Annotated in this window: 39 protein-coding genes (1 of these 39 running past the window's edge); 16 read left to right on the top strand and 23 right to left on the bottom strand. The window is 46.4% G+C overall.

The features are described 5' to 3' along the window. Window positions 1–192: 192 nt before the first annotated feature. From AB1757_22435 to AB1757_22415, 5 genes are all read right to left on the bottom strand, one after another. Window positions 193–3231: a sigma 54-interacting transcriptional regulator gene (locus AB1757_22435; GenBank protein MEW6129815.1), complete on the bottom strand. Its 3039-nt coding sequence runs from the start codon at window positions 3229–3231 to the stop codon at window positions 193–195. A 16-nt stretch (window positions 3232–3247) separates the two neighbouring features. Continuing rightward, window positions 3248–4453, bottom strand: a complete 1206-nt coding sequence (locus AB1757_22430; GenBank protein ID MEW6129814.1) for a choice-of-anchor tandem repeat NxxGxxAF-containing protein — start codon at window positions 4451–4453, stop codon at window positions 3248–3250. Between the two features lie 488 nt (window positions 4454–4941). Then, on the bottom strand, window positions 4942–8613 hold the full coding sequence (locus tag AB1757_22425; protein MEW6129813.1) for an IPT/TIG domain-containing protein: 3672 nt from the start codon (window positions 8611–8613) through the stop codon (window positions 4942–4944). Window positions 8614–9186: 573 nt separating this feature from the next. Then, complete coding sequence (locus AB1757_22420) at window positions 9187–12210, bottom strand: sigma 54-interacting transcriptional regulator (GenBank protein ID MEW6129812.1); 3024 nt, start codon at window positions 12208–12210, stop codon at window positions 9187–9189. 236 nt (window positions 12211–12446) lie between these two features. Next, a complete protein-coding gene (locus AB1757_22415) occupies window positions 12447–13565 on the bottom strand; it encodes a rhomboid family intramembrane serine protease (protein ID MEW6129811.1) in 1119 nt (372 codons plus the stop codon). Window positions 13566–13894: 329 nt separating this feature from the next. On the opposite strand from AB1757_22415, the gene AB1757_22410 reads away from it, so the two are divergent. The 3 genes from AB1757_22410 (at window position 13895) to AB1757_22400 (ending at window position 18297) form a co-directional block, all read left to right on the top strand. Further along, complete coding sequence (locus tag AB1757_22410; GenBank protein MEW6129810.1) at window positions 13895–15565, top strand: S41 family peptidase; 1671 nt, start codon at window positions 13895–13897, stop codon at window positions 15563–15565. A gap of 125 nt (window positions 15566–15690) precedes the next feature. Beyond that, a complete protein-coding gene (locus AB1757_22405; protein MEW6129809.1) occupies window positions 15691–16932 on the top strand; it encodes an AI-2E family transporter in 1242 nt (413 codons plus the stop codon). Window positions 16933–16953: 21 nt separating this feature from the next. After that, window positions 16954–18297 (top strand): hypothetical protein, encoded by a 1344-nt coding sequence (locus tag AB1757_22400; protein ID MEW6129808.1) that lies wholly within the window; start codon window positions 16954–16956, stop codon window positions 18295–18297. Between the two features lie 76 nt (window positions 18298–18373). Here AB1757_22400 and AB1757_22395 read toward each other — a convergent pair whose 3' ends face one another. From AB1757_22395 to glyA, 3 genes are read right to left on the bottom strand one after another with little or no spacing between them, the layout of a single operon-like run. Beyond that, the gene (locus AB1757_22395; protein MEW6129807.1) at window positions 18374–18931 is read right to left on the bottom strand and encodes a Uma2 family endonuclease; all 558 of its coding nucleotides are present in this window, start codon (window positions 18929–18931) and stop codon (window positions 18374–18376) included. Between the two features lie 40 nt (window positions 18932–18971). Continuing rightward, window positions 18972–20921, bottom strand: a complete 1950-nt coding sequence (locus AB1757_22390; GenBank protein MEW6129806.1) for an ATP-dependent DNA helicase — start codon at window positions 20919–20921, stop codon at window positions 18972–18974. Window positions 20922–20939: 18 nt separating this feature from the next. Then, window positions 20940–22223: a serine hydroxymethyltransferase gene (glyA, locus tag AB1757_22385; protein ID MEW6129805.1), complete on the bottom strand. Its 1284-nt coding sequence runs from the start codon at window positions 22221–22223 to the stop codon at window positions 20940–20942. Between the two features lie 212 nt (window positions 22224–22435). On the opposite strand from glyA, the gene AB1757_22380 reads away from it, so the two are divergent. Then, the gene (locus AB1757_22380) at window positions 22436–23383 is read left to right on the top strand and encodes a ChaN family lipoprotein (GenBank protein MEW6129804.1); all 948 of its coding nucleotides are present in this window, start codon (window positions 22436–22438) and stop codon (window positions 23381–23383) included. Between the two features lie 166 nt (window positions 23384–23549). Here the strand turns inward: AB1757_22380 and AB1757_22375 are convergent, their stop codons facing one another. The 7 genes from AB1757_22375 to AB1757_22345 form a co-directional block, all read right to left on the bottom strand. After that, on the bottom strand, window positions 23550–23771 hold the full coding sequence (locus AB1757_22375) for a hypothetical protein (protein MEW6129803.1): 222 nt from the start codon (window positions 23769–23771) through the stop codon (window positions 23550–23552). 193 nt (window positions 23772–23964) lie between these two features. Continuing rightward, on the bottom strand, window positions 23965–24924 hold the full coding sequence (locus AB1757_22370) for an anti-sigma factor (GenBank protein MEW6129802.1): 960 nt from the start codon (window positions 24922–24924) through the stop codon (window positions 23965–23967). 23 nt (window positions 24925–24947) lie between these two features. Further along, entirely contained in the window at window positions 24948–25481 is a 534-nt protein-coding gene (locus AB1757_22365; protein ID MEW6129801.1) for a sigma-70 family RNA polymerase sigma factor, read from the bottom strand. A 140-nt stretch (window positions 25482–25621) separates the two neighbouring features. Beyond that, window positions 25622–26737 (bottom strand): DegT/DnrJ/EryC1/StrS family aminotransferase, encoded by a 1116-nt coding sequence (locus AB1757_22360; protein ID MEW6129800.1) that lies wholly within the window; start codon window positions 26735–26737, stop codon window positions 25622–25624. Then, entirely contained in the window at window positions 26722–27714 is a 993-nt protein-coding gene (locus AB1757_22355) for an NAD-dependent epimerase/dehydratase family protein (protein ID MEW6129799.1), read from the bottom strand. Before AB1757_22355 ends, AB1757_22360 begins: the two co-directional genes overlap by 16 nt. Before the next feature lie 40 nt (window positions 27715–27754). Continuing rightward, window positions 27755–28495 carry a metallophosphoesterase gene (locus AB1757_22350; protein MEW6129798.1) on the bottom strand — a complete coding sequence of 247 codons (741 nt, stop codon included), beginning with the start codon at window positions 28493–28495 and terminating at the stop codon, window positions 27755–27757. Window positions 28496–28613: 118 nt separating this feature from the next. Continuing rightward, window positions 28614–29960, bottom strand: coding sequence for an acetyl ornithine aminotransferase family protein (locus tag AB1757_22345; protein ID MEW6129797.1), 1347 nt, complete (start codon window positions 29958–29960; stop codon window positions 28614–28616). Window positions 29961–30795: 835 nt separating this feature from the next. Between AB1757_22345 and AB1757_22340 the strand changes: the two genes are divergently transcribed. The 9 genes from AB1757_22340 (at window position 30796) to AB1757_22300 (ending at window position 42092) form a co-directional block, all read left to right on the top strand. Then, window positions 30796–31839 (top strand): rod shape-determining protein, encoded by a 1044-nt coding sequence (locus AB1757_22340; GenBank protein ID MEW6129796.1) that lies wholly within the window; start codon window positions 30796–30798, stop codon window positions 31837–31839. Between the two features lie 77 nt (window positions 31840–31916). Further along, entirely contained in the window at window positions 31917–32783 is an 867-nt protein-coding gene (gene mreC / locus AB1757_22335) for a rod shape-determining protein MreC (protein ID MEW6129795.1), read from the top strand. 16 nt (window positions 32784–32799) lie between these two features. Then, window positions 32800–33330: a rod shape-determining protein MreD gene (gene mreD, locus AB1757_22330; protein ID MEW6129794.1), complete on the top strand. Its 531-nt coding sequence runs from the start codon at window positions 32800–32802 to the stop codon at window positions 33328–33330. Window positions 33331–33350: 20 nt separating this feature from the next. Further along, on the top strand, window positions 33351–35444 hold the full coding sequence (gene mrdA, locus AB1757_22325; protein ID MEW6129793.1) for a penicillin-binding protein 2: 2094 nt from the start codon (window positions 33351–33353) through the stop codon (window positions 35442–35444). A gap of 83 nt (window positions 35445–35527) precedes the next feature. Continuing rightward, complete coding sequence (locus AB1757_22320) at window positions 35528–36625, top strand: FtsW/RodA/SpoVE family cell cycle protein (protein MEW6129792.1); 1098 nt, start codon at window positions 35528–35530, stop codon at window positions 36623–36625. Window positions 36626–37134: 509 nt separating this feature from the next. Beyond that, window positions 37135–39834, top strand: a complete 2700-nt coding sequence (locus AB1757_22315; protein ID MEW6129791.1) for an Rne/Rng family ribonuclease — start codon at window positions 37135–37137, stop codon at window positions 39832–39834. 271 nt (window positions 39835–40105) lie between these two features. Beyond that, complete coding sequence (locus tag AB1757_22310) at window positions 40106–40780, top strand: YceI family protein (GenBank protein ID MEW6129790.1); 675 nt, start codon at window positions 40106–40108, stop codon at window positions 40778–40780. 77 nt (window positions 40781–40857) lie between these two features. Continuing rightward, window positions 40858–41280 (top strand): DoxX family protein, encoded by a 423-nt coding sequence (locus AB1757_22305; GenBank protein MEW6129789.1) that lies wholly within the window; start codon window positions 40858–40860, stop codon window positions 41278–41280. A 29-nt stretch (window positions 41281–41309) separates the two neighbouring features. Then, window positions 41310–42092: a class III extradiol ring-cleavage dioxygenase gene (locus AB1757_22300; GenBank protein MEW6129788.1), complete on the top strand. Its 783-nt coding sequence runs from the start codon at window positions 41310–41312 to the stop codon at window positions 42090–42092. 14 nt (window positions 42093–42106) lie between these two features. Here the strand turns inward: AB1757_22300 and AB1757_22295 are convergent, their stop codons facing one another. Both AB1757_22295 and AB1757_22290 read right to left on the bottom strand, forming a co-directional pair. After that, window positions 42107–43663, bottom strand: a complete 1557-nt coding sequence (locus AB1757_22295) for a hypothetical protein (GenBank protein MEW6129787.1) — start codon at window positions 43661–43663, stop codon at window positions 42107–42109. Window positions 43664–43682: 19 nt separating this feature from the next. Continuing rightward, window positions 43683–44636: a Gfo/Idh/MocA family oxidoreductase gene (locus AB1757_22290; protein MEW6129786.1), complete on the bottom strand. Its 954-nt coding sequence runs from the start codon at window positions 44634–44636 to the stop codon at window positions 43683–43685. Window positions 44637–44759: 123 nt separating this feature from the next. Here AB1757_22290 and AB1757_22285 point away from each other — a divergent pair, with 123 nt between their 5' ends. Continuing rightward, a complete protein-coding gene (locus tag AB1757_22285) occupies window positions 44760–46475 on the top strand; it encodes a glycosyltransferase family 39 protein (protein MEW6129785.1) in 1716 nt (571 codons plus the stop codon). A gap of 28 nt (window positions 46476–46503) precedes the next feature. Here the strand turns inward: AB1757_22285 and AB1757_22280 are convergent, their stop codons facing one another. The 3 genes from AB1757_22280 to AB1757_22270 all read right to left on the bottom strand — a co-directional run bounded on the left by AB1757_22280 (window position 46504) and on the right by AB1757_22270 (window position 48823). Continuing rightward, on the bottom strand, window positions 46504–47487 hold the full coding sequence (locus tag AB1757_22280) for an alpha/beta hydrolase (GenBank protein ID MEW6129784.1): 984 nt from the start codon (window positions 47485–47487) through the stop codon (window positions 46504–46506). A gap of 160 nt (window positions 47488–47647) precedes the next feature. Beyond that, window positions 47648–48205, bottom strand: a complete 558-nt coding sequence (locus AB1757_22275; GenBank protein ID MEW6129783.1) for a hypothetical protein — start codon at window positions 48203–48205, stop codon at window positions 47648–47650. A gap of 60 nt (window positions 48206–48265) precedes the next feature. Beyond that, a complete protein-coding gene (locus AB1757_22270; protein MEW6129782.1) occupies window positions 48266–48823 on the bottom strand; it encodes a GTP cyclohydrolase in 558 nt (185 codons plus the stop codon). Window positions 48824–49140: 317 nt separating this feature from the next. On the opposite strand from AB1757_22270, the gene AB1757_22265 reads away from it, so the two are divergent. After that, on the top strand, window positions 49141–50253 hold the full coding sequence (locus AB1757_22265) for a WD40 repeat domain-containing protein (protein ID MEW6129781.1): 1113 nt from the start codon (window positions 49141–49143) through the stop codon (window positions 50251–50253). Between the two features lie 166 nt (window positions 50254–50419). On the opposite strand, the gene adhP is transcribed toward AB1757_22265, so the two are convergent. Then, window positions 50420–51436, bottom strand: a complete 1017-nt coding sequence (adhP, locus tag AB1757_22260; protein ID MEW6129780.1) for an alcohol dehydrogenase AdhP — start codon at window positions 51434–51436, stop codon at window positions 50420–50422. 250 nt (window positions 51437–51686) lie between these two features. Between adhP and AB1757_22255 the strand changes: the two genes are divergently transcribed. Beyond that, window positions 51687–54995 (top strand): amidohydrolase family protein, encoded by a 3309-nt coding sequence (locus AB1757_22255; GenBank protein MEW6129779.1) that lies wholly within the window; start codon window positions 51687–51689, stop codon window positions 54993–54995. 74 nt (window positions 54996–55069) lie between these two features. On the opposite strand, the gene AB1757_22250 is transcribed toward AB1757_22255, so the two are convergent. Next, window positions 55070–55825, bottom strand: coding sequence for an acetoacetate decarboxylase family protein (locus AB1757_22250; protein ID MEW6129778.1), 756 nt, complete (start codon window positions 55823–55825; stop codon window positions 55070–55072). 95 nt (window positions 55826–55920) lie between these two features. Next, a protein-coding gene (gene tyrS / locus AB1757_22245) for a tyrosine--tRNA ligase (protein ID MEW6129777.1) crosses the window boundary here: on the bottom strand, window positions 55921–56668 show its 3' portion. The gene runs 527 nt beyond the window's last position; 748 of the gene's 1275 nt are visible here — the last part of the coding sequence; the start codon falls outside the window, past its right edge; it ends in the stop codon at window positions 55921–55923.

Here is a 56668-nt window from a genome sequence, read left to right as displayed (position 1 = left end):
GCTCCACCCATCCCCCCCCCCAAGACCCGGTAAATCTCAGATAAATTAAATTATTTATTCAATTAAGGAAAACTGTGTAGCAGCTACACATCTGTGTAGCTGCTACACAGTTCCCTGAAGTCGTTCGGTTGAGGCGGAATCGATTCAATTCGACAATTTAATTCCTGATGTGATTAATCGGCGCGGTGCCGCTTACCGCTCCAAATTCAAGCGATTCATTTTTAAGTATAGTCCCATACGGGAAAGCCCCAATGCTTTGGCAGCTTGAGCGATGTTTCCCGATGACTGTTGCAATGCCAGCATTATCATTCGCCGTTCAAGCTCATCGGTTGCCTCTTGTAAAGTTGCTTTCAAGCCGTCAACTTCAATTGCAGCAAAAGGCTTTGAGGCTGCATTTTCCTTGGCTTGAATTTCCCGACCGGCTTTCACAATTTCAATTGAAAGCTTATCGGGCGACACGGCGGTTCCCGAATCGCTATAGGCAACGACTCTCCGCAATTCGTTGCACAACTGTCGCACATTGCCGGGCCAATCATAAACCAGCAGTAAATCAAGAGCCTCTTCCGTTAGTTCTATGCCGGTTTTTGCCGATTCTTGCTGATACACGGTTAAATAATGATTGACCAAAACCGGAATCTCTTCGCGACGTTCTCTGAGTGGCGGCGTGTGAATGCGAATTACATTAAGGCGATGAAAGAGGTCTTCACGAAATTTACCTTGCGCGACGGCATCTTCAAGATTGGAGTTAGTTGCTGCGACGATACGCACATCAACAATTTCGGGTTCGTTGTCGCCAAGCGATAAGATTTCGCCTTCCTGAAGGAAACGCAAAAGCTTGGGTTGCAAATCCAACGGTAAATCGCCGATTTCATCAAGAAAGAGCGTACCTCCGATTGCCGTTTTAATGATGCCGGGATTATTTGACATCGCACCGCTAAAAGCGCCCTTGCGATGTCCGAACAATTGACTTTCGAGCAACTCGCGCGGGGCAGCGGAACAATTAAACGGGAGAAATTTTTTGGCGCGACGTGATGAGGTCGCATGAAGGGCGCGGGCGATTAATTCTTTCCCGGTTCCTGATTCACCGGTGATTAACACCGTGACATTGGATGAGCGGATTTTTTGAATTTGTTCCAATACATCATTCATCGCGCGACTGGCACAGATAAATCCGGGGATTTGTAGTTGCGCAAGCATCTGTTCGGGATTGAACACGCGAGGTTTTTGATGATTGCTTTTAAACTGGTTCAGTTCGAGGCTATGTTCTGCGAGTTGCAATAATGGTTTGAGTGTAACCTTGACCGCTTTGAATCTTTCGGATTGCGGTTCAATAACCTGCAAGAGAAATTTGCATTGATGATGATCCGAAAATTCATAAACACAATGACGGGCGTATTCGGTTTGTGGAACCTGGTTGATGAATTCCTGTTCGGATATGCAAGCTGGTTCATCTAACCCAAGAGCGGTTGCAATCACATATTCTGTAGAAGTTTGATTGACATTTTCAACTGTAGGCTTCGTTTCAAAGATAACAATTGCTTGAGCAGCGGCAATCGCTTGTGTAATCGAAGCGATTTCATGGAGCAGAAGTTTGCGTGAGATCGAGGCACGCAGTATCCGTTGGGCGATAAATCCATCAATTGAAAGTGCCAAATCCGATGGTTGACGATAATCTTGTATTTGTGATGGCGAAACAGAAGTTTTTGCTTGCTTTTTTAGCGTGTTTAAAAAATCTATTGCCTCCTTCGCATTCAACTTCGCGCCGATCTCTTCAAATATGGACAATGCAGTTTCGACTTCTTTGATTGATTCATCGAAAGCCCGAAGTTCTTCTAAAATTGAGGCGAGGAGTATGCGGTTGACGGCGCGTTCATATTGATATTCGCGGATTTCAAAAAAAGATGTGCTTTGTTCGAGCCATTGGATGGCTGCAGCAAAATTATTTTGTGCGGCAGCGATTTTGGCATCCAATCGGCAGAGGAAACCAAATAATTCCAAATTCGGGTGCCGGTTGATTTGAGCATGCATTTCTTCAACAATTTTAATTGCTGCTTCGATATCGCCCTGTGAAAGCAGTGCCTCCGACAACCAAATTTGCGCATCCATCAAGTGTCGGGTTGCTTTTAATGACAAAGAAATATCAACCGCTTTTTGCAAATACTCAATGGCTTTAATGACATTTCCTTCAAGTAAATATTTGCGACCAATGGTAATATCCAAAACGATTTCTTCGGCTGAGGGTTTGGAGTTTTTTTGCTTGAAATGGCTGAAAATTTCTTTTGCTTCTTCAAGAATAGCGTCTGCTTCCTGGAGGTTTCCTTGCAATAAATTGATTTGTGCCAATGTATCGAGAAGCACTCCAAGATACATTAACCGCGACGAATTCCTTACGATTCGGATTGCCGAACGGCTGATTTTTTCTGCTCTATTCAAATCTCCGCTAAGCATCAGGAGGTATGCTTGTGTGTTGTAAGAGACAGCAATGTCCGGTTCATTCTGAGTCTTGTAAAAATATTCAATGCCTTTTTCAAGGTAGCTCAAAATTGGTTGGTTTACCGGATCAACATAATATCTTGCAATAGCAGCCGTATGATAGGTAGTGCCAAGTAAGTATGCATCCGTTTTATCTCCTATCATTACGAGCATTTGATTGGCGTAATGCCAAGAAGATTTAAAATCCCCCTCATGAAAGTGGATACGACTGAGTTGAAAATAACATAAGGCGATTTCACGCCACCCGCCAAGTCGCCGATAGTGCTCTAATGCGGCATCGCAATAATCGCGGGCGATTCGGTGCTCGGAAATATTAATATAAGAAAGCGATAAGCCCTGATGGCAATCGCCGATTTCTTTATCATTGCCAACATGATAAGCAAGGCTCAGCGCTTGATTCAATAACCCAATGCCTCGTGGCGAATCATTGTTGTAACTGTAAGCTCTGCCTAATTGGGTTTTTAAAATGATTCGGAGAGGCTGAGAAAACTGCGCCAGTTTTTCAGGAGAAGCGTATTTTTCAAGGGTTGATAGCTGCTCGCGGTGTAACCCGCGTATCTCATAGGTTTCAGCTAACTGGCAGCGAATCCGCGCTTCTTCTTCGGCGGCGGGACGCATTCGCAGAGCGCTTTGAAAATGAGCAATCGCTTCATCGTAACGACTATCTTCTTTAGCTGCCGTGCCTGCTGCGGTTGCCTCAGCCGAGGTTCGGTGGTTCGTCAGTTTGTGCTTTGCCATATGTGGTGAGGAGTCTTTATTGTCTCGTAAAATTTCTTACTTCACTGAATCGATTTGTCAGGGCATTGTAAACCTTAATCTGCACGGTTTGTCCGACAGGAAGTAATTGTTCAAGCTGGGCATCGCGGCTGATGATTTGCGTTGTGGTGCCGCCCGCTTCTCTGGCAGTTTCCGGGTAGCTCATCACTTCAAGCCTCACGCCATTGATTTCAATCACCGAATCGTTGGTAATCATGCCGTTGCCGTTGACCCGTAATTCCAAGCGACCATTTTTGTTTTTGAGTTTGACTTTTTTGATGACCGGTTGCGCTGGCGTCGCTTTGTAAACGCCAAGCGGTTGGGTGTGATTTTTGCGACCATAGGCGAAAAACGCCACCTCCCCCAAATCATTCAAGGCGAAGGTATCAATTTCGCGAATGGTTTCGCCGGTGGGCACGGTGTCGCCAACTGCCACGACTTTGAGCATAGCGTTTGGTGAAGCCAGGAAAATCGCTGTGCCGGACCTGCCGTCAATGACTTTGGCTTTGAATGCCACGGCGCTGTTGGCATTGATGCGCGGTCTGAGCAACAGGAAATTTTCAATCAGGTCGGGGTCATCGAGGGTTGAGAATTTGCCGCCAATCGGGGTGGCATCGCCTTGCGCCATAATTTTGCTGATTTGATTGCCGGAACGCCTGAAGATGCCGCTATCGGCTTTGCCGTCGAGCAGCACTGCAAAAGCGACTTCCCCGTTATCATTCAAATCACTGGTGCCGATGGTGCGGTCTTTGACGCTCAAGCCGTCAACCAAGGGGTCAGCATCAAGGAAAATTTTTTTAATGCCGTCGTGAGTTTTAAGAAACCAGCCATAGCGTTCGCGCTCTAAAGAATCAAGAATGATTTTGCCTTGAAAGAGGACTTCGCTGTTGTTGTTGATGTAGGCTTGGACAGCAGGGAAGAAATTAAAATAGAACTTGCCGGGTAAAATATCTGTGACATCTTCGTTGACGGCGATGGGAATGAGTTGCCCGTTGGCATGAACAAAAATACCATCGCGGATTAAAGCTTGTCCGTCGTTTGTGCAAGCGCCGAAAGCGATTTCGCCTTTGTCGTTGATACTTGGTGCGCTAAAGCCGCAATTACCGAAGGTTGTACCAAGTGGTGTTGGATCACCTTCTCCAACGATTCTAGAAAGTTGGCCATCGGAATGGAAAAAGATGGTGGTAACGAATCGATTATTCATCAATGGGAAAGCCATAAAAACAGCTTGAGATTGGCTGTTAAGTTGTGTAGAGCCATATCCCAGCTTTCCCCAAGGGGTTTCAGTACAGGAATCGGATAATACAACATCCTTCTCAACAGTCACTAAAAATAGTGCACCAAAACATTTACCTTCTGTATCAGCAGAAATTGCAACACTACCTTGATTATTGAAGGCATGATGACCATTAATGCGCCCTTCACAATCATCACAAATGAAAAATCGTCCACCATCAGGGCTGGGTTCTCCACGTTTGACAATGGGAGATAGAGTAAATTGGGCAAATGATTTAATCGGAATCAAGAAAACCAGTTGCAGTAAAAATAGCATTTTTAATTTATCAATTTTTCTCTTATTCATTGCATCTCCTACAATTTCCCTACTCTATACCGATTCGCAATCAGAAAGGGTGGTTTTCTGCCTACTCAGAGGCAAAATTATTCTCTGAGTAGGCAGAAAACCTATCCACCTTAAAATCTGGTAAACCTCAATCTGACCGTTAGCCGTTTTGTAGTATCTGCGCTATTAAACAGTGTGAGGTCAAAATCCGCAGGAACCGCGAGGTTTCCAGGGCAGTTTCCGCGATTGAAATCTGCATTTACCGCAAAAACCCTTTGCCCAGGCAGAAAACTCGGCAATCGCGGGTCTGGTTGTAAAATCTCCTGTATATTCACCTGAACCGCTGTATGTGGTGGATTTGCAGCGATACAATTTGGGGTAAAAGTAAAATTATTATCCCGCGACAAGGCTTCACTGCACCCTCCAACAATAAAGACATATCCTAATCCGGGAATCTCATGGGAATTTACTTGCTGAGGGACAGCCGCAACATATTGAAACCCTGCCAATGCTGCGCTCCCATCATCCACATCGAATATGGTAATTGTAGACGTGCCCCTACAGTTAGGAGGAACGATGACCCGCAATTGATCAGGCGTTTGTCTGACGATTTCCAGCGCCTCAACAGCAGAAAATGTAACCCTTTTTACGAAATCAAGATTTGTTCCTGATATTCGCACCTGCGTTTGTCCAGTCGATGGCGCGACATTTGTATTTATTGACTGTATCGCAGGCGTTGGCCCCGGTTTCAGATTATACAGGGGGATATTGCTAATGGTTTTGTCAGCCTTTCTACCCCCCGGATTTAATACAGTAATTCTTTTACAAGGAGTTTGGCCTTCAACTGTACAAGATGAGATGTCTTTAGATGCTCTTAGCACCAAACCATCCAATCGTGTTGGTTGAGATGTATTAACCGTGAAATCTAATCCGCCAATATTGACACTTGGCTTCAATTGGTTAAATGTTTCAAAGCCATTCCCATCGATCAGAGTTGAGGTTATTGTCAGGATACCACCAAGCCTGTTGAATCCATCTGGACTTGTGGCAGTGGGTGGAGATGGTGGATTAAATGCATAGTAGGCTGCGCCTTTGGTTTTGTCTTTAGAGATTTTCGTTCCATTTTGAAGAATTATGATTTGAGCGTCCCCGATAAATGATGTGTTTGGTGGAGCAATTCCAGTTAAAATTTTAGAATCGGATACGCTTCTTGAGACAATAATATCTGGGGTATTCTTGTCTCCCTGCCTAAACACAACTACCAATGAACCCTCAGGGAAATCTTGATTGCCAGTTATGGTGAAATTGGTGTTGGCTTTTGGATTAAGCCTGCCGTTTCCAAGCGCGCTCGAAAAACTTGTTACCCCGACTTTACTGAGAGAAAAGTTGCCGGATTGCGTTCCTCCGCCAGATGCGCTGGCGTTTACGGTCACATTCAAGGCTTTGGTATCAGCCGGAGCTGTATATGAAGCGCGATAGACATTGCTATCCGATGACCCCAACGGTGTGATACTGCCCGGATCACCGATGCTCGCATTTACACTCCAATTCGGGGCATTCAAACTGCCGCCAGTCAATACGGCTACCTCCTTTGAATCGCTCGGCTGCACGTCCGCGCTATTCGGGAATAGCGCCATATCGGTTGCATTAAATGCAGGACCGCTTTCCAACGGAACTTCTAATGAAAGATTGTTATGTTTTCCAATCGCGGTAAATGTCGCCGTCACGCTTCCCGGCGCACCGTTATGAATTAACTCGACACACCCTCTTGCCGCTACCCCATCATCAACCAAATAGAAATAACTTTGCAAGTCAATTGTTGCTGTCCCGCCTGCCGGAACCGTTATCAAATCTGTATTCAACATCGGCAAAGTGGTATCAGCGAACTTCATCCCTGCACCGGCTTTGATGGCAGTCGCTCCGAAATTCGAGACCTGCAAGATTCCTGAAGTGCGTTCATCAAATCTGAAAAACGGTGCAACTAATCGACGACTATCGGATGCGTGTGGTTCGGTAAATTGTGCCGGAATCGCACAACTATTCGCAGCCGACATGGATACGGCGCTGGCAATAATGTCACTTGCGTTACCTTCATAGCTCACTTGTGCTGTAGCCATTGTGCCGGTGTTTGGTTGCAACAGTTGTCTTGAATCCAACTCAATCAACCGTTGCTGTCCGGGCGCAAGTGAGAGGGTTTGCGAAGGCAGCGTGACACCATTATCGGTTTGAAAATTTATGGTAACGCTTCGCGTATCGGCGCTTGAAGTGTTGCAAACCATCAAACACGATTGCAAATTCATTGCATAATCAAGTTTCAAGGTGCTGACGGTTTTAGTCGCGCTGGCGCACATCATCGGGTCAACAAAATTTGAATCGAATGCCAAACTGTTGGTTGAAGACATCATGACCGTGTGAGCGACAACTGATTGCGGCGGGGTATTCAAGGTAATCGAACCCCAATGCGTTCCTTGTAATTTATCGGCAAATTGTGCCAGGTCAATCAATGCACTTCCTTGCGGAGGGAGTGTGAAGTAAGGCAATGCGTAAGTTCCGTTCGGCGTTCCGGTTTCACCCGTACCGTAGTGCAGGGTTGCACTGACGCTGACCGGGGAATTCGTCACGTTTTGCAGGGAGAGGTTGGCGTTGGTCTGCTCGTCAATGTAATACAACGGCGCACATTGCATAGTGCTGTTGGGTGATTGTTGGGAATTCACATAAACGAACGGCACAGTGAAAGATTCATCTTCATTGTTGCGGTCAACGGCAACAATTGCTCGCACCGCATTGTCTTGGGAGCCATTGTGACGCAGTCGGATGCTTCCCATCAAAACATTCGGGTCTCCCGTTGTCGGCGGGGTTGTCGGGGTCAGGTAGTCTGCCAAATTGATCGCGCGAACTTGCCCGGATGGCACCGTAAATTGCGAAGGCGGACTGACCAATCCGGTGCCGAAGCGATTGCGAACGCCAAGTTCAACAATGACGCTATCAGGCGAAGTGTTGCATAAATGGATTACGGAATTAAACCCGCCGCCCAGCATATAAACCGGTGTATCGGCAAAGTGGGTGAAGGTTGTGTTGGTGCTGACGATGGTGAAATTCGCATCGCTTTCATCGCGGCTCACATTGCAAGCCGCATCATACGCCACAACCCGAACACGCACATTTTGATTGGTTGAAATCAAGGGGGCAATCCAATCATATTGGTTGACATCACTTGCCAAGTTCTGTGCAATTACTGCAAATGAGTTGCCGCCATCGGTTGATAACAAAACATCCTGTTTCGTCACCGCAATATTATCGGTAGCTTCCCAGGTAATCGTGAAATGTGAACCCGTATCAACCAGTTCACTGCCATTTGGCGCTGTGACATTTACCTGCGGCGGCGTCATATCACTGGCTCCCGGATCGGGGGTTGTGCTTCTGTCGGTAATGGTGAATGTTGTGCCAATTGGATATTGAATTGACGCAGTGCCGCTGTGCTGAATGGCATCAAGTGTTGCCTGTACCCGGCGATCAGTCGCATTGTGGGTTAAGGTATAAGTAGAACCTTTTGAACTGACGGTTCCAGTACCAATAAGCGTGAAGCCATTGCTACATCGGCTGAAAAGGTATTCACCCGTGGCGGCATTCCATCTCAACATATCGCCACTACTGTCGTCTTGCAGGAGCTTGTCAAAACTTGAGGAACTTTGAAATGGCGGAACCACAGTTGAAACCGGCGGCGCTGCCAAATTGGCTTTACTGGTGAAACTGGCTTTGCCGGAAAACGGTAGAATTAAACTTGTGGTTATAAAAACTGCCATAACCAGGATCATTGAAATTTGAGATTTTAGTTTTCGTCTCGTACCAAACATGGCTTTCTCCTGAAAGAAAATCGCATTGATTTTCGAGATAGAGATTTGATACAAATGCGCTTGACTGAAGCGCATTTGCTTTGGTTTCACAACGCGAATGGGTGCTCGGGCAAAGAGATTTCCCATTCGCGTTGCACATTTTTAGGCTGTGTTACGTCGTAAAATATTTTTCAATCAATAGTTCTTAACACCTGTAAAATGACACACCCATCCCGCTGCTCGAGGTTTTTGATTGCAACGCTTTGGATGAGGCTCTTTAAGCAAAGAATATGCCAAGCGTGAAGGGGGGTAGCGCGATTGGATTTACAAGGGTTCTCGCATTTGAAGTTCGCGGGGAACCGGAAAGAATCTGTCAAGTTAGTTGGCAGTCGGATTAATAAGCTATTGTAAATTAAATAATCTGGACAAATAGCCGAAAGTGTAAAGCCTTTACACATCTGTCTACTGACTTGACACCCGAACGCATTTTATTAGGAATTAAGGATTAATTTTCCTGTTATGCATACCGTTTGCCGGGAGTATTCATTTCGATTTCAGCCGGTCGAGTTTCAGGTAAAGACCTTTGCGGGAAAGACCGAGTTCTTTAGCGGCGTGTGCGATGTTGCCTTCACTGCGTCTGAGCGCCTCTTGAATCATTCGTCGTTCTAATTCTTCAATGGCTGTCGCTAAGGTCGTGTTCGGGGTTAGCGGTTCAACATTGGCTGTGGAAGAAATGAGCGGTGATTGCTGGTCTTTCAGTTCGCGACTGGCGCTGACGATTTCCGGTGACAGAGAGTCGGCATAAATAATCGTGTTCGATTCTCCATATGCCACAATTCGGCGAATCTCATTACAGAGTTGGCGAACGTTGCCGGGCCAATCATACACCACCATCAAATCCACAGTCTCTTCGGCAAGTTGAATGTCACTCTTCGAGGACTGCTTTTGATATTCTTTCAAATAGTAGTTAATTAAGGCGGGAATCTCTTCACGCCTTTCTCTTAGCGGCGGCATTTGGATGCGAATAACGTTCAACCGATGAAAAAGGTCTTCACGAAATCTGCCCTGCGCCACTGACGCTTCGAGGTTGGCGTTGGTTGCCGCTACGACGCGAACATCGACGATTTCCGGTTCATTATCTCCGAGTGAGAGGATTTCACCTTCTTGAAGAAAGCGTAAAAGTTTGGGTTGCAGGTCAATGGGCAAATCGCCTACTTCATCAAGAAAGAGCGTGCCGTGGTCTGCATTACGGATGATGCCGCGATTTTCGGTTTGCGCGCCGCTAAAAGAGCCTTTGCGATGACCGAATAATTGACTTTCGATTAAATCGCGAGGCGCTGCCGAACAGTTAAAGGGAATGAATTTATTAGTTCTTCGAGACGAACTGGCATGAATGGCGCGGGCAATTAATTCTTTGCCGGTTCCCGACTCCCCGGTAATCAGCACCGTGACATTCGAGGAGCGGATTTTATGGATTTGCTCGATTACCCGGTTCATTGCTCGACTGGCGCAGATAAACCCGGGCAGTTCGATTTCTGCAAGGGCGCGCGAGGCATTAAATACCCGGGGTTTGCGGCGGTGGCTTTTTAAATAGTTGGTTTCCAGCCCTTGTTGAACAATCGAAACCAGTGGCGTCAGACTGATTCTCCCTTGAAGGAACCGTTCATTTTGAGGATTCACGATGTGCAAAAGAAAGTTGGAGTGCTGGTTATCGGAAAACCAGTAAATGAAATTTTTTTCAAAATCTTTTTCAGCGACTTTACTAATGAGTTCAACCTCTTTTTTTTGAGCGGTGTCATCCAAACCGTTGGCTGAGAGTATCCTGTAATTTCCCGGTTTATGTTTAACTTCGTCATGGTCGATTTCAGATTCAAAAATTACTACTGCCTTACTCTGAGTTAAGGATTTGATTACTGTGGTCAATTCGTGCAACAGTAACTCTCTTGATACGGCGGCCTGCACCAGGCGCTGAGCCACAAATCCGTCAAACGCCGATGCCAATTCAATTTGACCATAAGGTTTTGGCGGTTTAACCGGAGGCGCAACTTTCCGGTTTAATAACCTCTCATAAACCTGTTTGGAATTTTGCAAATCGATAACCGCGCCGATTTGCTCGAATACCGCTATGGCTTTTTGGATTTCGAGCAAGGCATTTACTACGTCACCTTGTTTATCCAGAATTTGCGCAAAAATGAGTTGATTAATTGCTCGTTGATATTTATTTTCCCGGATTTCAAAAAGCGAGCTGCTCTGTTCAAGCGATTGAAAGGCAGCGGCGAAATGGTTCTGTTCACTGGCAATTTGAGCATCCACCCTTGAGAGAAATCCCCACGCCACCATATCCGGGGAAACCTGTAAATCTTTGCGGACGACTTCCAGAGTCTCTTTGGCTTTATCGATTTTTCCCTGCCTGACCAATGCTTCAGCAAGCCAGATTTCGGTATCCGCCAGATACTGACGGTCACCTAAGCGGACGGCAATATCAACCGCCTTGGAGAGATTCTCTATGGCTTTTTCCAGATTTCCCTTGATCAAAAAACTTCTGCCAATCGTCGTATAGGTCTGAGGTTCGAGATAAATCTCTTTATTGAGCGATTTTTTATCAGCCTTAATTTTTTCAAAGGTTTGAATGGATTCTTCCAAAAGGGCATCGGCTTCAGTAATTTTTCCGAGAATCAGATAAATCTGCGCCAGCGTATCGAGGGCACCACCGAGCTGGGATAATCTGGCGGTCGGACGGATCAATTCGACGGCGGACGAAGCATATTCTTCGGCTCGTTTAATATCCCCGAGCCTTAATAATTTCATTGCCAGATTGTTATAGTTGATGCCTAACCAGAGGGTATTGCCTGAATCCCTAAAGTGGTCGATGCATTTATTCCAGGCTGCCAGAATCTCTGAATTGGAATGTCCCAGATGATCATAAAAAAGCGCCAGATCGTTATATGCCCGACCGAGTAAATTATCTTCTTTATGATCGCCGATAATGGCGATTGCCTGTAACACCGGATTCACGGCGTTTTGAAAATCACCTTCACGCGCATCAATATTGCCGACGTTTAAATAGCACTCGGCGATTTCCCGCCAATTGCCGGAACGCCGGTAATGTTCAAGCGCCGAGGTGTAATGGTCACGGGCGATGCGAATTTCCGAAACGAAACGGTATGAATTCCCTAACCCGAAAAAGCAATCTCCGATTCTCGCATCCTCTTCGTATTGGCGAGCAATCGGCAATGCCTGATTGAAATAGGCGATGGCGCGAGGAATGTCATACAGAACCGAATAGGTCCAACCCAGTCTGATCAGCACAAGCATCTGGGTGTGTTCACTCAGGCGAGCGAACTCGTTGGGGTTTTCATACTTGGCAAGAATTTCCTGTTGTTTGCGATGCCGTCCGAGTTTGTGCAGGGTTTCATTATAAAAGCTGCGGATTTGCGCATCTTCATCCAGGGATGATACGCCCACCCGTAACGCGCCTTGAAATAAATTGGCAGCCTCCTCGAATCGACTTTCTTCGAGCGCCCTTTTCCCCTTGGTAAAAATATTGTTGTTTCCCGGTGCTGTCATTTTTAACCTTGCCTATCAGGTTTCGTTATTCCAATTTGGTTACAAAACGATGTGATGCAAAATTATTTGGGTTGTTTCAGTAAACTATCGGAACCGTTTGATAAAAAATCCAAGTATTCCCACTGCCTGAATAATATAAAAATTTTAGAAGTAACTAAAAAAATTTTGGTAATTTTGGTTTTGATTGTATCGGCGAACGCTGCCGAACGCAATTGGCAAGGATGAATAAAAACGAATCAGGGTGTTTTAATTAACCCATAATCGTTCAAAACACTATCTACCCAATTATTAAATTCATTTATCGAATTCTTTAAATTGGCAAGTAACACACCGGCGGTTTCGGTTTTAGCGCCCTTTGGTTGATTTGGCGTTTCAAAATGTTGAACCAGTTTTTTTAATGAATCATTAATTTTCAATCTAATCTGATCGCTTTTCTCATCGATTGAAGGAATCGCTGCCATCTGTTCGCTCAACTTTTTTAATGTGCCGGTGTCGATGGTGGTGCCTTGGTTATTCATATTCCCGACCAATTTATTCATTTCGTTTTCGAGGTTAATGATTATTCTGTTCAAGGCAATAATATTTTCGCCGCCCTGTTTGATGCGGTTAGTTTCAGTCGAACTTTGCTGGTAAGCGGTCTGAACGTTGCCATAATTTTTGCCGACCAGAGCAAAGCTGATTACGATTAAAAGACCACAAATAACCGCTACGGTGTTCCAGAGTTTTACATTGGTCGAATTTTCGGGAGGCGTTCCTTTGAGTAAAAACCCTAAAACTGCGCCGGAAAGCAAGCCACCAATGTGACCCACATTATTGGCTCCGATGATAAACCCGAAAATAATTATGATAACTGCCCAGCGAATCATGCTGTTCATGATGGTTTTGCCAAATGTCCCGCCGGCGCGATACCCATATACCGCCATCAACCCGATTAACCCGCAAATTGCCCCAGATGCTCCTGCGCCACCGATATGGAAAACATAGGAAGCGACGAAGGCGAAAATCCCGGTCAGCAAATAAATGAAAATGAATTTGGCAGACCCGTATAGTTCCTCGACTAAAGGCCCAATTTGATACAGAGCATAACTGTTAAACAGAATGTGCCACACTCCGATATGTAAAAAATTAGGGGTAATAAATCGCCACCATTCCCCTTGATTGACCAGCGGGTTATAGAAGGAACCGAAATCCAGTAAAACCATAGTGAAAGGTCCCTTCATAAGAGCTTCCGCGCCGCGCCCGTTTTTTATTTCAACAGCGGTAATGCCGATAAATAATAATACATTTACCGTGAGGATGAGCATTGAAACAAATCCATTGCTATCGGTATTGGCAAAGGTGCGTCCCGCCGGCACTGAATCCAACCCGCAATGCGGACAAACCCTTTCCGATGGGTTAACAAAAGCCCGACAGGCTTGGCACATAACTAATTTTTTAGAGTTTCCAAACATGGCTTCGACTATTGCATCATACCGGACGACTGATAAAAATGTTAATCATTTGCCGGGATTAACGAAAGCCTTTTGTGGAATTATTTAATATTCTCAGGCTTCATTTTTGTCATGAGTTGTTTTCCGTTAAAAATTGCTTTAGTATTTTTACGCTAATTCTTTTTGGTAAAGCATTAGCTAGACCCAGTTGATACGAAGGCTTCGCTTTGGAGGTCGTAAATCAAAGGAACCGCATGAATAAAATCAACCGATACTTCGCCTTATTGATTGCGCTGCTATTACCGATGGTTTTTGTCGGCGCACATCCTTCTCAAAGACTGATTCAACAAGATAGTGATGATAATGCTTCGAGGAAAAAAATCGTTCAGGATTTTATCGGCGCATTAAGCGTCGTGATGGACAATTATGCCGGTCAAATGAACTCTGAAAGTTATGAAAAGGTGTATCAATCCTCAATACTTGGAATGTTACACACCCTTGACCCGCACTCTTCATACTTTACCGCCAAAGAGTGGGAAGCCTTTCAAAATGACCAGCGAAGTCGCTACTCCGGCATTGGCTCAACGATTGTTCAAAGAAACGGTAAAACCTACATTGTTTCGCCGTTTAATGGCACGCCAGCTTATAAAGCCGGATTGCGATATGGTGATCATATCGTTGAAATCAATGGTGAATCTACCGATGGTTGGTCATCAAACCAGGTTTCCAATAAATTAATCGGCCCGGAGGGCACCGGCGTAACCGTTAAGGTTTTACGCGCCGGAATTAGCGAACCGTTGAAATTTAGTATCGTCAGAAGTTCGGTTCCGCTTCCCTCGATTCCCAATTATTCGATCTTGCCAAGTGGTGTGGGTTACATAAACCTTTTCCGCGGATTTACCCAGACGACCTATGATGATGTTCAAAGGGCTTTAATCGACCTTAAACAGCAGGGAATGAATTCGCTGATTTTAGACCTGAGAGGCAATCGCGGCGGTTTGGTGGATCAGGCTTATCGGGTGACGAACCTCTTCCTTTATCAGGGACAGACCATCGTGTCGATGCGCGGAAGAAATCCCAATATTTTTCCGCCGAGGGAATTAAAAGCGAGAAACTCTACACCGGAAGATTATCCGCTGATTGTGTTAATTGACCGAGGCTCGGCCTCTGCGTCCGAGATTGTGGCGGGTGCGCTTCAAGACCACGACCGCGCGCGATTAATCGGCGAAAACAGTTTCGGCAAAGGTTTGGTGCAAAATATTTTCCCCTTACGCGATGGTTCGGGATTGACGCTCACAACCGGTCAATACTACACGCCAAGCGGACGACTCATTCAGCGCGAGTATTCCAATCGCTCGTTCTACGACTATATTTTCCACTCTGACCGCTCGGCGGCGACCAAAAAAGAGGAGAAGAAAACCGATTTAGGTCGCGTGGTTTACGGTGGCGGCGGCATTGACCCTGATGTTGAGGTGAAAACCCCAACCAAAGAGTTTGACCTGCGCAGAACCTGGTGGGAACCGACCTTCCAGTTTGCCAGACTGTTGATCACCGGACAGATTGCCGGGTTTCCTGAATTCAGAATTGATCGAACCGTCGATCACTCGCATCGCCTGACCGCCAATGAATATGTCGTTAATGATAAAGTGATTGCGGCATTTAAAAAGTACCTGGCGGATTACAAGCGCGAATATAAAGAAGCCAAAATTGATGAAACGCGGGTTGATAAAGATGTCGAGTGGATTAAACGACAAATTCGCTACGAAGTCGTAACCGCGGCGTATGGTCAGGAAGTGGCAGCGCAAATTCTCCTTGAAGGCGATTATCAGGTACAGCGCGCCTTGACTGAAATGCCAACCGCCAAGCAGATGGCAGAAGAATCAAAACGCGCGTCGCGAGCCGCCGGTTTGCGAAAGGACGATTAGTTTTAAAGATTAGTTCAAATCTCAAAAGCAGGGCATAAGCTGTTAAAGCTTATGCCTTTTTTCTATTCGGTGTATTGACGGACGGGTTTGCCGGTAAGACGCCCGGAAAAAACAGGGGGCACATCATGAAAAAAAGGGTAACTGACCGCTCGGAATTGATCAGGGTTTACACAACCGTTTGTGTGCGCGTCATTGCGATAATCCTTGGAATATTGCTTGCCGCCTGGTTGGTTTATAAACTCAGTGCCTTAATTTTACTGTTGATTATTTCCATATTTTTCTCTTATCTGCTCGCGCCGCTCGTGGGTCTATTTGAAAATGCCGTCTATTTCAGAGGCAAAGAATTAAAGTTATCCAAACCGACGGCAATCTGTGTGGTCTATATTCTGGTCGGCGGTATTTTGTTTGTTGTATTGGAAATCCTGATTCCCAAACTCTGGGATCAGGTTACTGATTTAGCGCAGAATTTACCGACCTATATCGCGTCCGCATCAAACAACATTAACAGCACCATAAAAAATGCCAATATGTGGGTTAAACATGCGAACCTCTCGCGCAGCGTCCAGGATTACTTATTGAAAGAGAGTACAGCAATCGCCGAAGCCCTGTTTCCGTGGCTGCAATCCCATGTCGTCGGACTTCTGGCATACCTGCAATATTTACCCTGGTTGATTCTGGTTCCGGTGATTTCCTTTTTTCTGTTGAAAGATGCCTCGCACGTCGGTGATGCAATCATCGACGCCATGCCTAACGACAAATTAAAAAAGCGAGTGCGGTGGATGTTACTGGATATGAGTAAAACCATCGCCGCTTATATTCGCGCACAAATTACTGCCTGTATCGTCATTGGTCTTTTGGTCAGCGTCGGTTTGTGGATAATCGGTGCGCCTTACCCGGTGGTTTTAGGTGTGATGTCGGGCTTTATGGAATTCGTTCCCTTAGCCGGACCCTTAATCGCTGCGGTGATTATTGTCAGTTTGTCGGCAATTTACTCAATTAAAACCGCATTTATTGCGGCGCTGTTTTTAATTATTCTGAGGCTCGCGCAGGATTATGTCATTTATCCGCGCATCATCGGTGAAGGCATTAAAATGCCGCCGTTCATCGTTATCCTTGCGATTCTTGCCGGTGCTGAAATCGCCGGTCTGATCGGCATCTTCTTTTCCATTCCGGTGGTCGGTTTAATCATCGTGTTTATTCACCACTATCGCGCCTATCGAGGGCTTGAAAAAATCAAAGCCGAACGCACCGAAATCGAATCTTCAAAGGTAGATTTTGAAACCAGTTCGATAAAAATTTCAAATGATTCAATCGAATTGGAAACGCAATCGGTTGAAATTGAATCTCAAAAAGAAATTTCAACCTGAGCGTTTTAAATTTGAATTGAAATGAAAAACATAACCATTTTAGTCACGCTGATTTTTTCGCTGCTTATTCCCGGCATTGGGGAAAATAAATCAACTGAGGCTTCAACCAATTTTGCTGCCTCTCCATCGCTCCTCCCCCAGGCTTCAACCAGAAGAGCGCCGTTTCTTGGAGCCGACCTGACTTGGGCTGACAGTCCGCATATTCTTATTGATGCCTGGAAAGACCCACAACAAGGTGATGAATTTGCCGAAGCCCTGGAGATGGCAGGGGTGCGTTCGTTGCGTTTCAGTTTTCACGGAATGTATAGCGCCGAGGGCGTTGCGGCTTCATCAAAAATTAAAGCCGAAAATAAAATGACCAATGAATACCCTTGGTTTCCTTTCAGCGATTTTTCCGATTACCTTTCGACCCAACCGTTTTCAACGGTCATCGGAATCAACGTCGAAGAGGGAGGGGCGATTGCTGAAAAGGTGATTCGCAATTTCCTGGCAGTAAATCGAAAATCAAAACTCGTGGCAATCGAATTATCCAATGAACCCTGGTTGAATCATCGACCCTGGATGCCCGAAGCGTACGCCGAACGCGCTGCCGAGGTAATCGATAGACTGACGCCGCTCGGCGTTAAATTCGCGCTTCCGTTAACGGTTGGGGATTCTAAAAACACGCCGACAAAACTATCGGATACCGAATGGAATACGCGAATGATGCGGGCGCTCTCTTCGCGTATCGATTTGAAAAATCGCGAAGATATTTATGGTGTGTTACATCTTTATGCGGGAGGCGTGCGCGCCAAAAGTGTTGATTTGTTTAATAAAATTGTTCGTCCCTTTGCGCCGAAAATGCGCTATCTGATTACGGAATTTAACATTCGCTTATTTCTTGATGGCAACCCACACCTGACGAATAAATACGCGATGGAATTTGCCCGTAAACTTTCGGAGTTAATGATTGTGCCGGACATTGTCGCGCTCTATACGCACGCCGTTCCCTATCATTCGATCATGTATTGGACGAACCGCAGACAGGTTTCAACGATTATCGGCGGACGAGATGCGAAGTTAAAAGGGGAGGCACTTACAAAAGGCTGGCACCTCACACCCACCGGAAAAGTTTTTGCTTTGTATTCCAAACTCGCCTGGAATGGCGAAATCATTTCTTATAAAGAGGATGGCAAGCAACGCTATTGGACAATAAAAGATTCACGCGGGCATTTCATATCAACGCTAATCAATGAAGACAAAAAACAAATATCCAAAAAACTCAAGGTTTCGGGAAGCGAGTTGAGATTGAATGTGCCGGGTCAAGCGATTGTGTGTTTTGATGAGAATGGCATCATAATCGACAATGTGTTATTGCCTTTTTAGAGCCGTAGATTTTGCTTTGAATCGGTCGAAGAAACGAACTGTTCGATAAAACCCGTCAGGGATTCGGACGAACTCATTAGGAGTGATCGAAAATTGTCGAAACTTGGCAACTGAAATTTGGCAATAATGGCGAGGTCAGCGTTTCATTGTCGTTTAATGTGGTGATAAGTTGTAGATGGTTTCGCTTTCGTCGATAGACTTCAATTTGCCTTGAGCGCCAATTAGCAATCCAATATTCCTGCACCCCGCGTCGCGAATAGAGTTTTAGTTTAGTTTCACGATCTCGCCGTTCCTGTTCTTTACCGAACGAGAGAACCTCAATCACTAACTCAGGAGCAACATGAAAATGGTCATCCGGTTTATAATCTACCAGCCGTTTTTTGCTTATCCATATTAAGTCAGGAGCGACATCGTCATCTTCAGCAAAAATCAATCCTGGTGCAAAAAAAGGTTCACCTGAATTTGAAACTTCACTCCAATTCGCCAGTTTATTGAAGAGCTTTCCACAAACACGTTGATGCTCATTGAATGGTTGCCGTGACATATAGAGTTCTCCTTCAATAACCTCATAACGTTTGCCATTATCGGGCATCGCTAATAAATCAGCGGATGTGAAGCGAATTGCCGTAGCCATTTAATTCCTCCTTTCGTAATCTAAAACGCAGTATAGCACACTATTTTTTGTCATCGAATATTGCCGTAGCTTCTTCGATTCTATCTGTGATGCGACATGAGGGAATGCTTTTGATAAACACCTTGCCATAAAATTTGGTTTGAATGCGTGGGTCAAGAACCGATAAGACGCCTTTGTCGGTTGCTGAACGAATCAACCGCCCCAACCCTTGTTTCAAAATAATCGCTGCCTGCGGTACGGAATATTCCATAAAAGAATTGCCGCCATTGTCATCGATATATTTTTGTCTGGCGGCAACCACTGGGTCTGTCGGGACTGCAAACGGCAGTTTATGAATGACCACACAGGACAGGGCTTCGCCTTGAACGTCGACGCCTTGCCAAAATGATGAGGTTGCAAACAGCACCGCATTCGGGGTTTTTCGGAAACGTTCGAGCAAACCGATTTTTGAACCCTGACCTTGTTTGAACATGGGAAAATCCAACTCTTCAAAAACCAGATCAAACACCTGATTCATCGCTGCCACACTGGTAAACAAAACAAATGCGCGTCCGTTTGATGCCCGTAAAATCTTAATGATTTCCAAAGCCGATGCTTCATTAAATTGCGGGCTGCGCGGGTCGGGCAGGCGTTTTGGCAGGTAAAGCACCGATTGATTCTCATAATCGAAATGCGATTCAATGATTAAATCCCGCGAATGAGAAATGCCTAATCTACCTTTAATAAAGTCAAAAGAATTTCCCGCCGTCATGGTTGCCGAAGTTAGAACGGCGCTTTGCACATTGGAAAAAAGCCGCTCTTCAAGAATGCCCGAAACATCAATTGGGGTTCCGTGAACGAAGACGCCGCGCCCGCGACATTCATACCAGTAAACAAAACCGGGGTCTTGGGCGGAGACGATAAATTCCAGTTCAAATTTCAAGACTTCGACGCGGCGCAAAATGTTGTCGAGTTCCGAAGGCGGGTCTTTCACCACACCCAGCGCCCCTGCGACCCGGTTCACGGCATTGATTAAAGCGACATAAGCTTCACCGGCAACCGACGGAACCAGGTTATCGTCACGGTCTTTTTTAACGAAATGTTCTTCGCTTAATGTATATCTGCCATCTTGCGCAAATTTATCGCGCGGATAAAAAGTAGCCCAAAAGGCATCGGAACGTTGAGATAACCGGGCAAGCGATTTTACCAATTCAGCCACCGCGTCCGGTTCACTGATCACCAGTTTTTGCGCGTCCTGAATCAAATCCGCGATGCGAAAATTTGAAACGCTGCACCCGAAGTAGGAAGCGGCAACATCTTCGATTTCGTGCGCCTCGTCGAAAATAATCGTCGAATAATCCGGCAACACCGCGCCGAAATCGCCGCCTCTCAGCGCCAGGTCAGCAAAAAATAGATGATGATTGACGATGACGACATCGGATTCCATGGCTTCCTGGCGCATGCGGGTGATGAAACACTCATCATAATCGGGACATTTCTGACCGATACAACTTTCAGCCCGCGCATCAATCTGATGCCAGAACGGCAGATTTTCCGGCAAATCAGTTAGTTCGGCGCGATCACCGGTTTCGGTTTTTCCTGCCCACCGGCGAATGGTGTCAAAATAATTAACATCCTGAAGGTCTTCAAAAATCGGTTGGGATTCTGCCTTTTTCAATTTGTGCAGACAGATGTAGTTTGCGCGACCTTTCATACAAACCGTCTTGAAATCTCTCTTAATCACGGTTTGTAAAAAGGGGATGTCTTTTTTGATTAATTGTTCCTGGAGATTTTTAGTAGCGGTTGAAACGATAACGCGACGCCCGGCAGCAAGCGCCGGGATTAAATAAGCCAGGGTTTTGCCGGTTCCGGTTCCCGCTTCAATTAACGCCACTCCGCCATCCGTAAGCGTATCGTGTACCGCGTGAGCCATTTCGATTTGACCCGGACGATATTCATAATTTGGATGATAACGGGCAATCAACCCGTCGGGACCGAAAACTTCTTTCATAATCTAAAATGCGAAAGACTATGATGCATGCGCCTGACTACGAACCAGACGATTTTCATAAATCGGGAAACTGGCACAGAGTTCATTAACTTTTTCGCGAATTCGTTTTAATGCAGATTCATCTTCGTGGTTGGCTAACGCATCCTTGATGAATTCGGCGATTTGCCGCATTTCATTTTCTTTCATTCCGCGCGTCGTGAGTGCCGGTGAGCCGATGCGAATTCCCGAAGCCTTCATCGGCGGATTGGTATCGAATGGGATGGCGTTTTTATTAACTGTGATACCGGCTTTATCCAAAGTCTTTTCAGCCTGAGCGCCGGTCAATCCGCGAACGAAAACATTTACCAGCATCAAATGATTATCGGTTCCGCCCGAAACAATTTTGAATCCGGCGTTGGTTAATTCTTCGGCTAAAACTTTGGCATTGGCGATAACCTGGTTTTGATAGTCTTTGAAATCATCCTGCAACGCCTCTTTATAACAGACGGCTTTGGCGGCGATGATGTGCATCAAGGGTCCGCCTTGAACGGTGGGAAAGACGGCGCGGTCTAACTCTTTTTGAAATTGCTCGCGACACATTGCCATTCCGGCACGCGGGCCTCTCAAGGTTTTATGCGTCGTGGTGGTCACAAAATCCATATGCGGCATCGGAGTCGGATGCAGCCCGGCGGCGACTAATCCTGAAATGTGCGCAATATCCGCCATCGAATAAGCGCCAACATCTTTGGCAATTTTTCCGATGCGCTCGAAATCAATAATTCGTGAATAAGCCGACGCCCCGCATAAAATCATCTTGGGTTGATGTTCGTGGGCGAGGCGTTCGAGTTCCTCATAATCAATGGTTTCGCTTTCCTGGTCTACGCCATAGGAAACGATATTGTAGCTGCGACCGGAAAAATTTAACGGATGACCGTGAGTTAAATGTCCGCCGTGGGCGAGGCTCATTCCCAGAACCGTATCGCCATAATTGAGGACGCTCAGGTAGACCGATTGATTTGCCTGCGAACCGGAATGCGGTTGAACATTTACATGTTCACATCCGAAAATCTGTTTGGCGCGTTCGCGAGCCAGATTTTCGGCTTCATCTACGACTTCGCAACCGCCGTAGTAACGTTTACCCGGATAGCCTTCAGCATATTTGTTGGTTAACACCGAACCCATTGCTTCCAAAACGGCTTCGGATACAAAATTTTCCGAAGCGATCATTTCCAGGTTATAAGAGATGCGGCGTTCTTCTTTGGCAATTATTGCGGCAATTTCGGGGTCAACCTCGTGTAAAGGGCGATTCATCGAAGCGGTCATCTGGTCATTCCTTTCCAAAAAATTTTTGTGGTTGGTGAAATTGGATACTACATTAAAAACTCATTGGTTGCCATCTGAGCCGATAAAGCTTTTTCGTATGGTTGCATAAAATTCTGCTGAAAAAGATTTGCTTTGCAGGTGGGTTTGGCTTTAATTCGTGCTATTATCCATCAATAATCGGAGCAATTCAAAATTCTATTTAAGAGGTAAGTATGAGTCGGATTTGGTTAAGGGTAGTTCTTTATTCCATGATTTTGCTTTCAATTTCAACTTTCGGTTTTTCCTTTGAGTCCGGTTACATTCCCCACCGGGTGTTTCATTCGGATGACAAAAAGTACAGCGATTTTGAAGCGATGCTCAATACGTTGGCAACCGTTGATGTGTTGTTTGTTGGGGAACAGCACGACGACCCGGCGACTCATAAATTTGAACTGGCGATTCTTGAGGGGTTGGCAAGACGAAATAAAAAAGTCATCGTGGCGATGGAAATGTTTGAACGCGATGTGCAAAAGACCTTAACCGCCTACTTAACTGGGAAAATCAGTGAAGAGGAATTTCTGAAAAATTCTCGACCCTGGGGGAATTACCCATCCGATTATCGACCGATTATCGAATTTGCTAAAGCCAAGGGGTGGCCGGTTATCGCCAGCAACGTTCCGAGAAAATATGCTTCACAGATTGCCAGAGGTGGGTTACCGGTTCTGGAAAAATTGCCGGAAAATGAGCGAGGGTTAATTGCCAAAGAAATCAACGCTCCGAATGACGATTACTTTAAAAATTTCAGCGAGACCATGAAAGGCCATCCTGGTGCGGATGGTAAGACGAAAGAACCAACCGCCGAAGACCGCGCAATGATTCAACGCATTTACGAAGCGCAGTGTACGAAAGATGACACTATGGCTGAATCAATTGCCGAAACCTATCAGAATGCCGGTGAAGAAAAACCGATTATCGTTCATTATAACGGGGCTTTTCATAGCGATTTTCGTTTGGGCACAGCATCGAGAACCGCCAAACGATTGCCCAAGGCGAAAGTCCGTGTAGTGTCAGTCGTAGCCGTAGAAGATGTGAATGCAGTTAAAGCGGACGACTATCGAAAACGCGGCGATTTCATTTTATTCGCTTATCGCCCGGCGAAACCAAAAAGCGAAAATAAATAAGGGCGTCGAAACCTATCTTTTAAACCTGACTTGTCCGGGTGTATTCAACTACGGGTTTTTGCTTCCCATACAGGAAGTTCTTTCTATCCCGGTTGAGAGGAATTCTGAGATTGAAAAAAGTGGGGAGAGAATTAGGATAGGATATTTTTTATTGGTCACTTCAAAATCAATCCCGACAATTTTGCAAACAATTGCGATGGCGTTCATTGGCTTCACGTATGCAATGCGCCCGTCGTTCACCGTGAAAATCGTTGCAGAGCCTTAACGCATCCCGATGAATATCATTGCACCGTCTGACGCAGGGGCGGTCGCCTGCAAAAGTTTGCGACGAAATAAGGGTTGCAAGTACAAACAAAAACGTGAACAGAATCAAAGATACTTTTTTCATATGTAAATCTCCTCTTGAATTGGCAGACACCTCACCCTGGGGTGTCCGGATGAAATTAGATTTTTGGGAGAAGAAATAACGCTGAATGAAAGTTATAACTTTCCGGATTTTATTCGGCAGAATTTTGACGATAAGGTGATAATTTTAGTCGGAATATTTTTGAGAAAATTTAAACAGTAAATTTACTTACCACTTAGATTTTGCCGAGGACGAAAATCGGCATCGTCGGTTGAGCCGAACCCCCTTCGGGTTCAAGGGTAATTGCCGCCGCCGCCAGATTGGTTAAATCCGCAGGCAAGGGAATTTCTGTAAAGGCATGACCGGTATGATTGGGTTTTAATAACCCGGCGCTGATTTTGGCGTCCGGTGTGACAAACCATAATTGATAAACTTTGCCTTCGGGAGCTGGTGGCAAATCCGCGCTCACTAACCATTGGTTGGTTTTCACATCCCAATGAATCAGGGCTTGGGAATTTGGCGCGGGGGGTTGACCTTCAAGATTGATTCTTCGATGACCTTCCGATTGAATGACTTCATTGATTCGTGCCAGTTCGTATACCTTTTCATCTTTGGCTCGGATATCGTCGCGAATCTTATTATTCTGGTCGATAAGTATTTCAAGCTGGCTTCTTAAACCGGATGTTATGGTTTGCTCATCTCGATATTTAATAAAAACCAATGAGACAAAAATTAAAAGTCCCGCAGCGATTGCCCAGGGGATAAATCTGAAGGCAGATGACCTGCCGGATTTTTTTTGCTCAATCGAAACCACGTTGTCAGGTTTGACTGTGGCTTTTTCGACAACCATTTTCGGCTTTAATTCAACCGCAGGCTGAGGAAAAGCAACAGGCACAGGTGGCGGACTAATCAACGACGGCTCAGGAAAGGTCAAGGTATTCGCCTTTGCCAGTTGCGGCTCCTTTTCAATGCGCATTTGCAGTACGTCGAGAATAAATTGGGGCGGTTCAACCGGATCAACGCTGTAGCCTAATGCTTCGACCACCTTGTCAAAGGTTTTGAGTTCAGCCTCCAGTTGCGGGTCACCATCAGCCAAGGTCTCCTCAAAAACCCTTGATTCATGCTGACCGAGAGCGCCAAGCGCGAACAGCGCGGCTTGTTCCTGTTTTTCTTCTTTGCTTCGTTCGTACTTCAAATCCTTATAACCTTCCCAAAGATTTAACTGCTTAAAACCGGAGAAAGCAATTCACGCAATTTAACCATTCCCAAGCGAATTCTGGTTTTTACAGTTCCCAACGGCTGGCTTAACTTCAAAGCGATTTCTGTGTGACTCAAGCCTAAAAAATAGGCGAGTTCGATAACTTCCCGTTGTTCAGGCGTCAAGGTATCAAGCGCCGCTCGAACAAACCGTTGAGTTTCCGAAGCGGTTGATACCTCTTCGGGGCTTGAGGTTGGTGCCGAAAGTTGTCCGGCGGTTTCGAGCGGGTCTTTATTCGCTTTCTCGTGTTTTCCTGACCGCAACCGGTCAATGGCGCGACTGCGACCAATTGTCATCAACCAGGCGAGGGGAGTGCCGCGTTGGCTGTCATAATTTTTCGCTTGTCTCCAGGCTTGTGTATAAACATCCAGTAAAACCTCTTCAGCGGTTTCACGGTCTTGAATGACTTTATAAATCAGACCGAATACCGTTTTACTGGTGGTTTCGTAGAGGAGGGTAAAGGCGGACTGGTCACCTTCTGCCACTCGCTTCATCAGTGACAGTAAATTCTCCTCGGGTTTTAACTCAATTGCATTTAAAGGCAAGCTCTCAAGCCTCTCACTTTCTCCTACGCAGGCTTTTTCATTATAGATTTACCGCAAAGAGAAAAAATGCTCACAGGGGAAAACAAAGACTACTGGAAAGCATTGATGCAATCAACTACATATCGCGCTTCCTTGTCGGTGAGTTCCGGGAAAATCGGCAGCGATAAAATCTCACCGGCAAGCTGTTCGGCAACCGGAAAATCGCCTTCTTGTTTTTGCAAATCGCTGTAGGCTTTTTGTAAATGAACCGGAATCGGATAATGAATCAGCGTTTGAATGCCGCATTCGTTCAGGTAATTTTGCAGCCGCTCACGTCCCGCGCAACGAATGACATAGAGGTGAAAATTATGCGAACCATAATCCATCACCGCCGGTTTGATAATCAATGGATTGTGTATTTGCCGGTGATAGATTTCGGCTATCTCGCTTCTTCGTTTATTCCACGAATCCAGGTGAAGCAACTTCGCGGATAAAATTGCCGCCTGAATTTCATCCAATCGACTGTTGGTTCCTTTGGTGGAATGATAATAGCGTTTTTCCTGTCCGTAATTTCTGAGTTGAATGATGCGGTGAGCGATTTCCTCATCATCGGTGGTGATTGCGCCGCCGTCACCATTGGCACCGAGATTTTTACTGGGATAAAAACTGAAAGCCGCCGCATCCCCGATTGCACCGAGCTTGCGCCCTTTGTAGGTCGCGCCATGCGCCTGCGCTGCATCTTCGATTACCTTGATTTTATAGGCTCTGGCAATTTCTAAAATCGGGTCTAAGTCAACGCTTTGTCCGTAAAGATGAACCGGCAGGATGGCTTTGGTTTTTTCGGTTATCGTGGTTTCGAGTTTTTGCGGGTCGAGGTTAAAACTTTTTTCACTGACATCGATTAACACAGGGGTTGCGCCGGACATCCAAATTCCTGAAATCGTCGGAACACAGGTATTGGCAACCGTGATGACTTCATCGCCCGGCTGAACGCCAACGGCTCTCAAAGCGAGATGAATGGCTTCGGTGCCGGAGCCGACCCCGACCGCGTGGTTTACGCCGATGTAATTGGCAAATGCTTTTTCAAACTGTTCGCCTTCGGTTCCTAAAATAAACCAACCCCGTTCGTGAACCCGGCGAACCGCTGAATCGATTTCTTCGCGCATGGATAAATACTGTCTACGTAAATCACCGAAAGGAATTTGCATTTCTACTCTTTGTACCAACTGAAATTCTCCTTGTAATAATCGAAAGTTTTAATTAACCCTTCGCGCAGTTTGGTTTGCGGACGCCAATTCAGGGTGTTGGTGATTTTAGAAAAATCGCCATAAAAACTGCCAATATCGATGGCTTTTTTTTCATCCGGGAAGGGAACTAATCGGTAATTGCCGCTGCCATTTATTTCAATCATTAACTCGACCAGATTTTTCAAGCTGACGGGTTCATCACCGCCGAGATTAAAAATTTGACCGTTCGATTTTTCGCTTACCGCTGCCAGCAACAGGGCTTCAACGACATCATCGACATAATTGAAATCGCGCATCTGCGACCCGTCTCCGAATAGCTGAATCTCTTTGCCTTCGACTATCAAACGAATGAACCACCCAATGAACCCTTGTCGGGAGTGTTTCAAAAGTTGTCGCGGCCCGTAGGTATTCGTGAGGCGCAATGAAACGGCGCGGATGCCATAAACATTATGATAAAGGATGTGATACAGTTCGCCGCATAATTTGTTGATGCCATTGACATCGGTAGGTGATGCAATGTGATTTTCATCGACCGGAAGGTAATTAGGTTTTCCGTAAACCTGTCGCGTACTGGTGTAGATAATTTTGACGTTGCGGTTATTTTTCCGGCAGGCTTCCATAATCGAAAGCTGTGAACGCACGTTGATTTCCAAATCCGTGTAAGGGTTTTCCATGCTGTCGATGTGACTGACTTGCCCTGCCAGGTTGAAAATAAAATCCTGACCTTTAACCAGATAAGCCATACTGTGTTCATCACGAACATCAGCGATGTTGACGTGTACGCGACCTTCAATCCCGCGAATATTAAAAGGATTTCCTCCATATTCGGGAACCAGAGAATCAACCAGCGTAACTTTCGCGCCAAGTTCTAAAAGCCTACGGGCGAGATTGCTTCCGATAAATCCCAGTCCGCCGGTGATGAGTGTTTTTTGTCCTTGAAATGTTTTGTCCACTATTCCCTCATCCGATAATTTCTTCTCGATAATGAATGAATGCTTACGGCTCACAGGCTGTTTGAAAAGACTGGTTCACTATTTCAGGCAAATCAATTTCCATAGGAGAAAAATTCGCGGCATCGGCGCTGACCAGATAATAATAGGTTTTGCCTCTTAATCCGGTTATTGCCGTTTGAATTGCTTCTCCATGAAGATGACCATAAACGCAAACATCAGCCTCGAACGTTTCGATTAATTCGGTAAAGCCATTCGCTTCAAAATCCTTATTGGTGGGCGGGTAATGCAAAGCGACGATGAGATGGTCGTATGCCCCTTTTAGTTTTTTTAATGGCTCCAGAGCGGTTTTCAATCTTGCAACCTCGCGCTCATAAATCTTCTGGTCTTGCGCCTGGAAATAAATATCATTCGGACAGACCCAACCACGGGTTCCGGCTATTGCAACACGATTAATGATGATTGATTGCCCATTGAGAATTTCAATTGAAGGATGCAAAACCGCCTTTAACTTTTTTGCTGTATCCCACCAGTAATCGTGATTTCCCTTGAGTAATATTTTTTTGCCTTTCATCGCGCCGATGCGGTCAAGGTCAGGTTGCGCTTCACCGAGTCGCATCGCCCAGCTTGAATCCCCGACAATTAAAAGCAAATCATCTTCACGACCGAGGCGTTGCCAGGCGGAAAAGATTTTTTCATGGTGATTTTTCCAGTGCTCGCCAAACACCTCCATAGTTTTTCCAGTGCCACCTTCGAGGTGTAAATCGCCAATTGCAAAAATTCTCATTGCCTTCCGTCCGTAAGGTGAATCATACCGTTTTGCTGAATTAATTCAAAAGTCATGAAAAAAGGATGAGCGGTAATCGAGCGCCGCTCATCCTTTGATGAATGATTTTGTGATCGGTTTAACTCGTGTGTTTTTTTACCGCTTCTTCAAAAGTATTGAGCGCAAAATCAACCTGTTCGCGGTCAACGATGAGTGGCGGGGAAAAGCGAATTGAAGATTCTCCGGCTCCCTGCAAAACCAATCCGCGCTCAAAGCATTCATAGATGATTTTGTCGCGGAGTTGTCCGCAGGGTTCAAGGGTCTCAGGGTTTAACGAAAACTCAACGCCTATCATGAGACCCAAGCCGCGAACTTCGACAATGGCGCTATGGCGGGATTTTATCTCCTTCAGTTTTTCCATCATATATGCGCCAATGGTCGCCGCGTTATCGATTAAACCATCCTGCAAAATTTCAATGGTTTTTAAAGCCGCTGCAATAGCGACCGGGTTGCCGCCAAAAGTTGAGGCGTGCGCTCCGACGTGCCATTGCATCAAATGCGCTTTCGCAAAGGTTACCGCCAGCGGTAAACCGCCGCCCAAAGCTTTTGCCATACAGATAATGTCCGGGATGATATTGAAATGTTCAAATGCCCACATTTTGCCGGTGCGTCCCATTCCGGCTTGAACTTCATCAAGAACCAGAAGGATTCCATGTTTGTCACACCGGTTGCGGAGTTCCGGCAAAAAATCCGATGGCGGAACCACATAACCGCCTTCACCCTGAACCGCTTCAACTACGATTGCCGCGCAGTCTTCAGGGGGAACCGTGGTCGTGAAAATATTTTCTTCAATGTAGCGAACCACACGTTTGCCGACAGATTCACCATCACGAAGCGCCAACGGGCAACGAAGCGGGTTGGCATAGGGGACGTGTGTGACATCAAGCAACTGCGGCCCGAAGCCTTTCCGCTGAACATATTTTGAAGCGGTCAGTGACAAGGCACCAAATGTGCGCCCGTGAAAGGCGCCGCGAAAAGCAATGAATTTGTGCCGACCGGTTGCATACACTGCCGTTTTTAACGCGCCTTCGATGGCTTCGGCGCCGGAATTTCCGAAATGCGCGCGCCAGGAAAAATCGCCCGGAACCACTTCGTGAAGTTTTTCAACCAATTCGGTGAGGTGTGGATAATAATAATCGGCGCTGCAAATGTGATTGAATTCGTTTGCCTGTTTATAGATGGCATCGGCAATTGCCGGATGCCCATGACCGAGGGCGCTGACGCCGACGCCGGCATTGAAATCCAAAAAGATATTGCCATCGACATCTTCGATTAATGCGCCATAACCTTTTTGCATGACGAGCGGATAGGCGCGTGTGTAGCTTGGTGAAACCAAACGGTGGTCTTTTTCAATATATTCCTGGGCTTTCGGGCCGGGTAAGGCAGTTTTGATTTCGGGAAATTTTAATTTGGTAATGGTTTGCATGACTTCACTCCTTGTGTCAGGGGAAACCGATAGGTTTCGGTTGAAAGTAAATCGTTAAATAATATTGGAGGCGTGAAGCATTGGCGGATTAATCGCCGAACAAATTCCTGCGGATTCTGGTAGGCATATTCAATTCTATTTTGATTTTAGCCATCGCTTATTTCCGAATCCCTGCCATTTTACCACGCCAATTTTTATTCGGGCAATTGTCGGTTTGTTCCCTGAAGCTTGAAACCGAATTGAACCCATAGGCTGCAAAAAGGACTTTTCCATTTTACCGTCGCACAGGTTGAACGATTATCGTGTTCAGGGGGTTGAGGACGGGCGATTAGGGGGATTGGAACCAGTCATCAGGGTTTAAAAATAAATCTCAAAATAGATGTAGGGAATCCTCTAAAGTTCTTGATTGATAAAAACTTGCCATGCTAGATTTCTAACTCTAAGGTTTTCCTGATAATTGGGCTGATTGACTAAGCTCAAGGCGGAATGAGTAGTTTTAAGCACAGATGAACGAGTACAGGTCTTCGGATTGTAGTGAGGCGCAACAGAAAATTCTGATTGCCGTCGTTGACGCCTTTCTGCTTACCTATGTACATCCCCAGGCTTCGTCTTCCTCCCGTTTCCGTAAACTTCTTGCTCTAAAATTTTACGTGGGTAGAAGCCATTTGTGTTGAGGTGAGCGGTGAAAAACCTCTCTTAAAGCGTTCAAAGCATCCGTCAAATCACAGGGAAGAGGATTCGGGCAATTAATGCCAAATTATGATTCAACTCAAACGTCGCAGCAAAATTTGCGACCGGTCTAAAAGATTAGAAGAAAGCAGGACTAAGTCGAAGAATGTTTAATTTATTCAATCCCTTTTCAAGCGATCTCGCGATAGATTTAGGCACAGCCAATACTCTGGTTTATGCCAAAGGACGAGGCATCGTTGTCAGCGAACCCTCGATTGTTGCGATTAATAAAATTACCAATAAGGTCGAAGCCGTCGGTAAGGAAGCCAAAGAGATGCTCGGCAGAACCCCCGGTAATATCGTGGCAATTCGACCGATGAAAGATGGCGTCATCGCAGATTTTGAAGTCACTGAAAAAATGCTCCAGCATTTTATCCGTAAAGCCCATAACGGGCGTTCGTGGGTGTCACCCCGGGTGGTCATCGGGGTTCCCGGTGAAATCACTCAGGTCGAACGCCGCGCCGTCGAAGATGCCGCCTATCGCGCCAAAGCCTCCAAGGTTTTCCTGGTCGCCGAAGCGATGGCAGCCGCTATCGGCGCGGGGCTGCCCATCACCGAGCCATACGGCAATATGATTGTTGATATTGGTGGTGGCACGACCGATATTGCGGTGATTTCGCTTTCGGGCATCGTCTATTCGCGAGCCGTTCGGGTTGCCGGAAACGAACTTGATGAAGCGATTATTCAGTACATCAAACGCAAATATAATTTGCTCATTGGTGAACGAACCGCAGAAGCCATCAAGATTGAACTCGGTTCCGCCTGGCCGATGGAAGAACCCATCACCATGGAAATCAAAGGGCGCAACCTGATTGAAGGGGTTCCGCGAACCATCACGATTACCGATGAAGAGGTTCGCGAATCGCTATCCGACCCGATTGCGACCGTCGTCAATGCGGTTCGGGTGGCGTTGGAAAGAACCCCGCCGGAACTTTCAGCCGATATTGCCGAACGTGGCATCGTTTTAACCGGCGGTGGCGCGTTACTCAAAGGCATCGATAAACGCTTGATGCATGAAACCGGCGTCCCAGTTTCACTTGCGGAAAACCCGCTTTCGTCGGTTGCGCTTGGAACTGGAAAAATGCTGGCTGACTTTGACCTGTTGAGCCGTGTCAGTTGGGAAAACACCATGACACATCACGGTTCATAGTTAGGATTCAGGATTCAGGATTCAGGCTCTTAATCAATCCCCTGAATCCTGAATCCTGAATCCTGAATCCTACGTTTATGAGTTCCACTCCCGTTAAAGAAAAATTAAAAGATAAATCGCATTGGGTGCTGGCTGCACTGCTTTTGTCCCAACTTTTTTTAATGACTTTGACGGCGCGCAATACCGAAACCAACCAATCATTACTGGGCAAATGGGTGATGACGATTTTCGCGCCGGTTGTGAAAGTCGGGGATGGGGTACTGTCTAAAGTCACCGGCACCTTTACCGGTTGGGGGGAATTGCGTCGCGCCCGTGATGAAAATATCGAACTGAAAAATCAAGTGGAACAGTTGACAACCCAATTAAATGAAACACGCGAAAAAGCCGCCCAATACGATGCTTTGCGTGTCCAGTATGGTCTTCCATCGCTTTCCGGTTACCGGCAAATTGCCGCAAATGTCATTGCTCGTAACACCTCGCTCTGGTTTAAACGGTTGACCATTGATCGCGGAACGTTGGATGGGGTTAAAAAAGATATGCCAATCGTTACCAATGCCGGAATCATCGGGCGGGTAATCAATGTCGGAGCCAATTTCGCGCAGGTGCAAATCATTACCGATTCCAATGCCGGTGTTGGGGTGATGATTCAAAGCACAAGGCAACCGGGCGAACTGAAAGGGCTGAATAATTCGCGATGTGAAATTAAAAATATCCCCTCAACCGAAGAAATTGCCGAGAATGAAATTGTTGTGACTACCGGATTAGATCGCATCTATCCAAAGGGACTGGTTGTCGGGACGACCGAGCATGTCGAAAACGATGCCAATGCCCCTTATAAAAAAATCATTGTCAGACCGGCGGTTCAAATCGACCGGGTTGAAGCGGTGATCGTGCTTTTAATTGAGCAAAAAGATATTAAATTTGAAGAGAATCTGAGACCTTAGTGAGGTAACGAATCGAGTGCAAACTTTCAAAATCGCTCTTACTCTGATACTCGCGCTCATTTTTCAGATGTTGTTACCCAAACATTTCAGAATTTTTCAGTTTGTCGATTTACCTTTATTGGTTACGATTTATTTGAGCCTTATGCGGTCACCATTGTTGGGGATGGGAGCCGGGGCGGTTTCCGGTATCGGGAGCGACATTATTAGTGGGAGTTTGGTTTTAGGGGTAAACGGATTTTCAAAAACCTTAATCGGGTATGTGGTTTCCAAAGCCAGCGTCAATTTCCCCCTGGAAAACCCCTTAACCAGGTTAGGAATCGTTGCCCTGGCATCGGTTTGCAATACGATTTTTGTAATCGGATTAAACCTGATGCTCGACCAACCGATTCAGAATGTCGGCGACTGGGGGGATTTCCTAAAGGCATTGGGACTACAAACCATAGGAGATTCGCTGGCGTCAGTGGTTTTGTTTATGATTTTAAATAAGGTCTTTCCTGAAACCGGAGAGGCAAAACGAATGGCAATTAAAAAGCGTCATTATGGTTAAACGCTCAAGGTGGAGGCGGTATGGCAGAGCGTGAAATATTCGATAGACTCGATGATTTTTTGAGATATAATCCGGCAACCTCAAAACGCGGGAGTGCTTCATCGTATTCAAGAAAAAGTCAGGTCGCTGACGGATTCAGTTTCGATTTGCGGGCGAAATTCATCCTGTATCTGGTTTTCGCCATCTTCGTTATTCTGGGAATCCGTTTTTATAATTTACAAATCGCCAAACACGAAATGTATGTTCAACGCGCCGAGAACAATCGCATTCGTGAAATTCCCATCATTGCCGCGCGAGGCGCAATCCTTGACCGCAACGAAAAAGTTCTGGTCGACAGCACACCGATCAATACGGTGGTCATCATGCCGGAAGACATCGTCAATAAACAGGATACGATTGACGCGCTGGTAAACAATCTGGGGATTAATCGGGAGGATGTCGAAAAGGAATTGAATAATCCGAAACGGTCGAAAATTGACCCGATTCTGATTAAGCAGAATACCACCTATGCGGATCGCGCCTGGATTGAAGCGCATCAGCTTGAACACCCCGAAATCATTCTCGATGAACAACCGCAACGGATTTATAAATTCGGCAAAACCGCCTGTCATGTGATTGGCTATGTCGGACAGGTAAGCGCCAAACAACTGGAGAATGAGAGTTTTCAAAAAGCCGGTTATAAGATGGGCGATATTATCGGGCAGGGCGGCGTAGAAGCCACTTACGATAAAATTCTTCGAGGTCAGGACGGCGTCAGACGGGTCATTGTCGATAGCCGGGGTCGGAAGATACGTGAATTGGATATTCGCCCGCCGATTCGCGGACAAGATGTGGTGCTTTCCCTTGATCTTGATATTCAGCGCGTCGCCGAAGAAGAGTTTGAGAGGACGCAAGATAAAGGTGCGGCAATCGCTTTGGACCCGCGCAATGGCGAAATTATCGCAATGGTTTCCTATCCCAATTTCGACCCCAATGTCTTTGCCCGCAATATCGTTTCACCCGAAAATCGTAAAGAGGTTGCCGCGATATTAACCGACCCCGGTCATCCTCTAAATAATAAAGCGATTCAAGGGTACTATCCCGCAGGTTCAACCTGGAAACTGATGATGAGTACGGCGGCAATCGAAGCGGGAGTCACACCTTTAAACAATTCGCGGCTCGTTTGTGGCGGCGGGTTGCAGGTTGGCGGGCGCTTCATCCATTGTATGGGAAGTCATGGCGCGCCCGATGTTCATACGGCAATCGTGCGTTCCTGTGACGGTTATTACTATCGTTTAGGCGTTAAAATGGGCGTGGATAGAATGCGGGAGTGGTTGTTGAAATTCGGTATGGGGCAGAAAACCGGAATCGATTTACCACACGAAAGAATCGGCTCCATTCCGAGTCGCGACTGGAAGGCGAGAACTTTTCCGCGAACGCCGGAGTGGAATGATTTTGATAGCGCATTGGCGGGCATCGGACAGGGATCAGTCGCCATTCCCCCGTTGCAATTGATTCGCGCCGAATCGGGAATCATGATGGATGGACATTTTTTCACGCCGCATGTTTTCAAAGAAGCGAAAGCTACGGAAGCGATGCCGGTAAAATATTATGAGGATTCGCCTCGAGAAATAACCCTGTCGGCAAAAACCACAGCCGCTATTCGCTATGCGGTGTGGGGAGTGGTGAATGAAGGCGGTACTGCCGGAGGCATCGGATTCCCGCGGGAACTCAATGTTGGTGGGAAAACCGGAACCGCTCAGGTCATCGCCAAAGAAAAAGCCAAAGGCAAACATTTACAGGATCACTCCTGGTTTATCAGTTTCGCGCCGGTCAACGAAGATATGAAACCGGAATTTGCGGTGGTCTGTTTTACTGAAAATGGGGGTTTCGGAGCCAAGGCATCGGGACCGAAAGCCAAAGCCATTCATACGGCATATTTTGCCAAACGCGATGGCAAATTTATTCCCGCAGAAGAGATTGCTAAAAATGCGACAACTGGCGGAAATACGCTTGCCGCGTTATCGGCAAGCGGGGTTCCCGGGCAACCGCAAAAAGGTAATAATCCAAATACCCGGTTGGCAATCCAAGGGAATCAATCGCCTATAGAACCGAATCAACGGCGAAATCGCTGATAACTTGGGGTTAATCAAATTGTCGTGTTATGATTTGCTAGCCCTTGAATTTGACCCGCTTTAGGTTGTAACCGAAGTTAAGCATGATTGAGATTAATCGAAAGACATTTCGTGACATTGATTGGCCGCTTTTGCTGGCTCCCATAGCCCTGACGATTTTTGGTTGTATTGGAATTTATAGTACCGCGCCGAATTCGGATTTTGTCAAAAAGCAGTTGATAGCTCTGGGGATTGGACTTGCCATTGCATTTGCCATTATGTTTACGGATTATCGAAAGATTGTTCACGATTTCGCGCCGATTTTTTACGGGATTGTGATGGTCTTACTGGTGCTGGTTTTATTCATTGGCGCAACCATTAACGGCAACAAAGCCTGGTTGCATATACCGGGTCTGCCCAGTATTCAACCTAGTGAATTTGCCAAAGTGGCAACCATTTTAATGCTGGCGCGTTATCTGGCAAAAGCGCGTTCGGGTGGTGATTTAACCCTGAAAAATATGATTGTGATGGCTGGCATCGCTTTGCCTCCGATATTTTTGATTGCCTTAGAGAAAGATACCGGAACGATGTTGACTTTCGGAGCGATTCTCGGAGCTTTCTATTTTTTAGGTGGCGCGCCGAAAAAATATATTATTGTGGCGATAATCGCTTTGCCTTTGGCGCTGATTGCTCTCTATCCCTTTCTCCGGGGATACCAAAAAGAGCGGATTGATGTCATTATCAATCCTGAGAAGGCAGACCCCAGAGGCTATGCTTACCAGACCATTCAATCCGTTATCGCGGTTGGTTCCGGCGGGGTGGTTGGCAAGGGGATTGGCGAAGGCACCCAGGGAAAATTGGGATTCCTGCCGTATGCCTATTCGGATTTTATTGCCGCAGTAATTGCCGAAGACTTGGGATTTGTTGGCATATTAATTATGATGGCGCTTTACCTGATTTTTATCTGGCGACTGACGATGGTCGCCCTGGGGTCAAGGGAACGCGCCGGTGCACTGATGGTGATGGGATTTGTCGCATTAATCACCTTTCACATTTTTTGTAACTTGGGAATGGTCGCGGGCATTATGCCGATTATGGGCATTCCTTTACCACTGATGAGCCAAGGGGGCACAGCAATCATGTCCATGTTTGCCGGGGTCGGATTGGCGCTCAGTGTTCGATTCAGAAGGTTTGTTAATTAGTTGATGCTGACGCTTTGGCTAATCAAAGTTCAGTAATTAAAATTTGAAAATTTTTTCGTTTCAAGCCATACCCATTTCTCCTTCGTGGTTTTTGCTTTTCTCATTGCAAACCCGAATTTTATTGAGAAATCGAAGCTATCTGGCATTGAAACACCCTCGAGGCAGTTAGGAAATTTTGGGTTCTCCTCCCCGTTGATAAAAATCAATGGGAGATGAGAGACTGCGGGTTTGAAAAAAATATATGACTTGCTCGCAATAATTTTAGTCGCGAGTTGATGAATTCCAAATTGAATTCCTCCCCGACAACCGGGGCTGATTTGAATAACGGTTTCTGAAATTTGAAAGACCGTCAAATAAAAAGCCCAAATCTGTAGCAAGCGTAAACTGCTTTTTAATCAAAGCGGAGCCAAAACACACCCGTAAAACGAGACAAAAAATCCTGTTGGGATATTCCCCTCAACTCCAAAACTGTTCATACCTGCCTCTTGATTAATTTGATAGGAGAGTTCATGGCTAAAGAATTGATAATTAGCGCAAATGTATATGAAAAGAAGGTCGCTTTAATAGAAGAAGGTGTGGTTACGGAATTCTATGTTGAGCGTCGGGATGAAAATCAAGGGGTTGTCGGAAATGTCTATAAAGGCAAAGTGATGAAGGTGCTTCCCGGTATGCAATCGGCTTTCGTGGACATCGGGCTTGAACGGGATGCCTTTTTGTACGTTGCCGACTTCAAAGATTTTGAAGAGGATGAGGATATTGATTTCAACGAAGAAGGCGCTGCCACACAGCAACAAAAACGACCCGATGAGCGAAAAGGTGACCGCAGAGATCGGGGTAGACCCGAACCCGTCGATAAACGGATAAGCGAACCGCCAATCCCCGCAGTAGATGCGGCTGAGTTGGAAGATGTGGTTGAACAATTGGCGGAAATTGCCACGGAAAAAGTTATTGAACCGCCACCGGTCGAAGATTTGGAAGGTGAAGGTTTGGAACCGGCAACCACGACGCCCGAATTCATTCCGGTTCAGGAAGCAAAGGTAGATGAAGTTACACCTACCTTTGTAAAGGAGGAAATCCCGGAAGAAGTTGTAAGAGTCGGCGATTTAATCAGCGGACATGCAACGGATTTCAGCATTGAAAGAATAACCGACGAGGATATAGTGAGGACGGAGCCGGCTCAGGAAGTGGTTGAAACGGAAAAAGGGAAACGCAGTCGTTCCCGTAAAAAAGGGAAAATCGAAGAAGAAGAAAAAAAATCCAAAAAAGCCAAACCTCCCTCAAAGAAACCTGATGTTGTGGAACCGCCAGTCGTAGAAGCCAAGGTTGAAGATGGCAAGGCGGTCAAAAAAACCGCGAAATCCGCTGCTAAAAAACCAGCACGCAAGAAAAAAGGTGCAGGTAGTGAAACCTCTGATGCGGCATCTCAAAACGTCTTGGCGGCAACCGGTTTTGAAAGAATTGTGGATGAAGAACGCCCATCGGAAGCTTCGGAAACCGCATCGCGCCCCCAGGTTATGGAAGGAGAAAAGCCGGTTGAAAAAGTGTTCCAGCCGGAACCTGAACCGGAATGGAAAGTCGGGAGTTTTCGCTCGGAAAAAATTGAAAAAAACGAATTCGAGCGTATCGAAGATGCGGCGGCATCAAACACTGAATCGCTGGATAATCGCTCATCATTCAAACATATCTCCGATGTCATCCCTGAAAATATTTTAGAGGGAACCACATCGCCTCAGCAGGTGATTGGCGATGAAACAGAGGACGATCGGGAAGCCAGCGTTCGTGATTTTGGCAGCCGCAGTGAAATGGCAATCAGGCGAGGTCGTGGTCGTCGCAAAGACCGCCGTCCACATCCGAAAAGTATGCGTCAACCGGTTGGCGAATCAGCAACCGAAGATGGCGATGCCGCAACCGTAGCGGAAGAAAAACCGGAAGGGTTTGATGGCGATAAACCGATGCGAGCCGAACCCCGGCGCAAACCCGAAAGGGGAGGGGCACCCACCATCACCGACCTGCTGCGCGAAGGGCAGGAAGTTATCGTTCAAATCGCAAAAGAACCTATCGCCAAAAAAGGCGCGCGAATTACTTCGCACATTGCCTTACCCGGACGATTTCTGGTTTATATGCCGACGGTAAATCACATAGGGGTTTCCCGAAAAATTCCAATTGATGCCGAACGAGTGAGGTTGAAACGCACCGTAACTGCGCTTCGTGACCGCGAAAATGCGCCGGGTGGATTTATTGCGCGTACCGCCTGCTCAGGAATTTCCGAACAGTTATTGCATGATGATATGCGATACCTGATTCGTACCTGGAATGACATCCGCAAAAAATCCGACCGCTCCAAACCGCCGACCCTGGTTCATCGCGACCTGGATTTGATTCAACGAATTTTACGCGATCAATTGACCGATGAATTTTCGGTCATTCGGGTTGATAACGAAATCGAATATGCGCGAATCGTCGAGTTCGTCAATCGCGTTCAACCGCGGCTGGTGAACCGTGTCAAACTTTATACCGGAAACCAACCGATACTCGAAAAATATAATGTTCAGCCGGAAATTGATAAGGCGGTAAAACCGCGTGTGTGGTTAAAATCCGGCGGCTATATCGTCATTAATCAAACCGAAGCGCTGGTGGCGATTGATGTCAACACCGGAAAATTTGTCGGTAAATCTGACCGCCTCGAAGACACCATAACCAAGACCAATCTGGAAGCCGCAAAAGAAGTGGTGCGCCAAATTCGTTTGCGCGATCTCGGCGGCATCATCGTTGTCGATTTTATCGATATGGAAGAACGCAAAAACCGACAGAAAGTCATGCAAACGCTTCAGGAAGAGTTAGCCAATGACCGTTCACCCTCAAAAATTCTGTCGATCAATGATTTCGGTTTGCTGGCAATCACCCGCAAGCGGGTTAAACAATCGCTCGAACGAACCCTTTGTTCACCCTGTCCGTATTGCCAGGGCGGCGGGATGGTTAAATCTGCACAAACCATGTGTTATGAAATCCTCGAACAAGCCAAAGCGATTTCCGAACAGGTCATGGGAAGCACAGACATTATGCTGAGGGTCTCGCCGATTGTTGCCGAAGCCTTGCATACTTCGGAACAGGCGGTCTTTGAAGAGATCGAAGCCAATTTCGGCTCCCCGATTACTATCGAAGCCGACCCCAATCTTCATCAGGAGCAGTACGACTTCGCAATCGCCTAACGCTGTCAATGGTCGGCGAGGTTAAATGCCTTGCCGACCGCCTTTTCCTTTCCCTTATTTGGCTCGCCCTTTTCCTTCAAAATTCGCCAATAAATTCCGCGCTACGCTGGTTGATACTCGCCGACGGCTTAATGTCTACTGATTGACAGTTAATTTAATAACTGTTAATTGATTAACAAAGTTGCTTGACACCAATCCGCAGATTGAATAAGCTAAGAAGCGTTTAGTTGCAGTAGCAGAAAAAGAAAATTTTTTAACTTGGAGAAAGAAAATGAAAAATAGAAAATATTTCGTGATATTGGGACTCGCCTTAATTTTGGCGATTTCAGGATTTGCTCTGGCGCTCGCCGCCGGTTCAGAAAGTTTATTTGTTGAAGTTAAACCGCAAACCGCTTCAAAAGAAGCTGCGCCGGTCGCCAGTTCAGGAGTTTACGGATTTGATCCAGCTCATTCGACCATCGGGTTTTCAATTCGTCATCTGGTTATCAATAAAATCCCCGGCAGATTTAAAGACTATAAAGGGACAATCAATTTTGATTCCGCAGATATAACCAAATCATCAGTCGAATTTACCGCCAAGGTTGAAAGTATCGACACCGGTGTTCAAGCCAGAGACAATCATCTGCGAACCGCGGATTTTTTCGAGGTTGCGAAATATCCCGAATTATCGTTTAAAAGCACCCGGGTCGTTAAAAAAGGGAAAACCGATTTTCTTGCCATCGGCACATTTACCTTGAAAGGTGTCAGCAAAGAACTCACCATTCCATTCAAATTAAACGGGCCGATAAAAGACCCCTGGGGGAAATTGCGAATCGGTATCGAGGCGAATCTAACCATCAATCGTCAGGATTATGGGGTTAGCTGGAGTCAAAAACTGGATTCCGGTGGTCTGGTTGTCGGGAATGATGTCGACATTCAACTGAATATCGAAGCGGTTAAACAGTAATGTCAGGTTCTGTGAAAGCGATTTTGTTTTTATAGATAAATCATCCTTTCTATTTACTGACTGGGGAGAAAAATAATATGAAGAAATTATTTGGTGAATTTATTGGAAACCGGGGTGCCATCGGTCTATTAATTGTTCGCTTGATTTTTGGCATGGGATTGATGTTGCACGGTTATTCAAAAATTAAAAATCCGTTTGATTGGATGGGACAGGAAGCGCCCATTCCCGGTTTATTGCAAAGTCTTGCGGCATTAAGCGAGTTCGGCGGTGGGCTGGCATTAATCCTCGGATTATTGACGCCGATTGCCGCTTTTGGAATCACCTGCACGATGTTGTTTGCAGTGTTGGGAGTTCACGTCCGTGCAGGTCATCCATTTGTCGGCTCCGGTGGCCCTTCGTATGAACTGGCGGCGCTCTATCTGGGTGTCGCACTATTGATGTTAATTACGGGTCCCGGAAAATACTCCCTGGATGCTCTGGTGTTTGGCGCGAAAAAGTAAATTCGGATTATTGAATCAAAGAGGAAGTCATGAATTTCCCGGCAATTTTTGTATCACATGGCGCGCCAACTTTGGCGATTGATGATGAAGCCGAAGCGCATCAATTTTTGACCTCGCTTGGAAATTCTTTAGGGAAACCTTCCGCAATTCTGGTGGTTTCAGCCCATTGGCAGTCCGAAATCCCAACGGTTTCGCTTGCCGCACATCCCCAAACCATTCACGATTTCGGCGGGTTTCCCAAAAAACTATATGAGATAGCATACCCGGCAGCAGGAGCTGTCACGTTGGGCAATCGAGTTGCGCATTTATTAAATGGACAGGGAATTCACACTGCCATTACGGAAAATCGCGGACTCGACCACGGCGTCTGGGTGCCGTTAATGTTGATGTATCCCCAAGCCAATATCCCAACTACTCAACTGTCATTAGTTGCAAACGGCACCCCTGAAGAGCATTACCAAATCGGGAAGGTGCTCGGCGGTTTAAAAGACCAAGGCGTAATGATACTGGCAAGCGGTGGCGCTGTTCATAACCTGCATTCGCTGAACTCATTTGATAAGCCCTCGCCCTGGGCAAAAAAATTCGAGGAATTCCTTCATCAAAAAATTTCGGAAGGAAATCTTCAATCGCTTGTAAATTATCGCTCACTGATTGCTGAAGGTGTCCTGGCACATCCCACAGAAGAACATCTGCTGCCGCTGTTTGTAGCGATGGGAGCCGGAGGGTTTGATGAAAATCATCCCGGTATGAGTATTCACAGAAGTTGGACTTACGGTAATTTAAGCATGGCAAGCTTTCAATTTAACGCTTAATTCCATCCTGTTCTCTATTGGGTCTTCAACCAGGCTTCACGAATTTTCATTTTCTCGGTTGAAATATCTGACATCTCTTTCACTTCATAGCGTCCCTCTTTTAATGCGTCTTTATCGAGATAATAGCCGGCAAAGCCCAGGATTTCGTCATAGGGTGGAACCGCGACCCCATAGGCATACCGAGTGATGAAATTTCGGTAATCGCGTTTGGTTAATCGGTTGACAATGGTTAAAAAATCGTCGATAGAAAAGCCTTTCCCTTTCAGGTAAAAATCCTTGAAAAGCGAACGCATCACCTCATCCAAACCGAATTGCCCTTTGGTGTCATTTAAAATTGATAAATCAAGTAAGGCTCCCAGGTTTTGCCCTTGGGTGTAATAAGAAATTTCAAACACCGTTCCGGTGTCATAGCCCAGCCAGGTTGAAGTTGAAGAATCAGCCGGGGAAATATACTTTCTCGCGTCATTGCTTTCGACGCCATTGATGGCAGAGGTTATCGAGAACAGGAAGCGTTCTTTTCCGCCGGTGCCTGCTCTGAGTAGCGATTTGCTCGCATAATAATTGGTAAACCCTTCGGAAATCCATAGCAGCGGGGTTTCATTTTCTCGCGAATAATCATAGGGAAACATTTGAATCGGACGAATCCGTTTGACATTCCAGGTATGAAAAAATTCATGGGCTGCGGTTTCAATTAACATTTCCGGAGTCGCGCGGTTGCCAACCGGCGCAAATGAGACAAAGGAATTGGCGTGTTCGAGCGCGCCGCCGGCGTTCGATTCAGGTTTGGCAAAAAAATAGAAACAGACATGTTTTTCGTAAGGCAAGCCGCCAAATATTTTACTTTGAGACATATAAACTTTTTGCAGCATCTCTACGAATTTATCGGTTTTTTCTTTGGAAAAACTTCCGGCAGGGGTAGCACAAAAATAATGTGGCTTGCCTTCGACTTCAAATTTTGTGACATCAAATTTTCCCATCTGAGTTGGCGCATCAACCAGTTCATCATAATTGGATGAAGTGAAGATGTACGGGTCAGTGCTCTCTTTTAATGCCGTTTGAATTTTCCAATCCTGGGGAACATTAAAGCGAACGGTGGCGGGAAGATTGCGATAGCCATTCACCTCCAGAAAAAGTTGTGTGCCGGTAAAAAACGCAAAATCCTTAGTGATTTTCGCCTGATTTAAAGCCAACACGGTTGCCTGATAATCAAATTCGATTTTGATTTCCTTCAAATTTTTAGTCTCAACCCGCCAACTCTGTTTGCGAGTCATGATGGGTTGCAACCAGTTTCCTTTGCCATCAAGGATTTTAAATCGAAGAATATTTTTTGCGTAATTTTCTACTGTGTACCAACCCGGCGTCCAAATGGGAAGAGACACGGTGACAAATGAGTCTTTAATATTTTTAATCTCAGTGGTGACGTGAAAAAGTTGTTTATCGACATCGGCAACGGCTACGGTGTAGTTGATTTGTAATTGACCGGATTGCCTTGCCAACAAAGCCTGTTGACCAGCAATGAAGAGGCAAACGGTAAGGAGAAACAAATGGCTTATTTTGGTTATTCGGTTCATGAAAAACTTCCTGTTCAATTTATCCGACAAAAGGAATACCGATTTTTTCGGCGTGTTCTTTGATTTTTTCGACGATGCCGATTGCCAGTTGGAGAGCGTTTTTACCATCTTGTCCGCTGGTGATGACTGGCGCACCATCAACCGCATTTAAGAAAGATTGGATTTCGAGTTTGAGCGGTTCTTCGCGTTCCACCGCAAGCGCGCGGAAACCGAAGTCGGGTTTTCCGCCAGATGAATAATCCACTTTGACCATGCTGGCTTCCTGCGCCGCATAATCTATCGACACATATTGCGAGGGCTGAAAAAATCTTAATTTTCTGACCCTTTCGGCAGAGACCCGGCTGGCGGTTAAATTGGCAACACAGCCATTGGCAAATTCGATTCGCGCATTGGCAATATCAATTTTCGGAGTAAGAATCGGTATGCCCGCGGCACGGATTTCCACAACTTCACTTTTAACCATCGATAAGATGACATCGAGGTCATGAATCATCAAATCCATGACCACATCAATATCCAGACTTCGCGGGGTAAACAGGCTCAACCGATGGCCTTCAAAAAATCTCGGCTGGGTGACCACTTGACTTGCAGCAATCACCGCCGGATTGAACCTTTCCAAGTGACCAATTTGTAAGACCCGATTATTTTCTCTGGCAGTTTTCAGGATTTCTTCGGCTTCTTCGAGAGTGCGTGAAATCGGCTTTTCGATTAAAACTGCGATACCGGCTTTTAAAAAATCACAGGCAATCGCTTTGTGGGTGAGGGTTGGAGTAGCAAGACTCACCGCATCAACTGTGCCAATTAACTCGCGGTAATCGCTGAAATAATCGACCTGATATTTTTCAGCGATGGGCTTGCCGATGGCTTCATTAATATCACAAACAGCTTTTAAACTGACGTCGGGAAGTTCGCTGTAGACTCTGGCATGATTTTGTCCGAAACTTCCGGTGCCGATGACTGCGACTCGTTTCATGAAAAACTCCAGTCCTTTCTGGTGAAATTGAAAAATATAAGTAGTAATGATTCAGGTTGATTAAATCAGAATTGCGTCGCCCATTGCCCTGCTTTATCATCATCCATCTGTAAACAACCTCGCATGATTTTAAAATTAAAAAATTTTCTCAATGATTTCCTTGCAAAGCCTGAGCAATCGGAAACCAAAGGTCAAATAATAAAAGACCAGTCTTACACGAACAAGGAGTTCATTTCTTACCTGAGCATTTTATTCACACTTTGCCTGGTTGCTTTTTTCTTTGCCGCCAGCCGTTTTGCATTGCTGGGACCGGATGAACCCCGATACGCAGAGGTTGCGCGTGAAATGTTCGTATCCGGTGAGTATATCTCAACGCGACTTTGTGGTTGTTTATGGTTTGAAAAACCGGCGCTGGTTTATTGGATGATTGCGGCATCCTATCACCTTTTCGGAGTTAGTGAGTTTGCCGCGAGATTTCCCGCCGGATTATCTGCAACGCTGGCGACCCTGACGATTTTCTGTACGCTGACACGCACCGTATCCCTGAAATGGGCTATGGGAGCCGGTTTGATGTTACTAACGAGTGGTATCTTTATCGGTTATGCGCACGCTGCCACGCCCGATATGGTGTTGACCGCAACCATGAGCGTTGCAATATTAACGACCTATGTCGCCACTTCAAATTTTGTCCGCTCTCGATTTTGGTTAATGACCCTGAGTTTTGCCGCTATCGGGTTGGCATTCATGGCAAAAGGTCTGGTCGGCATCGTTTTAACCTTCGGCATCTTGTTTCTGTTTTTATGGCTGACCGGCAGGTGGCGTTTACTGAGAATTAACTATCTGATGATTGGTCTATTGGTTTTCTTTGCGGTATCCGCGACCTGGTATTTACCTGTGACCTTAAAACATGGCTGGCATTTTATTGATGAGTTTTTCATTCAGCATCATTTCCAACGCTATATCAAAGATGTCTTCGGGCATCCGCAACCGATTTACTTTTTCGCAGTGATTGCTTTCGTCGGCGTACTCCCCTGGTCGGGATTTTTTATTCCGGCTATCGTCAGACTCAAAAATCTTCGTCCCCGCATTGATGAAGAAAATTCATTACTGACGCTGGCTTGGATATGGGCGCTCATTCCTTTACTGTTTTTCTCGCTTTCGGAATCAAAGCTGCCGGGCTATATTCTTCCGGTTTTTCCTGCCCTGGCAATCATCCTCGGCAAATCATTTGCAGATTACTGGACGAAGCCTGCCACCGGTTTATTAAAAATAACCGCCTGGTTGACCGCGATTTTACTGGTGAGTTTATCAGTCGGTTTTGTCGGGTATTTGCGGACAATTCCGATTTCGTCATCTCCAATAACTTTGATTATCGCTGCAATCCCGATAGGTTTAGCCTTAATTGGTGTCGTTGGTTTGGCACTGGGGAAAAAAGCTTACCTATTATTTACTTCGATTGCTGTGATTTTGGGTTTGATTATCAGCGCGGGAATTATCTTACCTCCATATCTTAATGAAAGTGTCAGTTTGAAAAGGCTATCGCTGGATGCGGCAGAATCATTAAACGCGGATGAAAAAATTGCTTATTACATCCTAAAAGACTTTGCGGCGGTTTTTTACGCCGAAGGCCGTGTGGTCTGCAAAAACGGGGAAATCCTCAATGCCTTGAAAGAGGATGCTTTGATTGAAGAATTAAAAAGCCATCACCGCTTAATCATCATCACCAGAGAACGTTGGTTGACCGGATTAAAAAATCGCCCGGAAATACAGATGGAACCGATTTCTCAACAGGGTGAATATTATGCGTTGCGTGTGCAGTTGCAGAAGGAAAAACCGTGACCGGTTGAATTTTCCGGTCACGGATGAGTTATTTTTTCGGTGCGGTTGTCGGTATCGCTGCCTGAAAGAATTTCACCACGCGCTCATCATAAGCTGCCGATTCAGTGGTATAGAGTCGCTCTTGCCGGGTTTTTTCAACTTCAATGATCTCTTTCTGTCCTTTGGTTTCGTCAAATATTTCTTTGGTTAATAAATCGGTTGGCGAACCGGTCTTTCCGTGAATAAATAAAAATCTTCGGTTTGATGAAAGCCTGACCGATTCAATGACATCCGATTTGTCATCCTTGGTCATAAAGTATGCCTGTGAAGTTAGTCCGAGAACTTCTTTGGTCAAGCTGTAATCAGCCAGTCCCTTGACCATCGAATTATTGCCGCCGATGACATATTTTAATCGGTAATTGATAAATTGTTCGACGCTGGGAAATGGGGAATCAACGGCAACGGCTTTAATAGCGGGGTCTTCATCCGAAGCCGCCAGTGTCGCATACCCGCCAAGGTCAACGCCGTACAAACCGATGCGACCGTCATTCAACTCTTCACCGGATTTTGAAGTTAAGCCCTTGAGGAATTTGATTGCCGAAATCAAATCGTCCTTTTCATACATTCCGAAACCGGATTTATTCACTGGGCTTTCACCATGCCCGCGCATATCGTAAAGCAAAACGTGATAACCGGCTTTGTACAATTCAACGCTCAGGGTCAGCAGGTCTGAACGGTTCGAGCTATATCCGTGCGTGAGAATGACGGCGGGCGCTACCCGATTCTGATTTAATAGCCAGCCCATGGCTTGTGTGCCATCGGCATTTTTCCATTTTTCATCCGACCAAACCGGCTTTTGTAAAATAATTTGAAAATCTCTCGGCGACCCCGTCAATTCATTTTTAGGCGGATGAGCCAGATGATGAATCAAATAGAAACTCAACCCGAAAACACCAACAAATAAAACGAGTACGGCGGGTATAAACACCCACAGGACACGTTTAAAAATCAGTTTTTTATTCAGCGTTGCCATATTCTCTCAACCATTTCGGGGCAGGTTTTCCGGGAGGGGCAAGAAGGTTGGTTTATGGTGAAATGCTTACACCAATACCACGGGTTGAGTATAAGCGATGAGGGGATGAATTCAATAGTTTTTGTGGATGATTGCAGGTAAAAGCTTTCCGTGAACACGATTATTCGTTTAGTGCTTCTTTAACCAAATCATCAAACATCGGCAACAAATCACTGGCATATTGTTGCAGATAATTACGAACCCGTTTCACATCGGCACCGACTTTAATGAGTTCAATGACATCAACCAAATCTTTGCGACGGTTGGCAACGAGTTTCATATAAATTAACGCCTCAATGGGTACGATGGCTAATCCCGAATCGAGCGGCGGATGATTCAATACTTCTTCCAATTGGTTACCAATCGCTACAGGCGACAGATAATCTATACGAATGCCATTCACTTCGATAGGAACGCCGGGTTTGAATGCCACCAACAACCCTTGATGCTCAAAAGCCTCATCACCGACTAAAAAAAACACATCGACGGTTGTCCCGATATAGCCGTGAGCGCCGACTGCCAGCCCTCCGGCTAAAGCATACCGAATACCGAGGTGGTTTAACTGTTCGGCTGTTTTAATGGCGGCTTCGCGAATGCTAGGAGAGATAAAGTTAAATACCTGCTTAATGTCCATCTGATTCACCCGACGACGTGGAATTTGTGCATAGGACAATTGCATAAACAACCTCGGCATTCATTTCAACTTTTTGGGTGATGATTGTCAACCGTGTTAATCAATTTAATTTCGCTGCCGGGAAGACTGTTGTCGTTTATTTTCAAATACCTCAAGCAGCCCAGGGTTTTCTATGGCTGAGATGTTTGTGGATTTAGTGCCAACCACCTGAATGCCAACTTTATTGAGGTCATCGGCTTTTTGCGGGTTATCGGTTAGCAAGGTAACGGATTTCACGCCGAGGTCTTTTAAAATTTCGGCGGCGCGTCGAAAATCTCGCGCCTCGCGTTTGAAGCCCACCTGCTCATAGGCATCAGCTTGCCCGATGCCTTGTTCCTTTAATGGACGGGTTGCCAGCAATGCCAGATGCCCGTTGCCTTTGCCTTCCTGGTCGAGCCAGATCACCACACCTTTTCCTTCCCGCTCAATCCAAAACTGCGACATCTCCATCTGTTCGCGGCAATCACATTCGATACTGTTAAACAGATGCGCTGACACACACGATGAATGAACCCGACATAAAATAGCTTCGCCATCGCGGACATCGCCCATCACGAGGGCGAGCGATTCTTTCTGTCCGTCATAGTAGAGAATTTCTACAACATCGCCAAATTTAGTTTTCAAATTTCCTTCTGCAAGTCTTACGATCATCAACTACCTCTCAATTTTTCTCAATCAATAACTCGAACTCGCCTGCGTTGTACCTGCTTCATTTTGCTGATGGCGAATTTGCCGAAAAATACCAGATGGACAAATGCTACCGGGAAAGCAAAATTTCCGATGGCTTTACCCGTAGGGTTCGCAGTATTCCTGATGCGTGGCGTCTGGCTCGCTTTTCGCTGAAACCTCTTTTACCACAACCACGTACCTGTTTATTCGCATCGCAAATTTCCCAATCAGCCAAACCAATTTAGAAAGGTTAATCATTATACGGAATGAGTGTGTCAGGAAAAACCGTTCCGTTAAAAATAAGTATGCAAACTGAAACGAAAAAAATGATTAGGAAGAGAAGGACGACCACCATTGTCATGGCTTTCCTGGTATTGACTGCTGCGCTTTTTTACTTTCTGGTATGGAAAAAGCCCATTCAAGTTGACAGTGAAATGATAAAACACCATTTAACTTTTTCTGCTCATGCAAATGTGGTTTGGAAAGTCGAGTTCAGCCCTGACGGTGAACTACTCGCGAGCGCCAGCGTTGATAACACAGCTAAAATCTGGCGAAAACAAGATGGTCAAGTCATCCACACGCTCAATCATCCTATGGGGGTCACAGCCTTAGCCTTTAGCCCGGATGGCAGGTATCTGGCGACGGGCAGCTATGATTCAAATGTAAGAGTTTGGCGGGTAGCAGATGGTGAACTGCTTAAAACTTTTTCAGGGCATTTAAAGGCGGTGTGGACGGTTGCCTTCAGTCCAGACGGAAAAAGCCTTGCCAGCGGCAGCGAAGACAGCGCCATTAGAATATGGGATGTTGAGCGCGATAATTTATTACGAACCCTTGAAGGGCACTCGCTTAATATCTGGTCAGTCGCCTTCAGCCCTGACGGCAACCAACTGGCAAGCGGAAGTTTCGATAAGACAATAAAAATCTGGAAGGTAGCCGACGGTAAGCTAATCAGAACCCTTAACCAGCATTCAGAGGCTGTTTTAAGTGTTGGGTTCAGTAAAGACGGGCGATATTTGGTCAGTGGTAGTGATGATTCAACCGCAAGACTTTGGAATGTCGAGGATGGAAGTTTGATACGCACTTTTTCGGGGGATTCTGAACATATTTATTCGGTTGCGTTAAGCCCTGACGGTAAATGGCTGGTTAGCGGTGGCAGGGATAAGAATGCGCTTGGCGAGTTCGTACAGAACCTGTTCGGCGCGTGGGAATCTAATAAATGGGTTACTGTTCGACTTTGGAATTTAGATGACGGTCGATTAGTTCATACCTTTGCGCATCATTCAAACGATGTATTCTCGGTGGTTTTTAGCTCTGATGGAAACTGGTTGGCAAGCGCAAGTGAGGACAAAACTGTGAGTGTCTGGCAATTGTCACCAATTGAATGAAACCGCCCAATCAAACCAATCAGCAATGGCGTTTTCACGCGATTCAAATTCATCATTGCCTGATTGGTTTGCCGTCGAGCGCAAGCCTTAAAGTTGCACATTATGGATAGAACATAGGCAAGTTCCACTTAAATAATTTCTTCAAACCAGGGGATACATTTACCAATTAAAATTTCAACACCACTCTCCCGGAAATTTTGCCTTGGCGCATCTCATCGAAAATTTCATTAATCGTTTCAACCGGGCGGGTTTCGATTTTACATTTCACCTTGCCGGTTGCCGCGAGGTTGAGTATTTCGCGTAAATCTTGGCGGGTTCCGACTGCTGAAGCGATCACCCGGGCTTCACGCGCCACCATCGCGATTGCCGGAAAAGTCAGCGATTCAGCCGGTAGCCCCACGACAACAATCGTCCCACCGGCTCTCAGGGAATAAAAAGCCGTATCATATGCCGCTTTGGCGGCGGAGGTGACGACCGCCACGTGCGCGCCGCCCAATTTCTGAATTGCAGGCGCGGTCTTTTCGGTCGCGGCATTTATCGTGTGAGTTGCGCCGAGGGCTTTGGCAAATTCCAGTTTCTCATCATTGACATCAACGGCAATGACCTCTCCACCCATCGCTTTGGCGATTTGCACGCCCAGATGCCCAAGCCCGCCAATGCCGAAAATGGCAACCCGCTGTCCCGGTTTAATCTGCGCGTGCTTTAACGCACGGTATACGGTCACGCCTGCGCAGAACAGCGGCGCGGCTTCTTCGGATGAAAGGTTGTCAGGAACTTTCAATGCATGCGAAGCTTTGGCAGTCATCAACTCGGCATACCCGCCATCAACCGTTGCGCCTGAAATCATCTGTTTCGGACACATATTTTCATTGCCTTCGAGACAGATTTCGCATTCGCCGCAAGCCCAGTGAATCCAGGCAACTCCAACGCGGTCGCCAACCTTGAGGTGTTCAACCGCGTCGCCCGTTGCAATCACCCGACCAACGACTTCGTGCCCTAAAATCAAAGGTTTTTTGACAATTTTATTCATCTGAGACCAGTCGCCTTCTGCCAGATGTAAATCCGAATGACACACGCCGCAGGCTTCAACTTTGATTAACACTTCATCGTCGGCGGGTTGCGGATTGGGCGCGTCTTCGATGACCAATGGGTCTTTGAATTCCTTAACGATTGCGGCTTTCATGAATGATTCTCCAAATTTAAAATAAAACGGCAGACGATTATAAACAGATAAAATGGTTTTCAAAAGCTGCGTGGATTGTTTATAGTTTCGCTCTCACAACCGAAATCATTAAAAACAATGGAACCCAGCCAATGGTTTTTCGGGTTGATTGAATTGCCGGAAGATTCGTTTCACTCACGCCGGATTTTTCCTGCGCATTCAATCGTTTCCCTAAAAACCCATGACCGTTGTTTCATCACAAGGAGGATGTATGCTCTGTTGCTCAAAGTTTCGCGCCTTTATCGCATTGCTGATGATGCTTGTAATCTCATTGCCACTTGCTTCTTTCGCTCAGGAAGAAAAGAAAGATGAGAAGAAAAAAGACGAAGAATTACCTTTAAAAGCCGAAAGCAAAGTTGAATTCACTACCGATGAGGGAACCTGGATGTCTCTGGATGTCTCTTCGGATGGTCAGTTAATCGTCTTTGATTTGCTCGGCGATATTTACACCTTGCCGATAAATGGCGGCGAAGCCAAACGCATCATCGGCGGAATGCCATTTGATTCTCAACCGAGGTTTTCGCCCGATGGTAAAAAAATCGTTTACATCAGCGACCGCAGCGGAGCGGAGAATTTGTGGATTTGTAATGTCGATGGCACTGACGCCAAACCGCTAACCAAAGGGCGCGGCAATCCGATGCAGATGTACGTGTCGCCTTCGTGGTCGCCTGATGGAAAATATGTCCTTGCATCGAAATCTGACCGCGGCATCGGAACGTTTCACGTTTATATGTATCACGTTGATGGTGGCACGGGCATCAGCGTAGGCACACCGCCGCCACCTCCGCCGCAACCCGGACAGCCTGCCACCGGAGGTCCCGCATTAAATAAAATGGGCGCGGTTGCTTCTTCCGATGGCAAATACATTTTCTGGGCGCAACGTGTAGGTCCGTTTAATTACAACGCACAGTTTCCCATGTGGCAGGTGGTTCGGTTTGATCGTGATACCAGTGAAACCGCAACCATCACCAATGCGCAGGGAAGCGCCATGCGACCGATGGTTTCACCCGATGGTAAAAATCTGGTTTATGCCACGCGGTATGAAACCAAGACCGCATTGCGGGTGCGCAACCTCGAAACCAATCAGGAACGCTGGTTGATTAACAATGTCACGCGCGACGATCAGGAATCCCGCGCCACCCGCGACGTTTTTCCGGGTTATGCGTTTATGCCGGATGGCAAATCGTTAATCGTTCCGGTTGACGGAAAAATTAAGCGTGTGGATTTCGCTACGGGGCAGGCGACCACCATTCCATTTAACGCACAGGTTGCCGTAGACATTGCGCCGCGCTTGCATTTCAACTACCGGGTTGATGACAGCCCGAATGTCAGAGCCAGATTGATTCGCTACCCGACCATGTCGCCGGATGGCAAACGTCTGGCGTTTACCGCATTCAATAAAATCTACGTAATGGATTTGCCAGGCGGCACGCCGAAACGCCTGACCAATTTGACGGTCGGCGAATTTATGCCCGCGTGGTCGCCGGATGGCAATCGCATCGCCTTCGTCACCTGGTCAAGCACCGGGGGGCATATTTTCAGCGTGAATGCCGGTGGCGGGACGCCACAGCAATTATCCCCAAACCCTGCCTATTACGCTTATCCGGTCTATTCGCCCGACGGCTCGAAAATTGTTTTCACATCTGGAGCGATTGATGACCAGTTGTATGCAGACATCCGCGACAAAGACCATCAGTTTTTATCCGAAGAAGAAGCGGTTTTACATGGTCATCAGGACGGTGAGATAACCGGCGTTGGTGGCAACACAGCTTCGGATTTGCGCTATATCCCATCGGGTGGTGGCGCATCAACCTTGATTTCATCAACCCAAGGCGGACGCTATCCGCATTTTAGTCGTGACCCGAACCGGGTTTTTCTGACGACCTTCAACGGCACGTTGGTTTCGGTTCGTCTGGATGGGTTGGATCGACGACCGATTTTAAAAGTCGATGGCACAGGGATGCCGCCCAATCCTGCCTCTGCAAGTATGATTAAAATTTCGCCGGATGGCGGTCAGGCGTTTGTTGATTTACAAGGCAAACATTATCTGGTAACCATTCCTAAAGCCGGTAAAGAGACCGTCAACGTCAACATTCAAGGGGGTACTGCGCCATCTTCTGTCCCAGTGAAAAAAATGTCGCTCGAAGGCGGCGATTATCTCGCCTGGTCTTCGGATGGCAAAACCGTTACCTGGTCTTGGGGGGCAACTTTCTATCGCCAGAATATCAGCGCCGATAAACCTGAAACCTTCAACATCGCTGTTGAACAACCGCGCGCCAAAAATACCGGCACTGTCGTTTTAAGCGGCGCAAAAATCGTCACCATGAAAGGCGATGAAGTTATTGATAAAGGCGACATCGTCATCACCGACAATCGCATCACCGCGCTCGGCGCGAAAGGTAAAGTGCAAATTCCTGCGGGCGCGAAAATCATTGACGTGACCGGTAAAACCATCACGCCGGGTTTCGTTGACGTTCACGCGCATATGTGGCCGCCGCGTGATGTACATCAAACTCAGGTCTGGCAATATCTCGCTAATCTCGCGTATGGCGTCACCACGACTCGCGACCCGCAAAGCGCGACCACAGACATATACGCTTATGCGGATATGGTTGAAACCGGCGAAATCCTTGGCCCACGAATTTATACAACCGGACCCGGGGTGTTTTCAGGTTCCGGTTTGACCGATAAAGACGCGACTTTCGCATACATCAAACGCTACAGAGAGGCTTATAAAACCGATACCTTGAAGGAATATGTCGTAGGTGACCGCATCGTTCGGCAATGGGTGGCGATGGCTTGCAAAGAGTATCAAATCACCCCGACTACCGAAGGCGCATTGGATATGAAGCTTGATTTGTCGCAAATGATTGACGGATTCAGCGGCAATGAACACGCGCTGCCCATTCAACCGCTTTACAAAGATGTCGCGATGTTTGTTGCCAAATCGCAAACCTACTATACGCCGACAACCCTGGTGGCTTATGGCGCGCCGTGGAGTGAAAATTTTTACTTTGAAACCACAGACCCGCTACACAATCAAAAGCTGCGCCGGTTCATTCCGCGTGAGTTGGTCGATTCGATGATGCGTCGGCGCGGGCAATGGTTTGCGCCCGAAGAGTATGGGCATCAAGGCATCGCCAAAGGTGTTGCGGCGGTAGTTAAAGCCGGAGGTCGCGCTTGTCTTGGTGGACACGGGCAGATGCAGGGCATCGGTTGTCATTGGGAAATCTGGAATTTGCAATCGGGTGGACTGACGCCGCACGAGGCATTGAAAGTCGCAACCATTTTTGGCGCTGAAGCCATCGGCTTGAATCAGGATGTCGGGTCACTTGAAGTCGGAAAGCTTGCCGATTTGGTGATTTTCGATAAAGACCCGCTCTCGGATATTCGCAACACCAATACGATTCGGATGGTGATGAAGAACGGTGAATTGTTCGATGGTGATACTTTGGATTGCATCTATCCCAAGGTCAAAAAATTAGACGAGCAATACTGGTGGAGAAATGACCCGCGATAAATAAAGAGTTGAGCAAGCGGTCTTTGACCGCGCTTAGGTCGATCAATAAGCGCGAGGGATTAAAGCTCTCGCGCTTATTTTAATTCTTCCAAAATCCTTATGGTTTCGGGATAAAAATCATCGAGCGTTCCATAAAGCGCGGCTTGAAAATTAATTGGTTGGAGTCGCGCAATCGGGTCATCACCCGCATCAATGAAGCGAAACTCTCCACTACCGGCTTTGAAATCCAGGTTGGTCAACAGAGAGGTTGAGGTAAGAAAATAAGCTGCGTCACAACCTTTGCCATCAATCGTGGGAATTTCTTTGTATAGAATTATCGGCAGAAAATCGAGCGAGGCAATGGTGTCGCCGTCCACGCTTCCGGTGGCGCGAATGATTTCTTTACCATTTCGCGTTAATCTGGCTTCAATGCTGCCATTCGATTCGGTAATTTCTGTTTCGCCCAATACCGCAGGCCAGCCTTGCCCTTCGCGATAACAGGCGAGGCTGGCGTCGGTGCTGGTATACAGGTAAGGAACAAATTGTCCGAGGTAATCGCCATATCGCACTGGAATGCAGGGCATCGTAAAATTGTGAGCGCCCATTCCTGTGACCTCTGGACAGATAAAGAAACACATCACCACGACATTTCCCGGCAACGGTTCGAGTTCACGCGGCAAGACCTCTCTGATACTTGCTTCTTCGGCTTCATAAGCAATCATAAACACAATATCGCCGGTGTATTGATAGGGTGGCGGCGCATAGAGCGGTTTTAAAAAGGGTAAACCGCGCGGTTTATTTTTGGTGAGCAAAATATCGCCGCCGCGATAATTCATCTTCGTTTCGTTCATCGGATGCTCCTTTACCGTTGAGATAAAATTTAATCATCCTACGAAACCAAACAAACGAATGGATTCAAAAAGAGAGATGTTGGTTTTTGTTACCTTTATCCGATGACTTTTATCAAATGATATTGCTTTTGACCTTTCCGCAAAACCAGAAACTGGTTGTCAATAAAATCGGAACTGCTCACCCGTTTTTTTACATCGGTAAGGCGATGGTTATTGAGGTAAGCGCCGCCGCTTTCAACCAATCTTCGCGCTTCGCCTTTTGATGGGACAAGTTTCGATTGCGCGAATAAATCCACAATGCCGATTCCTTCACCCGCGAAATCATTGCGTTGAATTTCACTTGATGGAACGTCGTTGAAAATATCCAGAACCGCTTCAGCGCGTAAATCGGAAATATCACCGCCAAACAGGGCTTCAGAGGCTTTGATGGCATTGGCGAGTTCGGCTTCACCGTGAAGGGTTCGCGTGAGTTCCGAAGCCAAACGTTTTTGCGCTTCACGTTTTTCCGGCGCGGCTTGCATTGCGGCTGCGAGTTCGTTGATTTCTTCAATCGACAACCAGGTGAAATATTTCAAATAGGTAATGGTATCCGCGTCGGTAGTGTTCAGCCAGAATTGATAAAACCGGTATGGCGAGGTGAGTTTGCCATCCAGCCACACGGCACCGGCTTCGGTCTTGCCGAATTTCACGCCGGTCGATGTCGTCACCAACGGGAAGACGATGCCATAGGCTTTTGTCTGTTTGACGCGGCGAATCAAATCGATTCCGGCAATGATGTTGCCCCACTGGTCGCTACCGCCCATTTGCAATGTGCAATTGGATTTTTCATTGAGAACCAGAAAG

The sequence above is a fragment of the Acidobacteriota bacterium genome (assembly GCA_040754075.1).
Classification (GTDB): Bacteria; Acidobacteriota; Blastocatellia; order UBA7656; family UBA7656; genus JBFMDH01.
This window is presented reverse-complemented; position numbering and strand designations above follow the sequence as displayed.

Coding starts and splice junctions, on each gene's coding strand:
- AB1757_22435 (MEW6129815.1), bottom strand. CDS start 3,231: ATGGCAAAGCACAAACTGACGAACCACCGAACCTCGGCTGAGGCAACC.
- AB1757_22430 (MEW6129814.1), bottom strand. CDS start 4,453: ATGAATAATCGATTCGTTACCACCATCTTTTTCCATTCCGATGGCCAA.
- AB1757_22425 (MEW6129813.1), bottom strand. CDS start 8,613: ATGGCAGTTTTTATAACCACAAGTTTAATTCTACCGTTTTCCGGCAAA.
- AB1757_22420 (MEW6129812.1), bottom strand. CDS start 12,210: ATGACAGCACCGGGAAACAACAATATTTTTACCAAGGGGAAAAGGGCG.
- AB1757_22410 (MEW6129810.1), top strand. CDS start 13,895: ATGAATAAAATCAACCGATACTTCGCCTTATTGATTGCGCTGCTATTA.
- AB1757_22405 (MEW6129809.1), top strand. CDS start 15,691: ATGAAAAAAAGGGTAACTGACCGCTCGGAATTGATCAGGGTTTACACA.
- AB1757_22400 (MEW6129808.1), top strand. CDS start 16,954: ATGAAAAACATAACCATTTTAGTCACGCTGATTTTTTCGCTGCTTATT.
- AB1757_22395 (MEW6129807.1), bottom strand. CDS start 18,931: ATGGCTACGGCAATTCGCTTCACATCCGCTGATTTATTAGCGATGCCC.
- AB1757_22390 (MEW6129806.1), bottom strand. CDS start 20,921: ATGAAAGAAGTTTTCGGTCCCGACGGGTTGATTGCCCGTTATCATCCA.
- glyA (MEW6129805.1), bottom strand. CDS start 22,223: ATGACCGCTTCGATGAATCGCCCTTTACACGAGGTTGACCCCGAAATT.
- AB1757_22380 (MEW6129804.1), top strand. CDS start 22,436: ATGAGTCGGATTTGGTTAAGGGTAGTTCTTTATTCCATGATTTTGCTT.
- AB1757_22375 (MEW6129803.1), bottom strand. CDS start 23,771: ATGAAAAAAGTATCTTTGATTCTGTTCACGTTTTTGTTTGTACTTGCA.
- AB1757_22365 (MEW6129801.1), bottom strand. CDS start 25,481: ATGAAGCGAGTGGCAGAAGGTGACCAGTCCGCCTTTACCCTCCTCTAC.
- AB1757_22350 (MEW6129798.1), bottom strand. CDS start 28,495: ATGAGAATTTTTGCAATTGGCGATTTACACCTCGAAGGTGGCACTGGA.
- AB1757_22345 (MEW6129797.1), bottom strand. CDS start 29,960: ATGCAAACCATTACCAAATTAAAATTTCCCGAAATCAAAACTGCCTTA.
- AB1757_22340 (MEW6129796.1), top strand. CDS start 30,796: ATGTTTAATTTATTCAATCCCTTTTCAAGCGATCTCGCGATAGATTTA.
- mreC (MEW6129795.1), top strand. CDS start 31,917: ATGAGTTCCACTCCCGTTAAAGAAAAATTAAAAGATAAATCGCATTGG.
- mrdA (MEW6129793.1), top strand. CDS start 33,351: ATGGCAGAGCGTGAAATATTCGATAGACTCGATGATTTTTTGAGATAT.
- AB1757_22320 (MEW6129792.1), top strand. CDS start 35,528: ATGATTGAGATTAATCGAAAGACATTTCGTGACATTGATTGGCCGCTT.
- AB1757_22315 (MEW6129791.1), top strand. CDS start 37,135: ATGGCTAAAGAATTGATAATTAGCGCAAATGTATATGAAAAGAAGGTC.
- AB1757_22310 (MEW6129790.1), top strand. CDS start 40,106: ATGAAAAATAGAAAATATTTCGTGATATTGGGACTCGCCTTAATTTTG.
- AB1757_22305 (MEW6129789.1), top strand. CDS start 40,858: ATGAAGAAATTATTTGGTGAATTTATTGGAAACCGGGGTGCCATCGGT.
- AB1757_22300 (MEW6129788.1), top strand. CDS start 41,310: ATGAATTTCCCGGCAATTTTTGTATCACATGGCGCGCCAACTTTGGCG.
- AB1757_22295 (MEW6129787.1), bottom strand. CDS start 43,663: ATGAACCGAATAACCAAAATAAGCCATTTGTTTCTCCTTACCGTTTGC.
- AB1757_22290 (MEW6129786.1), bottom strand. CDS start 44,636: ATGAAACGAGTCGCAGTCATCGGCACCGGAAGTTTCGGACAAAATCAT.
- AB1757_22285 (MEW6129785.1), top strand. CDS start 44,760: ATGATTTTAAAATTAAAAAATTTTCTCAATGATTTCCTTGCAAAGCCT.
- AB1757_22280 (MEW6129784.1), bottom strand. CDS start 47,487: ATGGCAACGCTGAATAAAAAACTGATTTTTAAACGTGTCCTGTGGGTG.
- AB1757_22275 (MEW6129783.1), bottom strand. CDS start 48,205: ATGCAATTGTCCTATGCACAAATTCCACGTCGTCGGGTGAATCAGATG.
- adhP (MEW6129780.1), bottom strand. CDS start 51,436: ATGAAAGCCGCAATCGTTAAGGAATTCAAAGACCCATTGGTCATCGAA.
- AB1757_22255 (MEW6129779.1), top strand. CDS start 51,687: ATGCTCTGTTGCTCAAAGTTTCGCGCCTTTATCGCATTGCTGATGATG.
- AB1757_22250 (MEW6129778.1), bottom strand. CDS start 55,825: ATGAACGAAACGAAGATGAATTATCGCGGCGGCGATATTTTGCTCACC.